The sequence below is a fragment of the Kitasatospora sp. NPDC001261 genome, assembly GCF_042896795.1.
Lineage (GTDB): Bacteria > Actinomycetota > Actinomycetes > Streptomycetales > Streptomycetaceae > Kitasatospora.
Map to the genome: position 1 here is coordinate 1 of NZ_JBIAXP010000020.1, position 56,695 is coordinate 56,695.

The following is a 56,695-nucleotide window of genomic DNA, read 5'->3' on the forward strand; positions in this document are numbered from 1 at the left end:
TGCTGGTCGGCTTCTTCTTCCCGGGTGACTCGCTGCTGATCCTCGCGGGCGTCGCCGCCTCGAACGCAGCCTCCTCGGTGCTCGGTGACGGCGCCCGCCGACCAGAAGGTGCCGGAGGCCCAGAGGCTGCGGCTGCCGTCCGCGGAGTAGACGACGGCGTTGCCGTCGGGCTGGATCCGGAGGAAGGCGTTGCCGTTGCCGGCGGTGTTGCTGTGCCACAGGACCGCGTTGTCGCTCAGGCGGTAGAGGACGAGGTCACCGTCCCACTGCATGGCCAGGCGGGTGGTCTTCGCGTACACCTGCTGGCCGGCCACGAGCTGGGTGCCGGAGCGGAAGGTGGTGGCGCTCCAGACGGTGTTGGCGACCGTCTCGGCGGCGTTCTTCTTGTAGAGCGCGAAGGTGCCGTCGTCCTGGAGCTTGAGGAACGCGCCGTTCTGGCCCCAGGTGTTGGAGCCCCACAGGGCGCCGGTGCCGGCGGCCGGGTTGCCGTCGCTCTTGTAGAGGACGAAGTTGCCGTCCGTCTGCACGTACGCCCACGCCCCCTTGTTCCCGGAGGTGTTGGTGTTCCAGGTGGGCTCGGCGTCGGCGCGGCGGTAGCGGACCAGGTTGCCGTCCGCCTGCATCTCGACCACGGCGGTCTGCGACTGGAACCACTGACCGGGCTTGATCTTGGTGTCGCTGTTCAGCTTCTGGTCCAGGCGGATGGTGCCGGCGGACCACAGGACGGAGCTGCCGTCGGCCTTGACCATGGCCACGTTGCCGTCGTTCCGGAGCTTGAGGAACGCGCCGTTCTGGCCCCAGGTGCCGGAGGCCCACAGGGCGCCGGTGCCGGCGGCCGGGTTGCCGTCGCTCTTGTAGACGACGAGGTTGCCGTCCGGCTGGATGTACGCCCAGGCGCCGTTGTTGCCCGAAGTCCCGCTCGACCACAGGATCCCGTTGTCGACCTGCTTGTGGGTGACGACCAGGTCGCCGTCCGGCCGCATGGTCAGCTTCAGGTCCGCGCCGACGATCGACTGTCCGGAGGTCAGCTTGGTGTCCGACTTGACCGACACGCCGCCGGCGGCCACGGTCGAGGAGACCCATCCGCCGAGGTCGTCGACGCGGGTGGCGGTCGCGCCGGTGCGGGTCTCGGTGGCCGGGGTGTCGAGGCAGCCGCCCTGCCAGGAGCGGGAGGCGACGGCGACGAGTTCGGACTTGCCGCCCGTCTCGCGGATCGTGGGGGCGCCGGTGTCGCCCTTGCAGACCGCCGCGCCGCCGGTGCCGGTGACGCTGATGCCGGTCGCGCTCACGGTGCCGAGGGTGAAGGAGCCGGTGTGGGGCTTCAGCGGGGCCCACTCGTCCTTGGTGCGGCCGTACCCGGCCACCCGCAGGTTCTCTCCCGAGGTGGGGGCGGTCGTGGCGAACGCCGGCGGGGTGATGCCGTCCACGGCGGTGGCCAGGCGGGCCATCACCAGGTCGCGCTCCTGCCGCGGCACCAGCTCGGCCACGTCGGCGGACTTGGCGCCCACCGTGACGGTCGTCTTCCACTTCGGCGCGCCGGCCGCCAGCGCCTGCGGCTGTGCGGGGTCGTCGGAGAAGCAGGACGCGGCGGTCAGCACCCAGTAGTGGTCCACCAGCGTGCCGGTGCAGCCGCGCAGGGCGTCGCCGACGACGATCCGGGCGGTGTAGGCGTACGAGCCGTCGGCGGCGGCGTCGCCGGTCACCGCGCCGGCCGGGGTGAAGGAGGTCATCGTGCCGGCGGCCGCGGCGGCGGCCGCTACCAGCACGCCCGCTCGTCGGGAGCGGAGCGAGGAGTTGCGAGGCATGAACAGGGTTCCCAACGATAAGAGGTGAATTCGGGTAGCGATCGGTCCGATGTGGTCCGGCGGGCTTCCCGTCGGCGTCTTCGCCGACGATCGCGAAGCGCTGTCCTGGAGCGCGGAGGGCCTGCGGGGCAGGTCAGCGGTGAGGCTGACCCGGCAGTTCGGGCCCGTGGTCGCCGAGGCCGGGGACGAGTGAGCCGCCCGCGTCCGACGGAGTCCGCGATCGTGCGGCCTCTGACGGGCCGCCAGGCCGTCGCCCTGCACCCGCTCAGTCGCCTGGAGCGGTACGAGCGGCGGGCCTGCAGCCGGCTCGCCGGCCTGTGCGGCCGGTGGCCCACCGCCGAGCGACGGCAGCCGGCTGCCGAGTAACTCGCAGCGCAGGCCCGGCCGTTCGACATCCTGGCGGTCGGAGTCCCGCTGTGCGGCCCCGTCGGGCTTCGTGGAGTCGGCCGCCGTCTGCGGGGTGGGCGCGGAGGGCGTTCGCACCGCTCGCGGGCCGCGGCGATGCGGGCCGCTCGGATGGTTCGGGTCCCGCTGGTCCCGGTCCCGCCACTCGCGCGGCGGGGCCGGGGCCGGGGCCGGGGCCGGGGGATCAGGCGTGCGTCAAACCGCCTGATCGGAGCCTCACTTGGAGGTGGTGAGCTCCAGCAGGGTGAACGGGCGCTGCTGCGGGTCGGTGAGCTCGCCGACCTTGTTCCAGGTGTTCGGCTTCAGGTCGTGGATCTTGGTCTCGGTGCCGTTCACCATGACCACGTGGACGGAGTAGTCGGAGGTGGAGACGGCGTAGGTCGACGGCAGCTCCAGGCTGAGCCGACCGGACGTGCCGGTGGTGGTGAAGCAGAAGCGGCCGCCGCCGACCTTGTCGGTCTCCGCCATGTTCCGGGCGTCGACCTCCAGCAGACCCGGGGCGCAGGGCACGAGGACGATGTGGCCGTCACCGCTCTTCAGCCGGATGCCACGGTCCGCGAAGATCTGGTCCGCGCCGGGGTAGGCGAAGTCCTCCACGGCCGGCGGCGGAGTGTCGTCGGCGGTCAGCGCCTTCGGAGCGGCGGCGGTGCCGCCGGGCGCGGCGGCGCTGCGGTCAGCCGCGACGGCGCCCACGACGCCGGACACCGCGACCGTGCCGGCGACCGCGCCGACGATGACCATCTTGGTGATGGAACGCATGAGTAAAACCCCCTGATTAGCCGTCAATTGCTGCTGGTTCGCAGCGGACCTGCCGAGTCGGTGCACGTACCGGCGACCTGGTCGAATGGCGTTTCCGGCCACCCCCGGCCACCCCCGGCCCCGACCGGCACCATTGCTATCACGAGCGGGTCGACTTCCGGAAGATCGTTTCCCGCTTCGGAAGCATCTGGAATTCCGCCATGTTCGTGTACGGCCTATATGCCCGGGGAAAAGGTTGTCGCGGGCGGGTGAGCCGTGGACCGAGCCGCTACCGGGTGGTCCAGATCGCCGCGGTCCCGAAGACGACCAAGGACACGAAGACCTGCGCCATCATGGCGGGCGGCCACGTGTTGTCCTCCGACTCGCCCCTCTCCTTCGCCTCCATCAGGCGCTGCGCGAACTTCCTGCGGTGGCCGACCATTCCCACCGGGAAGGCCACCACCGCGAACGAGTACATGGCGAGCACCGCGGCCGCGTCCATGTGCTTCGCGTAGTAGCTGCCGAGGCCGAAGACCACCATCGCGGCCGGCGCCAGCGCCATGCTGATCCGGTGCGTGCGCGTGGGCATTCCCGGCACCAGCACCGCCCAGAACACCGCGGTCGCCAGAATCGCGAGCCACCACCACGAAACGACACCAAGCCCCAACGGATACACCGCACACCCCCCTCGTTCCGGCTGTGGAGCCCGCGTCGGACGCGGGCTCCACAGCCACTGTTCTGTCACGGCCATTCGAACACGGCCGATCACTCACTGCCTAGCGATCACCTGATCAGTCGTCGCTCGAGAACCAGCTGACGACGGACGAGACGGCACTGTGTCCGGCCTTCACCAGCCTCTCGCCGACCTTCTCGGTCACCTTCACGCCGAACTTGGCCGCTTCCGCCGCGCCCTTCTCGATCGCGCCGACCACTCGGCCACCGATCAGGGAGAGGCCGACGGATGCCACCGAGCCGATGAACTTGTCGCTGCTGAAGCCGTAGCCGATCCCGGTGTACAGGGCCGACGCCACACCCGTCACCAGCGAGAACGTGCCGACGGCGGCCGCGAAGGGCTGGCCACCCGGAATGAGCATCAGGCCGGCCGCGACGAACCCGCTCCAGGTGCTGACACTGCCCAGGAAGTCTCCGTAGTCCTTGAACAGCTGCTTGTCGTCCTTCGGCGGAGAGCCCGGAGCGGGCTTCTCGGGAGCCGGAGCCGGAGTGGTCACCTTGTCGTTGGCCGGCGTGTTCACCGGGTCGACGTGGTTGGCCTCGTTGGCCTTCGCCTGGGCCGCCGCGGCGGCGGCAGCGGCGGCCTGCTCCTGCGCCCGCTTCTGCGCGGCGATGGCGTGGGCGTCGCTCGCGGCCTGCGACGCCGTGGCGGCGTCCTTGCCCGCCGCGCTCGCGCTGGCCGCGGCCTGCGCCGCCGAGGCCCTCGCGCTCGCCGCCGAGTTCACGGCCTGGTTCGCGGAGGTGGTCGCCTGGGTGGCCGAGTAGTTGGCCTGCCGGTTGGCCGTCTGCGCGGTCGCCGCCGCACTCTTGGCCTTCTGCGCCGAAGCGGCGGCGGCTGCCGCGGAGGCGTCGGCGGCGGCGGACTTGGCCTTGGCGTCGTCCGCGTACCCCTTCGCCTGCTGGGCCGACTGCCCTGCCAGGCTCGCCCAGTGCGCGGCCTCATCCGACGCGTGGCGCGCGTCCGCGGCGATCTGGTACGCCCGCTGGGCGCTCTCGCTCGCGGTGGCCGCGTCCTTCGCGGCGTTGGCGATCATGCTCAGCACGGACGACACGTGCGCGTCGGTGTCCGCGTCCTTCTGCGCCGCCGTGAACTGGGTCTTGCGGACGAACTCGTGCTGCATCCAGGCCGGTCCAGCCAGGGCGACCGCGCCCGCGGCCTTCACGTTGGGCCCGCCGCCGTCCGTGGCGACCACCACGGCCACCCGGTCGTCCTCGGCCAGGGCCTTGGCGTAGCCGTTGGACAGGAAGGCGGCCAGGACCGACACCCGGCCGTCGGCCAGTGCCGCGCCGCCGTCCCGCTGGACGGCCTTGCCGCCGTCCGAGACCAGGGAGACGGTCCGCACCCGCAGGTCCTCGGCCTGGGCCTGGAGCGCCCCACCGCTGAGGAACTTCTCGACCGCGGTCGGGTCGGTGCTCTCCAGCGTCTTCTGCGCCTCGGTCGCCAGCTTGGCGTTCGCGATGCTCGTGACGGCCAGGATCTTCTCCCGGTCGTCGAGCTGAAGGCTGCGCTGGTAGTCCGACTTGGCCCAGGAGACCACGGCCTCGTCGGTGCCGGAGAGCGCGGCCTGCGCCGACGCCCGGGTCCAGGAGCCGGTGGACTTCAGCAGGTTGACCGCGGCCTTGCGGCCGGCCTGGGCGGCCGTCGCCGTGGCGGTTCCGGTCGCCGCGGCCTGCTTGACCAGGTCCTTCGTCGCGGCGTCCTGCGAGGCGGCCTCGGTCTGCTGCTGGTTGAAGTCCGCCTGGGTGGCCTGATCGTCCTTCAGCAGCAGGTCGGCCTGGGTGACCCCGAGCTGCTTGTCCGACTCCAGCTGCACGGCCTCGGCGTCACGGGCCAGCTTCTCGAGCGTCTGGGCCTTCGCCACCGCCGAGGCCGCGGTCTCGGCGGCGACAGCGGCGGCGTCCGCGTGCTGCCCCGCGATCTTCGCCCAGTCCTGGGCCTGGCCCGCGGCGGCGGCCGCGGCGTCGGCCGCTGCGGCGGCCTTCTCCGCGTGGTCGGCGGTGCGGTTGGCCAGATCCTTGGCCTCGCCCGCCGCGGCGGCGGCCGCGGTGGCGAGGTTCTGGGCACGGGTCGCGGCCGTGCTGGCCGCGTTGGCCGCGTTGCGGGCGGTGGTGGCCGCGTTGCGGGCGCGGGCCGCCTGCTCGGTGGCCTGGCCGGCGGAACCGGCCGCCTGGGCGCTGGACTCGGCGGCAGCGGCGGCGTTGTTGGCGGCGCGGGCCGCGGCGGAGCCGGCCTGGCCCGCCCGGGCACTCGCGTCGGCGGCGGACGAGGCGGCCGACGCCGCGTCCCGCGCACCGGCGGCGGCGTTGCGCGCCAGCACAGCGGCGTCGCTCGCCGCCTTGGCCTGGGACCGGTCGCCCGCGGCGGCGGCAGCGGCGTTGTACGCGCGGCTGGCGGCCTGGCCGGCGGCGGCCGCGGCCGAAGCGGCCGAACGCGCCGCCGTGGCAGCCGTCTTGGCTGCCGCCACCGCCGTGTTGGAGGCGTCGATCGCGGTCTTCGCGGCCTCCGCCGCACCCTGGGCGGCCTCGGCGGCCCGGTTGGCCGCGGCGCCCGTCTTCTCGGCGTCGTCCTTGGTCTTGGCAGCCTCGTCCGCGGCCGTCAGCGCGGCCTGCTTGGCCGTCTCGGCGGCCTTCTCGGCCCGGGCGCCCGCCTCCTGGGCGGCGGCCGTCTCCTCCAGGGCGCGCTTGGTGGCGTCCTTCGCGGTCTGGGCGAGCTGCTTGACGTCGAGCGTCTCCTGGTCCCTCGCCTGGGCGAGGAGCTGGCCGTTCTCCAGGAACCCGCGGATGTCGGCGGGTGTGCCGCTGAGCGCCCGGCCGGCCTGCTTGGTGAACTCCGGGCCGGTGTAGACGTCCATCAGCCGCAGGACGGCGACCCGGTCGTCCTCCTCCTGCGCCTTGAACCGGCCGGTGGTCAGGAAGGCGTCCATGGCCTCGGCGGTGCCGTCGCCGAGCGCCTTGGTCCCGGCCGTGCGGACGGCGACGTCGGCGCCGTCGACGATGGTGACGATCGCCGCCCGGCGGTCGTCCATCATCGGGTTCTGCCAGCCGCTGGTGACGAACGCGTGGAGGTCGGCGTCCGACCCGCTCAGCGCCTTCGTCGCGGCGTCGCGCACGCCCTTACCGGTGCTGCTCAGCATCTTGATGACGGCGAAGCGCTCGTCCGACGCCTGAGCACGGCTCAGCGTGCTGGTCAAGAACGTGGTGATGTCGGCGTCCGAGCCGACCAGTGCCCGTGCGGCCGCGTCCTTCACCGCTGTGCCGCCGCCCTGCCAGGCTTCGACCACCTGCGCGCGGTAGTTGGCCGGCAGCGGCTCCGGGGCCGTGTCGGACGGAAGTGCTTGGGCGACCGTCGTCCCCATGACGGTCGCGGCCAGCATCATGGCCGTGGCGGACAGGATCCTGGCGCGTGAGCGCCGTGCCGACCCTGCCCTCATTGGCGAGTTCGCCATTTCCCCCTCTTCTTCCCCAATCTCCTGGCCCGTCAGGGCCAGTGTTCACCAGGACAGTTGTCCTGATGCCGCAGGAATCCTAATGCCGGAGAAGGCGGATCGACGGGGCGGAATGATTTTGTCTGGATCGCATGCCAACTGGCTGAATCCCCGTCGGTTTCGGCCACCGATCGCATAGTCCTGCAATGGATTCACCCAAACGGCGGCAAAGGACCGGTTCATCACCCTCGTCCGGTTCACGTACATCCCCCCTGCGCCCCGAGTGTCAGAGTGACTGACCGTCAGTATGGCGGCCAGTCACTGAAAGTGATGGCAGGATAGGGATTTGCCAAACCAGGAGAAATACAGGAAGGGCACAGGAAGAACACAGGAAGAGTGCCGCTCCGGGGGCGCGAGCATCCGATCCACCGGGGAGCAGCGAACACCACCGTGGTGTTCGCCGAAGCTCGCGAGGTTGCTGAAGGTTTCCGGGGTCGAGTCGATCGGTGCGCCGGCCGCTGTTCCGGAGAAAGGGCGACGGCCGGGCGCGGTGGCGCATCAACTAGCGCATGTCGGTGGGTATTTCGGCGGGGTGTCGTCCTGCTGGGCGGGCGGGAATCCGTCATCACGCACCTGTGTTTCCGCGATCACGTGGTCATCCGAGGGTGGTGTGTCGATCCTTGGGTTCGCCACCGTTTTCCGTGAGGGAAGCGGTTCGCCGGCGTGCGATCGAGGCCTTCCAGGCCGCCACCGCACTGGCCTGCTTCCTCCACGTTCCCGATCTCGCCGCGCGCTTCTCGAAGGAGGACCGCGGCGGCGGTTGGCGGCTCCCCGAGAACCCGGCGCCGACCGACGCGGTCCGAGAGGGCGGCATGTGACGTGAGGGAACGTGTGGGATGGCCGCAGCTCGGCTGTCCACGGAGGCGGTCACCCGGCGGAGTGGAGAATGGGCGAATCCCGGGCGGGGCCGCTCCGGCGGGCAGTACGGTGCCCGCATGACCGTGCTCGTCCGCCGTCGTCACATCGACTTCGGCCGCATCCATTCCACAGGCTGTCCGGTCATCGTCTGATCGCCCGTTCCAGCCGCCCGGCCGTGTCGTTCCGTTGCGCTCTTCCGTTGCGCTCCGTTCCGAACGGCACCGCCGTGGCGGCCGTCGTTCGCCGCCGCAGGGAGGGTCGGCCGTCGCCCCGGTCGACGGACCCTCCGAGCGGCGCTCCGGACGCATCCGGCGGGACGCGCTCACCCGCTGCTCCGTTCCGCCCGCTCCGTGCTGCCCGCAGCACGCACCCGCGGGCGGGACGGGGGGCTCCCGCGCGTCCCGGCCGACCACGATCCGACCGCACCGAGAGGACAGCCGTCCACCATGACCGACACCGCCACCGACCACTACCTGCGCAACAACGCCGACTACGCCTCGGCCTTCGACGGGCCGCTCCCGCTCCCGCCGGCCCGCCGCACGGCCGTCCTGGCCTGCATGGACGCCCGGCTCAACGTGTACGGCGCGCTCGGCCTCGCCGAAGGCGACTCGCACGTGATCCGCAACGCCGGCGGGGTGGCCACCGACGACGCCATCCGCTCGCTGGCGATCAGCCAGCGGCTGCTCGGGACCCGGGAGATCATCCTCATCCACCACACCGACTGCGGCATGCTCACCTTCGGCGACGACGCCTTCCGCGAGTCGATCCGGGAGGAGACCGGCGTCAAGCCGCCGTGGGCCGCCGAGGCCTTCGCCGACCTGGAGACGGACGTGCGCCAGTCGGCCGCCCGGATCCGCACCAGTCCCTTCGTCCCGCACACGGACGCCGTGCGCGGCTTCGTCCTCGACGTCGCGACCGGCCTCCTCAAGGAGGTCGTGCTCTGACCTGACGGCGTCCCGGTGCGGCGGTCGGACGGGGCCGCCGCACCGGGGCCCGGCCGGCCCGTACGGGAGAGTCGAGGGCTGCGCCGACCGTCGACTACCCTCCCCCCTCGTGGACGATCACCCCGAACCCCGGACCCTGCGCGTCTTCGTTGCGCTCGCCCCGCCCGACGACGCCAAGGACGAACTGGCCCGGGCCCTGCGACCCGCCTATGCCGGCTACCCGCGGCTGCGGTGGAACCGGATCGAGGACTGGCACATCACCCTGGCCTTCCTCGGCGAACAGTCGTCCGCGGCGGCGCCGCTGCTGCGGTCGGCGCTGGCCGCCGCGGCCCCGTCGCGCCCCGCCCTGCAGCTGGGCCTGCGCGGCGGCGGCTACTTCGACCAGCGGCTGCTGTGGACCGGCGTCGACGGTGACCTGGAAGGACTGCACCGGCTCGCCGCCGACGTCCGGGACCTCGCCAGGTCCTGCGGGATCGACTTCAGGGAGCGGCCGCTGAACCCCCATCTCACCCTGGCCCGCTCCCGCCGCGACGACTCCGTCAGTGTGCCGCTGGCGGCGGCCGGGCTCACGGGGTTCGTGGGTCGGCCCTGGCGGACCGAACGCCTCCACCTCGTCGGCAGCAACATCGGTCGCGGCCCCGGGCCGATCCACTACCGCGACATCGAGGCGTGGCGGCTCGGCGTCGCCGCGGCCCCGGCCTGAGGCGCCCGGGGGGCGTAGGCCGGGGAGCCGGGTGCCCGTACCGGCCGACGGGTACGTGCCTACGGGTGCGGCTCCGTTCGATGTCGCACGGTTTTTCCGCCGTCCGTGATCGATCGGCGGATGTGACATCGGCCACACGCGTGCCGGCCGTCGGTCGGCCCTCGTTCGCAACACGCCGATCCGCAGGTCGAATTCGCGACCCGGAGTCCCCGGCGCGCCGGGTGAGCGTCCGAAACGATCTCGCTGCTGACGGTGGATTGGCCCTAGCCTGCCGGGCATGTCCCAGAACACGAACATCCCCGGTTTCCCCGGGGGGCCGACCGCTGCGGTCGGCGACTCCGCCAAGGTGCAGCGCCAGGTACGGCAGCAGGCGGGCGTCGGACCGGTCTACGGTGGCGGCGGCACCCTCTTCTCCGAGCCCGTCCTGGTGGTGAACCAGAAGGCCAAGCTGATCGAGCTGACCAACGAGTACTCGGTCTTCGACCAGCAGGGCGCCACGCTGGGCTCGGTGGTCCAGGTCGGCCAGAGCGGCCTGCGCAAGGTGGTGCGGCTGCTCTTCTCCATCGACCAGTACCTGACCCACAAGCTGGAGATCCGCGACGCGCAGGGCACCCCGGTGCTGCTGCTGACCCGTCCGGCGAAGTTCATCAAGTCGCGGGTGATCGTGCAGCGTCCGGACGGCCAGGAGGTCGGCCAGATCGTTCAGCAGAACGCCATCGGGAAGATCAACTTCTCGCTGGAGGTCGGCGGTCAGAAGGTCGGCGCGATCAAGGCCGAGAACTGGCGGGCCTGGAACTTCTCCATCGTCGACGGGACGGACACCGAGATCGCCCGGATCACGAAGACCTGGGAGGGCCTGGCGAAGACGATGTTCACCACGGCCGACAACTACGTTCTCCAGATCCACCGTCCGCTCCCCGACCCGCTGCTCAGCCTGGTCGTGGCGACCGCGCTGACCGTGGACACCGCGCTGAAGCAGGACGCCCGCGGCCTCGGATAGCCGCGAACCGGGGAAACCGGGGACTGACGGGCAGGCCGCCCGAGTGTTGCGGGCGGCCTGCCCGTCCCCGGGTTCCGGGTGGTCCCCGGTGCGCGCACTCCGGGCAGGAGGCACCCGTAGGCGATGCCCGGGGGCGGGCCGCCCCCCCGACTCAGACGAAGGCGATGACGAGCAGGACGGCCGCCAGCAGGAGAACGACCGTCAGCGCCGGAGCGCCGGTACGCCCGCCGGCCTCGGAGGTGACGGCGATCAGCGAGACGGCGGGGACCGCCAGCGAGAGGAAGACCGCCAGCCACCTGACGGTACCGATGGGAACCCCGGCGACCATGGCCCCCCAGACGGTCGTGAACATCACCGCGAGCCAGCCCGTCGCGGTCAGCGCCGCCCAGGTCGCACGCGCGGTCCACCGCTCGACCGGGTCGGCCGAGCGGAAGTTGGTACGGGTCATCGTGAAGATCCGGGTCAAGTTCGCCACCTGAGCATCCTTTCGAACAACACGGCCGGGCACCAGCGACGGAAGCACACGGCGACCCGGCGTCCGGAGTAAGGGTGACGTCGCGTCGGACCAGGTCGGCGTGGACCCTCGCCGGCTCGGCAGTGAGGGTCCACGCCCGTGGTCAGCGGGTGACGCTCCAGACCAGGCTGCGGGTCAGCGCCGGGGTCAGGGCCGGGTCGATGACGGCCGAGGTGGGGTCGTTCGCCACGGCCTTGAGCTCGTGGGCCGCGGGCTTGGAGCCGGTGGGGCCGAGGTCGGAGACGGAGATCGACTTGTGGTCGCGCAGGGCCGTCACCTCCTTGCCGTCGAGGTACCAGCGCAGCTTGGTGCCGGAGACCGGGAGGTCGACGGTGAGGTGGTCGGTCGCGGTCAGGCGGGTGGTGACCGGCGTGCTGCTGGAGAGGGTGGAGGCGTGCCGGTAGAAGCCGGCGATCATCGCCTCGCGGCCGGGGAGGTTGAACTCCCGCCCGAGGGAGCGCATCACGGAGTTGTCGGTCGGCCGGTTGAGGCCGGTCGGGTAGTTGCTGCCGCCCTGGTACGCGCCGACGGTGCCGCCGTCGGGCGAGGTCTTCCCGAGCCAGCGGTACCACTTGGCCTTGTCCTGGCGCATCCGGTCGGCGCTCAGGGTGGTGATGTTGGGCTGCGGGGGCTCCGCGCCCTGGTAGGGCCCCGCCCCGTCGGCCCAGTACTCGTCCGCGAGCTTGCCCAGCGAGTGGCCGGTCTCGTGCACCGCTATCTGGCCGGACGCGCTGTTGCCGCCCGCGACGGTGGCGATGCCCTCGTACCCGAGCGGCGACTGGGTGCTGCCGTAGCCGGCCCCGCCGTACTTGGCGGTGTTGGCGACGACGATCACGAGGTCGGCCTGCGGGGCCTTGGCGGCGTAGGTGTCGACGGCCTTGATGTCCACGCACAGCAGCCGCTCGATGGAGTTGCACCAGAAGCGCGAGCCGAGGGCGGTCTTGCGGACGGTGTCCTGCTTCGGGTCGCCGGAGACGCCCGACTGGGCGGAGACGGCGCCCACGGCCCACACGTTGAACAGCTTGCGGTAGGTGGCGTACGGCTCGACGGCGCTGATGTCCTTCCACTTCGCCGCGGCGTCCTTGCGGAACTTGTCCTGCTCCGAGGCCGTGTAGCCGTCGCCGATCATGACCACGTCCAGCTTGCTGTCCGTGCTCCCGTTGTTGACGATCTTCGTCACGGTGCCGTCCGCCGTGGCGCCGGCCGCGTTCATGACCGGCGCGCCGACGAAGGGGGAGGCGGCAGGGACCTTGGTCCGGCTGATGGCACCGTCCTCGGCGAAGACCTCCACGTCCTGGTCCCCCGGGGAGACGGTGACGGAGGCCGGGTCGACCGGGTCGGACGGAGCGGCGACCGCCGGGCCGACGCCGACGGCGAGAGCCGCCAGTGTCATGGCGCCGGCCAGGGTGACCGAGGTGAACCTGCTGGTGTGCAAGAGGGTTTCTCCGAAATCTATGGGCGGCGAAAAGTGGTGGAGCGCGGGGGAGCGCGGCCCCGTGCCGTGCTGCCGCCGCACTCCGCCAACACGGCTGCACGGAGCCGGAACTGACGAGGGGACACTGTCGGGTGGTCACCTCATCGGTGGATACGGCCGGCTGCCCACGAACGGTTCACGCGGGCTGTCGCCGTCTCGCCGATGAGCGAGCTCCTGGCGGCTGCGGGACCGTCTCATCGCCTGCCGGCGTGTTCCGGTGGCCGGCCGGCCCGGTCTCCGGGGAGTCACCGGCGGGCGGGTGCCCGCTGGGTCAGGAGGACGGCGGCGGCCAGGGCGGCGACCGCGGCGGCGAAGACGGTGGTGGCGGTGCGCAGTCCGACGGCGCCGATCAGCGCGCCGACGCCTACGGCCGGCAGGGCCAGCATGGTGTACAGGGCGGCGAAGAAGGCCGAGACGGTACGGCTGCGGGTCCCGGGCGGGGTGCGCGCGCCGATGAGCGCGATCCCGTGGCCGACGGCGACGCCGGTCGCCAGGCCGACCGTCAGCGCCGCGCCGAGCAGCGGCAGGAGGGAGGAGGCCGCCACGGCGGCGGCGATCAGCCCGGCCGCGACGATCAGCCCGGTGCACGCCGCGGGCAGGGCGGCGCGCCCCAGTCGTGCGGCCAGGAGCTGGCCCGTGCCGGTGCAGGCGAAAGCGAGGGAGACGGTTGCCGCGGTGGCCAGGAGGTCGTGGAGGTGGGCGACTTCGGTCAGGAACAGCCCGGTCACCGCGGTGAGCACGCCGAGGACGGCGAACCCCGCGCCCGCGGCGAGCGCGGCGTGCCGGAACTCCCTGCGGAGGGCGGTCGGCACACGGGGCGCGCGGGCGACCGACCCGGTTCCCCGCTCCCTCGGCGTCACGGTCTCCGGGGCCACGGCGAGTGCGGCCAGGGCTGCCGTCAGCAGGGCCGCGGCGGCGACCCAGACGGCTCGCAGCGGCCGGCCGGTGGTGTCGGCGAGCACGGCCGCGAGCAGCGGGCCGCAGGCCAGGCCGCCCATGTTCGCGGCGAGCGCCAGCCGCCCGGCACGGAACCGGCCGTCGGCGGGCGCCAGTTCGGCCAGGTGGGCGGTGGCGGTCCCGGTGATGAGCGCGGCGGCCAGCCCGGACAGCACCCGTCCGACCAGGAGGGCGGCCAGGTTCTCGGCGAGGAGGAACACGACGGCGGCCGCCAGGGCGGTGAGCAGCGCCGCGGCGGCGACCGGACGGCGGCCGTACCGGTCGGAGAGCCCGCCGAGCGCCAGCAGTCCCGCGACCACGGCCAGCGCGTAGACCGCGAAGGCCACGGTCACGGCCAGCGGTGAGAAACCGAAGGCGCGCTCGTACAGCGGGTAGAGCGGGGTGGGCACCGTCGTCCCGGCCGTGACGGCCCAGAAGGCGAGGGCGACCGCCCAGGTGCCGATCCGCCGTCTGCCGCCCGGGGCGCCCGCCCCGGGAGTGGCGGCGGTCCCGGCGGCGGGCGCGGTCGGCGGGACGGGTATCGGCGGGACGGGTATCGGGGAGGTGTGGGGGTCCACGTGCGGGGTTCCTTCCGCGTGGGCGTTCCGGGAACGGGAAGGGTCAGTGGGCCTGGAGGAGTGCGGCTCGGCGTAGCCAGTACCGCCAGCCGGCGTCGATCTGGCTGTCGGGCCAGGCCACCGCGTCCTTCTCCAGGCATTCCTGATGGCCGGTCCAGTGCCGGAGCTCGCCCGCGGCGCGGGCGGTGAGCTGGGTCCGGCAGGCCCGTTCGAGCAGGATCGCGTACATGACCGCGTGGGCGGTGTCCCGACCGACCGCCGCCAGGCCGTGTCCGGGCATCAGGCAGGCGCGGGCGCCGCCGAGGTCGGCCGCGAGCGCGCGGCCCAGCCCGGGGGTGCGGACGAGGTTGTCGGTGGCGGTGTACCGGGGCAGGCCGTGTTCGGCGAAGACGACGGCGTCGTGGCTGAGCGCGCGGAGCGGTTCACCGAGCGCGCTGAAGGCGTTGACCGTCGGGGAGTGGGTGTGGACGCTGGCGCGCACCTCGGGACGGGCCCGCATGAGTTCGGTGTGGAGGTGGTGTTCGAGGTGGACGCGTCCGGTTCCCGCCAGCCGCTCGCCGGTCCACGAGACGAGCAGGACGCGCTCGGGGGTGATCTCCTCCAGCCCCCAGCCGGCCGACTTCATCCACACGCCGCGCCCGTCCGGGTCGCGGACCGCGAGGTGTCCCCACACCATGTCACCGTGCCCGGCCGCGGCCAGCGCCCGGCTGCCGAGCGCGACCAGCTCGACCAGCTCGACCAGCTCGACCGGGTCGATGGGGTCGTCCATCGTGTCGTCCGTCATGGGTGGTGCTCCTTGATGTCGTGTCCGGGCCCGTTCTCGGGCTGCTGTGGCCGCCGTCTCCCCTCGTACGCGGGGGGTTTCGGACCGTGCGTCCGGGGCGTCCGGGGCCGCATCCTGCGGCGGTGCTCACGACCCTAGGAGCGGTCGCGGATTGCGACCAGTGAAAAGAATGCAAGTGCTATTTTCACTTGGTGAAAGTCACGTCCCTCGACCTCAACCTCCTCGTCATCCTCGACGCCGTGCTGGAGGAGGGCAGCGTCACCGGGGCGGCCCGCCGGTTGGACCTGTCGGCACCGGCCGTCAGCAGGGCCCTGGGCCGGCTGCGGACCGCTTTCGGCGATCCCCTGCTGGTGCGCTCCAGCCGCGGACTGAAGCCGACCGCGCACGCGCTGGCGCTGCGTCCGCGGGTACGAGCCCTGGTCGAGGACGCCCGGAACCTGCTGGGGCCCGCGGAGGAGGACGCACCGGCCGCCTGGTGCCGCAGCTTCACCGTTCTGGCGCCCGAGGACCTGATCGGGTGCTTCGGCACGGACCTGCTGGCCCTCGTGCGCGCCGAAGCCCCCGGCGTCCAGCTGCGCCTCCTCGGCGAAGGGCGGGCGGCCGACGAAGGCGGGGCGGTGCGCGAGGGCGCCGCGGATGTCGCGATCGGGGTCAACGCCTCCAAGGAGGCCGACCTCCGCTCGGAAGGGCTGGTCCGCGAGCCGCTGCTCGGGGTGGTCCGCGCCGGTCACCCGCTGAGCCGCGGCGAGGTCACGGCGGCCCGCTTCGCGGCGTGGGATCACGTCGTGGTCTCCCGTCACGGCCGCCTGCGCACCGCGGTCGACAGGCTGCTGGAGGCCGAGGGAGTGCGGCGTACCGTCGCGGCCTCCGTGCCCGGCTTCACCACGGCGCTGCGCCTGGTAGCCGCCGGCGACCTGGTCGGGATCGTGCCGGCCGCCCTGGCCGGCCGTCTGGCCGACCCGCTCGAACTGGTCACCTTCCCGGTGCCGTTGGACGTGAAGCCGCTGCGCGTCAGCATGCTGTGGCATCCCCGCCACGACGACGACCCGGCCCACCGCTGGCTGCGTGCCCGCGTCCGCGAAGCTGCCGGTCGGCGGACTGCCCCGTGACGCGCGCCGCCCCGCCCGTCCGCACGGGGCGCGGGCGGGCGGGGCGGTCAAGTGCCCTGGCGCGGACAGGCCTTGGACCCGCGGCAGCCCGTCGGCGACGGTGAGGCCGAGGGCGCGTTCCTCGGCATGGTCCGGCGCCGTGACGGGCCCTCGGTCCCCGTCACGGCGCCGTGTCCTGGTCCGGAAAGATCCCGGGGAAAGGCCCGGGGGCGGCGTCAGTAGATGAGGACGTCCCAGTGGCTGCCCTCGTTGCAGTACAGGTTGCCCGACGCGGCCTGCCACTGCGGGTAGCCGTCGCCCCGGAGGCCGATGTAGGTGAAGCTGTTCTGGACGTAGCCGTCGATGCAGGAGCTGCGGGCGATGTCGACCTTGTAGCCGTTGTAGTGGCTGTAGGTGCCGGAGGCGTGGCCCACCTCGGTGCCGCCCGTGATGTTGATGGCGCAGCCGCTGGCCTGCTTGAGGGTGATGACGGCGCTGACCGTGCCCGAGTTGATCTGGTCGAACGAGGTGCAGGTGGAGTTGGACCTGGTGGTGCAGCCCCCGCTGGAACTCCACGTGATGCCGGCGCCGCTGAACTGGCCGGCGGCCGCGGACTGCGACAGCTTGGTGCCGCTGGCGCCGGCCGTGGGCGCCGAGAGGGCGAGGCCGGCCAGGGCCAGGGCGACGACGGTGGCTGCGGTGCGTGGCTTCATCTGCATCTCCCGGTGAGGATGGTGTGCATCCGACTCGACCCCCGCCCTCCTGCCGCGCCTCGCTGGGAGGGCGGGAGGTCCGGCGCCGGGCCGACGCAAGCGGCCCGGACGTAGGGGTCGTACGCAGTGCTGTGACGCGACAGTGCTCCGGCACGAGGGCCGACCGATCCCTCCGGCGCCACCGCCTGCCGCTCCCGGGAAACGGGGGGCGACGGGCTTCGAGTGCCGGCATCGGACCAGGATGCCCCATCGTTGTCTATGCGAGTAGACCCCGGGCTGTGAATTTCGAGTGACCGGGAGCGGCCTTCAGTGCGTCGAAACGCTCAGGCGAGCGGTCCGGCGGAGTACGGTGTCGCGGCGGCGTCGGACGGGAGGGCCGACGGCGAGGAGGCCGACGGGCCGCCGCCGCAAGTGCCCGCGGAGTACAGGGCGTTGGAGGTCCTCAGCATCGCGGCATGGTCCGACAGGTCGTACCGGTTGATCGAGGTGGCGAACTGCCGCTTGCCGGTGACCTCGCCTACCAGCAGGGTGTTGTAGCCGGGGATGCCGCCGTCGTGTCCCCAGAACTCGCCGCAGGGTGTGGTCAACCGCTGGAGCCCGAGGCCGTAGCCGGCGGCCGCGTTCGGGCCGCTGGTGTCCTTCATCGCGGCGAGTTCGGCCGGGCCGAGCAGCTGCCCGCCGAGCAGGGCGGCGATGAAGCGGGTGAGGTCCGCGGTGGTGGAGATGCCCGCCCCGGCGGCGGACGCCATCGACGGGTTGAGCAGCGTCACGTCGGCGGGGCCGGCGGGGAGCTTGTAGTAGCCGTGCGCGTGGGAGCCGGGGATGAAGGGCGAGTAGAGGGGCATCGAGGTGCCCGTCAGGCCCAGTGGCCGGATGATGCGGCGGTCCACCTCCTGCGCCCAACTGCGCCCGGTGAGGCGCTCGATGATCATGCTGATGAGCACGTAGTCGGTGTTGGAGTAGTGCCAGCCCTGACCGGGGGCGAAGTACGGCGGGTACTTGTCGGCGATGTCCACGAGCTGCTGCGGCCGGTAGGACGTCCAGCGCCCACCCGCCAGCCACTGCCGCAGCGTCTCCTCGTTGCTCGCGTCGAACGCCGGGTCCTCGGTGAAGTCGTGGATGCCGCTGGTGTGGTTGAGCAGTTGGCGCACGGTGATGCCGGCGCCGTTCGGCACCACGCCCGGCAGGCGGCTCTCGACGGAGTCGTCGAGGCCGATCCGGTGTTCCGCGACCAGTTGGAGGACCACCGTCGCGACGAAGGTCTTGGTGACGCTGCCGATCCGGAACCGGCCGTCCGGATCGGCGGGCGCACCGGTGGCCAGGTCGGCCACGCCGGCCGCACCCTTCCAGACCGTGGAGCCGTTCTCCCGGACGCGGGCCAGCGTCGCCGCCGCCCCGCCCTCCCGCACCATGGCCCGGACCACCGCGTCCAGGGCCGCCCCGTCCGCCGTCCGCTCACCGCCCGCCGCCGCCACCCGGTGGGGCGCCGCCGGGCTGTCCGTCGCGCCGGCGGCCGGGGCCAAGGCCGCCAGCAGGCCCGCGCCTGCGAGCGCGATGATCGCCGACCGCCCGACCGGGCGCCGCCACCGTCGACCCTTCGAGCCGAGTCTCCCGCGCCTCGGATCCGCCGTCCCGTCCGCCATGCCGTCCTCCCGAAGTCGACCGACGGATGCGATCAACACCCGTCACAACAAAGACAGTTGACAGAGTGTCAGCCAGTAGCGTTACGAGGCGTCCACCTCAGGTCCGGAGCGTCTCCGCCCCGGGACCCATCTTCCCGCCCGGAGGACTCCACCTCAGGTCGAAGGCCGCCCCCGACGGATCCCTGAGGCCTCGGTCGGCCGAGTGGCCGGAGGCGTGAGGCCGAGGATGCTGCCACGCCCCGCCCGGGGGCTGTGGATCCCGTGACATCAAAACGTAACGCTTCCGTGGAAAGTCGCCGGGCGTAAAGTCTTCCCCAACTCCTGCTAAATCTGGCATGTTTCCCTCAATTCCCGTGCGATCCCCCTCACGTACGGTCTGAATCGGAGGATACGTGTCACCCCTGATATCCCGGCGGCTCGGCCGCCCGGCCGCAGCCCTCGCCGTGCTCTCGGCCATGGCGCTCGCCACCCCCACCGCGTTCGCGACCGCCGCCACCACGACCATCACCCCCACCGTCCCCGGCGCCGTCTCCGCGCCCGCGGCACAAGCGCCCACCACGCAGGCCCCCGCCGTTCCCGCCGCCGCGGGCTGGGCCGCCGGCACCCGTGCCTACCTGGTGATCAGCGCCCCCGCCGACATCGCCGCCGCCAAGGCCGCCGTCGCCGCCAAGGGCGGTACGGTCTTCTCGAGTTACGACCAGATCGGCGTCATCGTCGCCCACTCCACCAGCGCCGGCTTCGCCGCCGCGCTGCGCACCGTCACCGGCATCCAGCAGGTCGGCGCGACCCGCACCTCCGACGTGCCGGCCGACGCCTACAGCCCGGCGCTGCCCGCCAACCCGGCGCAGGCGGCCACCACGCTCACCGAGTCCAACCGCTGGGACATGACGCAGATCAAGGCCGACCAGGCCTGGAGCGTCAGCACCGGCTCGCCGTCCGTCAAGGTCGGCGTGCTCGACACCGGCGTGGACGACCAGCACCAGGACCTCGCGCCGAACTTCGACGCCGCCGACTCGGTCTCCTGCGCCTACGGCAAGCCCGACGCCCGCACCGGCGCCTGGCGGGACGTGGACACCCACGGCACCCACGTCGCCGGCACCATCGCGGCCGCGAAGAACGGCAAGGGCGTCATCGGTGTCGCACCGGGCGTGAAGATCGCGTCGGTCCGGATCGCCGAGCCGACCAGCACCCTGTTCTACGCCGAGAACACCGTCTGCGGCTTCGTCTGGGCCGGCGACCACGGCTTCAAGGTCACCAACAACAGCTACTACACCGACCCCTGGCAGTTCAACTGCCCCAACGACCTCGACCAGGCGGCCATCATCGAGGGCGTCAAGCGCGCCCAGGAGTACGCCGAGGGCAAGGGCTCGCTGCAGGTCGCGGCGGCCGGCAACGCCAACTACGACCTGGCCAACAAGACCACCGACACCGAGAGCCCGAACGACTCCACCAAGGTCACCCGGACGATCACCAACGCCTGCATCGACATCCCCACCGAACTCCCCGGCGTGGTGACCGTCGCGGCCACGGGCAGCGGCAGCGGCAAGGCCTCCTACTCCAACTTCGGCCGGGGCGTCATCGACGTCGCGGCGCCCGGCGGTGACGGTGCCACCGGCGTCTACTCGACCCTGCCCGGCGGCAAGTACGGCACCAAGAGCGGCACTTCGATGGCCTCCCCGCACGTCACCGGGGTGGCCGCGCTGATCGCGAGCAGCAACCCCTCGCTCACCCCGGCGGACATCCGGGCCCGGCTGGCGAGCCAGGCCAACGACCTGGCCTGCCCCGCCTCCGACAGCCGCTGCACCGGCACCACCGCCGACAACTCCTTCTTCGGCGAGGGCCAGGTCGACGCGCTGAAGGCGGTCGGCGGCGCCACCCAGCCCACCGGCACGTACTTCGAGAACACCGCCGACGTGGCGATCCCCGACAACACCACGGTGGAGAGCCCGATCACCGTCACCGGCGTCACCGGCAACGCCCCGGCGACGCTCAAGGTCGGCGTGGACATCAAGCACACCTACCGCGGCGACCTCGTCCTCTCCCTGGTCGCGCCCGACGGCACGGTCTACCTCCTGGAGGACTTCCCGAACAGCGACAGCACCGACAACGTCGCCAAGACCTACACCGTCAACGCCTCCGCGAGCGCGGCGAACGGCACCTGGAAGCTCCGCGTGAAGGACGGCGCCTCCGGCGACACCGGCACGATCGACGCCTGGAACCTCACCTTCTGATCCCGCGGTTCCGCCCGGCCGGCCGACGCCCGAGCGCGTCGGTCGGCCGGGAGCGTGCGCAGGACGCCGACCACCACCGGGGCGGGCGGCTCACCAGGCCCTGCTCCTATCTGCCGTCCTCGTCGGCCTCGTCGGCGTCGGGCGCCAGGCCGACCTCCTCGCGGTCCTCCTCGGTGCGCTCCTCGAGCTCGGCCTCGTCGGGGCGTCGCGGCAGGCCGCGGCCGTGGCCGGTGTCGGGGTCGCCCTCGACGTCCTTGTTCGACTTGTGGTGCGACATGGTTCCTCCTGGGCCGGACGGCCCGCGGGCGGGTTCGCTGTTCTTCCCCTCCTATCACCGCCCCTGGTCCGGCAGTCCGCAAGTCGGCTGGTAGGCCCGCGGCCGAAGGGCGGGACCGGTAGCCGGTGCGGAACCGGGTCGGCCCCAGAACTCCCGCAGGGCGGCGTTGACGGCGGCGGGTCCCTGGGCGTGCGGCCTCCGCCGGCCCGGTCGCGGTCGTCCCACACGGTCACGCGCACGGCTGCCACGGGGCATCCTCCCGAAGCCGAGGAAGATCAACGCCCCTGAGGGCAGGATTCGGTGGTCAGCTCGACATCGACCGTGTCGAGCGGGGGCGGTGTCCGGGCGTCACGGTGACCCGGCGCCGCTGACGCCGGAGGTGGCGGCGACCAGGTCGCGGGCGATCCGGGCGGCGCCGTCCGCCTGTGGGGCGGGTGTGGCGGCCGGCCGGGCCCGGGTGCCGGACGGGCCGTTGAGGGCTTCGGCCAGGGCCCGGGCGATGGCGTGCTCCTCGGCGTCGGCGACCACCACGTTCGGGCTGTCGGCGGCCTTCAGGTGGACGCGCTGGTCGTCGAAGTCGCGGACGCCGGGTACGGCCACCACCGGCAGGCCGGAACGGACCAGTTCCTGCACGGTGTTGTACCCGGCGTGGGTGATCGCGGCGTCGGCGTGCCGGTACACGTCGTACGACGGCCCCAGGTACGGGCGGACCCGCACCGGCCCGGGCAGGCCGGGTGGCACGAGGACGGCTCCGTCGAAGTGCGGGCCGGTGAGCACCAGGACGTCGACGCCGGCGGGGCGTCCGCGCGTGAACGCGCGGATGCCGTGCAGCGCGGCCGTGAGGAATCTGGGCGCGTCGTCGTGCCCGCCGCCGCCAGCCACCACCGCGACCCGGAGGGCGCGGGTGTCCTCGGGCCAGGGCGACCGGTCGTCGAGCAGCGGTCGGACGACGTGGGGCACCCCCAGCACGCGCACCCCGTGGACGGTTTCCTCCGGTCCGGCCTCGCCCAGCAGGTAGATCGTGCCGATGGCGGGTGTGTGGCGGGAGACCCAGCGGGGCGGGTCGGGGCGGTTGCGCTGGAAGCGGTGCACCAGGAACTGGGGGCAGCCCAGCCGGGCGGCCTGGTCGTACAGTTCCCGCTGCACCGTCACGTCGTGCAGCACCACGTCGTCCGGCCGCAGCACCCAGGCGACCATGGCCCGGGCGAGACCGTGGTCCACCGCGGGGCCGGTCCCGTGCAGTGGCTCGCCGACCAGGCTGTCGGCGTCGGTGGGCAGGACGGTCTGGGCGAAGCCGTAGTCGTCGATCAGCCGTTGGGGCCGTTCGGTCAGCAGCAGGGAGTCCCGGCCCAGCCCGCGCAGTTCGCGGTGGACGGCGATCTGGCGGGAGACGTGGCCCAGCCCCCGGCCCCAGGTGAAGGAGACCACACGGCCGTTCACGGCTTCAGCCGCCGATCATCGACATGCTGCGGTCGGGCCGGACGAAGTCGGGGTGGTTGATCTTGTGTCCGGGCCACTTGTGCCAGAGCGCCTCGCGGACCAGCCGTTCCAGTTCGGCGTCGTCGGCACCGGAGCGGAGCGCGGTGCGCAGGTCGGTCTCCTCCAGCGCGAACAGGCAGACGCGGAAGGCTCCTTCGGCCGTGGTCCGCATGCGGTTGCAGCTGTCGCAGAAGGGCTTCGTCACCGAGGGGATGAAGCCCAGGACCCCCGGGGCCCCGTCGGCGAAGCGGAAGGAGGTGGCCGGCTGCGGCGCGTCCTGGACGACGGGGGCCAGGTCGTAGGCCGCGGAGACCGCGGCCAGCGTCTCGGCGGCCGGGACGACCTTCTCCCGCTCCCAGGTCCGCTCCGCGTCCAGCGGCATGTACTCGATGAAGCGCACGTCGTAGCCGCCTTCCCGCGCCAGGCGGGCGAAGTCGACGGCCTCGTCCTCGTTGCTGCCGCGGATCACCACACAGTTGATCTTGATCGGGTCGAATCCGGCCTCGCGGGCCGCCTCCAGCCCCGCGGTCACCTTGTCGAAGGCGTCCCGACGGGTCATCTCGGCGTAGCGGTGCCTCATCAGGGAGTCGCAGGACACCGTGATCCTGCGCAGCCCCGCCTCCCGCAAGGGGCGGGCCAGACGGTCCAGCAGCAACCCGTTGGTGGTGATGGAGACGTCCACCCCCTCCAGCGCGCACACCCGGGCCACGATCTCGGGCAGTTCCCGGCGGACGGTCGGCTCCCCGCCGGTGATCTTGAAGTCGCGCACCCCGAGGGAGTGGAAGAGCCGGGCGAGCCGGTCGATCTCGTCGACGGTGAGGAGCTCCTCCTTCTCCAGCCAGGGCAACCCCTCGGCCGGCATGCAGTAGGTGCACCGCAGATTGCACTTGTCGATCACGGAGATCCGGAGGTCGCCGCCGACCCGGCCGAACGTGTCGATGAGCGGGCCGCCGGTCGGGGCGGGTCCCGGATTGCGCCAGTCAGCCTTGGGCTTGGTCATGTCGGTCGGTCCTTCGGTCGGCGGAGCCGGCGCGCACGGGGAGCAGCTCCTCGAAGCGCGCCAGCACCTGGTCGGGGTTCAGCTCGGAGGTGTCGAGGTGGTGGACGGGGATCCGCGGGGCGAGCTCCTCGGCCACGTCCTCGAAGCACTGGGCCACCAGGGACACGTAGGAGCTGGTGAACGAGCGCTCCAGGACGCGGTCGCGGCGGCGCAGCCGGCGCATCAGCACGTCGGTACGGGCGGTCAGGTGGACCACCGCCTCGGGCGGCGGCAGTGCGGAGGTGAGCAGGTGGTGGTAGCGGTAGTACGTCTCGTACTGCTGGGCGCTCAGGGCGCCGCTCAGCCGGAGCGCCTTGGCGTAGGCCAGCGAGCTGTGCACGTCCTGGTCCATGACGCCGCTCTCGCCGGTGCGGAGGTTCTGCAGGACCCGCAGCAGCAGGGTCTCCATCTGGCAGAAGAACCCCGAGGCGTCGTCCCCGCGCAGGTAGCGGGTCAGGTAGTTGTCCGGGCCCCGGCCCCGGTCCCGGCGCACCGGGACGATGTCCCGCACGTGCTCGGTGTCCGGGGCGCGGGCGGTGTGCCGCTTCAGCAGGGTGCTCTTGCCGACGGCGGGCGGGCCGATGACCACCACGCGGGCCGCTCCGTCCCTGCGCCACAGCGCGGGGACCGGATCGATCAGCCGCCGCGCCTCGTCCTCGATCTCGGCCACGGCACGGATCCCGCCGTCGTCCGCGGCGTCGTCGGGGCGGTGCCGCAGCAACTCGCCGACGCAGTACGCGGATGCCGCGTCGAGTCCAAGGCCCTCCCCGGTACCGGACTGCGGCGGGCTCCAGCGCAGGTCCGGGCCGGGTGCGGTACGCCGGAAGGCGCCCGCGTACCGGTGGACGAACACCCGCAGGTCGTGCGGCGCTTCCCCGTGGGGGCCGGGCGGGAGGTGGAGTTCGGTGAGGTAGCGCAGCCGGGTCGGGGCCACGCGCTGGCGGCAGGCGTGGCGGGCCACGTCCGCGGCGGTCTCCCGAGCGGTGCTGCCCGGTGGCACGACGGCCCAGGGCAGGCCGGGCCGCTCGTCGGCCGACCGCGGTTCGGTGAGCAGGACCCGGTCCTGCCCGTCGAGGATGACGCACGCGGCACGGAGGTGGTCCGGGCGGTGCCGGGGCGGTAGTTCGGAGAGCATCACGGTCCTTGAGGTCGGTCGGAAGCGGCCGGGGGCGGTCGGGGTCAGCCGGTGCCGGCCGGTGGCGGCCCGGTCCTCGGGTACGCCCGGCGGGCCAGTTCCGCGAGGGCGAGCAGGGCGACCCGCTCCGCGAAGGCGACCGGGTCCACGGCCCGCCCGGCCTTCCGCACGGTCTCCCGGGGCGGCAGCAGCCAGGAGAACCGCACGTCACCGCCGAGCAGTGCGTGCAGGACGGCGTCCGGTGGCGGCGACGGGCGGGACAGCGCCGCCCGCACGCGGAAGTCGGGCTGTTCCACTGCCGGGTCCTCCGGCCCGGGGGCGGCCTCGACCAGACCGTGGAGCCGGCACCCGGGCGACTCCTGGAGGACCAGGGCCCGCCGGCCGTCGGACGGCCCCTCCAGCGGGGGCACGCCGAGCCACCAGCAGCGCTCGGCTCCGCCGGTCACGGCGGGGTCGGGACCGACCGGGCCGAGCAGTTCGCCGTCCCAGCCCCGGCGGGCCAGGTCGGCCCGGAGCCGCTCGGCCGAGACGGGGAACAGCGAGGCCGCACGCCACCGGGGCACCCGCACCCCCGGGGGAAGCGCCGTCGCCACCCGCCACCGGCGGACGGGAGAGTGCTCGATGTTCGTCAGCAACCGCCGGTAGGAGGAATCCGGGAACCGCACCCCGCCACCGAGGTGGGGTTGGGCGTCCAGCAGGCTCGTCAGCACGAGCAGCCCCACGCCGTCGTCCGGCCCGGGCCCGGGCGCGGGCCACTCGCCGCGCCCGAGCACACCGAGGTAGTGCGTACGACCGGTGTCGGTGAAGGTCCCGGACGCGGCGGACGGGTCCTCGCCCCGCGCCAGGCAGCGGGCGACGCGCGGCCAGAACCGGGGCGGCTGCTCCCCGGCCCTCGGCTGCGACCGGACGACCGGGGGAGCGGTACGGGCCGGCGGCGCGCAGGGCGGACGCACCGGACGCACCGGACGCACCGGAGGCACCGGACGGTCCGGGAGTCGGGCGTCGAGCTCGTGGTCCAGTTCCACCAGCGCCGAACCGAGCCGGGCGCGCAGCAGGATCGCGAACAGCCCGGTGCCCGACAGCATCACCGCCCCGGTGGCGGGGACCGGGTCATGCCGGCTGGTGACGACGGCGGGGCCGGCGTCGGGATCGGCCGCCGGCCCGGGCCGCACCTCGCGCAGTCGCCCGCCGTACTGCGCCGCGGAGTAGCCCAGGCGCCCGTCGACCAGGTCGTCCAGGTCGCTGACGGAGACCGCCAGTTCGACGTCCGGCACGCTCGCCGACGGCAGGGCGGACAGCGTGCCCTCGACGCCCAGCCGTACGGTCCGCTCCGCGAGCGGCTCCGCGCCGGCGCCCACCGTGACGAAGCGGTACGCGGTGGCGCGCAGCCGGCCCCGGGCGGCCGCGGCGAGCTCGGGCAGGCCGGGCACCGTCGCCCGGCCGGAGGGGGCGTCAGCCCCGGGGAGCCCCGGGAGCCCGGGGAACAGCCGGTCCAGTGCCGCCGCTCCGTCGGGGCCGTCCGGCGCGCTCCGGCCGTCCCCGGCGGCGGGACCGGGGCCCGCGGCCAGCCGGCCGATCCAGCTTCCCGGACGGTAGCTGCGGTCGCGTGGCTCGTCGGTGGCGCGCACCCACTCCGCGGCGGCCTCCTCCCACCGCACGGTCCCTCCCGTCACGGTGAGCCGGTCTCCCGGGCCGGGGCGCAGCACCCGGCGGTCCGGGTCGTCCGCGCGCAGCGCCCGGTCGACCAGCCGGGGCGGTACGGGGAACTTGTGCCCGTTGAGCCAGGCCGCCTCGCCCAGCCCGTACTGCCCCTCCGGCAGCGGGACCACGTGCGCGGGGCGGACCTGTGCCATCAGCGCCGTCAGCGGGTCGGACCAGTCCGGGTCCACTCCGGGTGGGACACCCTCCACACTGCGGGTCTCCTCGATCGGCTGGCAGGGAGCCAGCAGGACGTCCGGCGGTGGTCCGTCGGCGAGCAGCCGCCGGACCCACGCGGGCGTGACCAGGCTGTCGACCATGTGCCAGACGAAGGCGTCCCGGGTGCGGACCGAGAGCCCGTGCTCGGGGACGGCCATCGTCGAGGGCGTCCAGGTCAGTTCGACGCCCCGGCGGGGGCTGAACGCCGTCCAGTCGCGCACCACGACGGTGTCGCGGAAGCCCAGCCGATGGAGGGCGTGCGCGATCCTCGGGTCGTCGGGGTGCAGGACCGGCAGCGCCCGGTCGAGCCGGGCCAGGGAGGCGAGGTCGAAGTGGTCGCGGTGGGAGTGGGAGATCCACACAGCGTCGGGCCGGGGCAGCGCGTGCGGCAGGACGCGTCGAGCGGGGGCGAAGCCGAGGAGGCCACCGCGGTAGCTGTCGTGCAGGTGGGGGTCGCAGAGCAGGGTGAAGGCGTCCGCCCGGATCAGGACCGTCGCGTGTCCGCCGAGCTCTAGCGCGACCGGCATGCCGCGCTCTTCAGGGAGGCGGCCAGGCCGCGGAACGCCCGCCCCCGGCAGTACAGCCGGGCCTTCTCGTCCGCGGTCATCTGGCCGAGCGTGCGTCCGTCGCCGTCGTCGGGCACGAACACGGTGTCGTAGCCGAACCCGCGGTCGCCGAGCGGGCGTTCGGTGATCCGGCCCCGGGCGACCCCTTCGCTGACCACCCGCCGTCCGTCCGGGTAGCAGAGCAGCGCCACGGTGCGCACCCGGGCTCCCCGGCCCGGGGCGGCGACACCCGCCATCTCGGCGAGCACCTTGGCCACGTTCGCGGCGTCGCCCGCGCCCTCGCCGGCATAGCGGGCCGAGAACAGCCCGGGAGCGAGGCCCAGGGCGTCCACCTCCATCACGGTGTCGTCGGCCACCGCGGGCAGGCGGGTCGCGAGGGCCACCGCGGAGGCCTTGAGGTAGGCGTTCTCCTCGACCGTCGTCCCGTCCTCGACGATCTCGGGAAGCCAGCCGGGCCGGGGCAGCAACTCCAGGACCCCGTGGAGCAGTTCGACGATCTCGGCGGCCTTGCGGGGATTGCCGGTCGCCAGTACGGCGTGCATCATGCGGGCGTCCCGTCCACGTGCCGGGCGTGGGCCCGGTCGTCCCTGCGCCCCGGCAGCACCTCGGGTTCCGACCTGCTGTGGCCCATCGCCAGGTAGCCGCCGTCGACCGGCAGGTCGGCGCCGGTGATGAACGACGCGCCGGGCCCGCAGAGGAACAACACGACGGCCGCGACCTCCTCCGGCTGCCCCACCCGCCGCAGGATGTGGTGGTCGCCGAGCACGGGCCCCCAGCGCGCCCGGTCGCCGCCGGTCATCCGGTCGGTCTCCGGGGTCCAGATCAGGCCCGGCGAGACGCTGTTGACCCGGATGCCGTCGTCCGCCAGGTCGAGCGCCTGGCAGCGGGTCAGCGCGAGCAGCGCCCCCTTGCCGGCGCTGTACGTCCACTGGCGGGGCTGGGCGATGTGCCCCGAGACGGACGCGACGTTGACCACCGAGGCCCCTCGCGCCCTGCGCAGCAGGGGGGCCAGCGCCGACGTCATCATCGCGCTGCCCTTGACGTTCACGCCCAGGCTCCGGTCCCAGTCCGCGGGGCCGGCGCCCTCACCGAGGGCCAGGAAGCTCGCCGCGCAGTTGACCAGCGACCGGACCGGCAGCGCCGTCCCCTCGGCCGCCCGCGCGGCCTCCAGGCAGTCCGCGTGCCGCGAGATGTCGCCCACCACCACGGAGGCCGCCGGGCCGAGTTCTCCGGCGACCCGGCGCAGCCCGTCGGAGTCCCGGTCCACCAGGACGGCGTGGGCTCCCGCGCCGACGAAGGCGTGGGCGACGGCGCGACCGATGCCCGACGCGCTTCCGGTGATCACACAGGTCGTGTCCGCGAGGCCCGGACGAGGTGCGGAACGCGGCTTCGCGGGGTCGGGGTGAGGGTGGGGCGCCATGTCCCGCCTCCTCGGCTTGGAGCGACGGCGATCAGTCGTCGGACGAACCACCTACCTGTGACTTATGGTGCACGTGGCGATACGCACCGCAACCCAGCACCCTCGCCTTCCCTGCCCGCCCCGCCCGCCGCCTGCCGAAGGAACGCCCGTGCACCCGCCCGTGACGACCGGATTCCCGGTGCCTCCCGAGGACCGCCGGCCCCCGCCGCGCACCGGCCGGACGCGAGCCCATTGGGAGGCCGCCGCCGACCGCCTGCCGGAGGCTCTGCCGCCCCTCACCCGCCCGGGCGGGGCCGCGGTGAACCCGCCCGGCACGCCCCGGCCGGTCGTCGGAGGTCCGGATGTCCTCCCCGGGTGAGCTCTTCGCCTCCGGCGCGTCGCACTACGCCCGCTACCAGCCGCGGTACCCGCGGGAGCTCTTCGACTTCCTCGCCGAGGCCTTCGGGCTGAACGGGACCCAGACGGTCCTCGACCTCGGATGCGGACCAGGCATCCTCGCCCTCCCGCTGTCCCGGCTGGTCGCCCGCGTCATCGCCGTGGACCCGGAACCGGGCATGCTCGAAGAAGGCCGGTCGATCGCCGAACGGCAGGGCGTCGGCACCATCCGGTGGAGGCGGGGAGACTCCTCGGACCTGCGCGCGCTGGGCCTTCCCCCGCTGGACCTCTGCGTCATGGGCAGGTCGTTCCACTGGATGTCCCGCGAGCAGGTCCTCGCCGACCTCGACGGCCTCGTCAACTCTGAGGGCGGCGTGGTCATCGTCGCCACGGAACCGACCGGGACGGCGTGGTCGCGCGCCGTGGACGAGGTGCGGGAGGCGTACCGCACGCTCCCCGGCGGCGGAGCCGACGGCTCCCGCCCGGAGCAGGAGGAGTCGAACCGCGAGGTCCTCCGGCGCTCCCCCTTCCCCCGCGTCACGGCCGCGCACTGGACGTACCGCGTCGACCGCACCCTCGACGAGGTCATCGGCCTCCAGTTCTCGCACTCCTCCTTCACCCCCGCCCGGCTCGGCGGCCGGAAGGACGCCTTCGAGCGGGACCTGCGGACGGCGCTGGCCGGCATCAGCCCGGACGGCCGCTTCGAACAGACCGTCCGTACCGAGGCGTTGACCGCGACGCGGCGGCATCGAGGCCTCCGCCCCGGGTAGGTTCTGTCATGAGCGGAGCCGTACGACCAGTGCGGTGCCGCCCGGGAGACCGGGCGGGGGACGCCCGGACGGTGCCGGTCCGGCCGGAACCGGTCGTCGAGGTCGCCTTCGACGGCCTCCGGCGCGGCCCCCGCCACCCCGCCGGGCCAGCCCGGCGGTTCGCCCGGGCGGTGCGCTGCCGGCCGGACAGGAGCGCCGCCGAGGCCCATACGGTGGCCTCCGTACGGGAGTTGGCCACCGCCGAAGGCTTGTGAGGCCGTCCGCGCGGCCGGGTCCGCCGCCCCCTCCGATGAAGTACCACGGGTTGAACGCATTGTGCGGCCATGGGGGTTCACGCACAGGGGCCGATTCAGCCGTTCTCGGTCCGGCCACCGTACCCGTCCGTAAGCGGACCGGCGACGGCTAGTTTGACCGTGACAACGAGAGGCGGCCGCCGGGCAGCCGGCGCCGCCCTGGCGAAAGGTGCCCGACATGCAGGTGAGCGTCGACCGGGACCGTTGCTGCAGCTCCGGCATGTGCGTGACGAACGCCCCCGCGGTCTTCGACCAGGACGAGCAGGACAGTCTGGTGAGGCTCCGTCAGACCGTCCTGCTGCCCGAGCAGTTCGACGACGTCAGACTCGCCTCCGAGCTCTGCCCGGGCCGGGCGATCACCGTCACCGGGGACGAGCCCGCGCGGACCGGGGCCTGACGGACCCCCGCCGCCGGCCCCGCAGGCCGCCGGGAACCTTCCCGGGCCCCGAACCCCACGAGAACACCCGCGACGTGAGGAGACCCCCGCCGTGACCACCGCACCCACCACCCCCGTCCTCCCACTGCCGGCCCGGCACTCCGGCGGCTGCCCGTTCGGCCCGCCGCCCGCGTACCCCGAGGCCGCCGCCACCGGGCCGGTGACCAGGGCCGTGCTGCCCGACGGCGACCTCTGCTGGCTGGTCACCGGCATCGCCGAGGTCCGCACCGTGCTGTCCGACCGCCGGTTCAGTGCCGACATACGCCACCCGACCTTCCCGCTGCTGATCGCCGGCGCTCGCGAGCTGATCACCGACAATCCGGACTTCCTGCGGCTCGACGACCCCGAGCACGCCCGCCAGCGCCGCATGCTCACCGGGGAGTTCCTGGTCAAGCGGGTGGAGGCGCTGCGCCCGGAGATCCAGCGGATCGTGGACGGGGCACTGGACCGGATGACCGCGGGCCGGACCACGGCCGACCTGGTCACCGACTTCGCGCTGCCGGTGCCCTCGCTGGTGATCTGCCTGCTGCTCGGCGTGCCGTACGAGGACCACGACCGCTTCCAGCGCCTGAGCCGCACGATGCTCAACCGGGAGAGCACCGTGGAGCAGCTCCGGGAGGCCCAGGAGGAGGTCCATGACTACCTGCGCGACCTGACGGCCCGCAAGCGCGCACAGCCGGAGGACGACGTCCTCAGCCGGCTCGCGGCGCGGGACGACCTGACCCCGGTCGACGTGGCCGCCATGGGCGTGCTGCTGCTGGTCGCCGGGCACGAGACGACCGCGAACATGATCGCGCTGTCGACCGCGCTGCTGCTGGACCACCCCGAGCAGATCCCCGGCCTGGCCGACCCGGCCACCCTGCCGGGCGCGGTGGAGGAGCTGTTGCGGCTGCTGACCATCGTGCACACCGGCCTGCCCCGGGTGGCGCTGGAGGACGTGGAGCTGGGCGGCGTCACCGTCCGGGCCGGGGAGGGCGTGATGGCGATGCTCTCCACCGCCAACCGGGACGAGGCGGCGTTCGGCGGCGCCGGCCACCGGGCGACGGACGAGCTGGACGTGTACCGGGACGCCCGGCGGCACCTGGCGTTCGGCTTCGGCGTGCACCAGTGCCTGGGCCAGCCGCTGGCCCGCGCCGAACTCCAGATCGCCCTGGAGACGCTGTTCCGCCGGCTGCCCGGGCTGCGGCCGGCCGGCGAGCGCGAGTTCCGTACCGAGTCGTTCATCTACGGGATGCGGTCACTGCCCGTGACCTGGTGAGCGGGGCCCGAGGGAGAACTCTCACTGGAGCGGCCGGATCCCTGGCTAGTTGAGGTGCGGAAACGGCTCGTCCGGGACCGGCACGCCGAGGAACGGGGCGAGCCGTTCGTACCCCTCGCCCCCGACGACGTCGAGGACGAGCAGGTCGTCGGCCCGGTCCGCGAAGTGCCGGGCCACCTCGGCGACATGCCGCCGGTACACCCCGCGGAACCGCTCCGCGTGGAACGCGTGACAGCCGTACACCGCGGCCCGCAGGAAGCGCTGGAGGTCGCCTTCGAGACGGACGTCCCGGCCGTCGCCCCGGTCCGGCAGCGGTCGTTCCCAGTGCGTCCGGCAGGACCGCAGCCAGCTCTCCTCCTCGCGGACGGTCAGCACGAACCTGCTGCCCGGCCAGGCGAGGTCGAGGTCCTGGTAGTACGGCACGACGGTGATGTCGGTGAGGCCGTCGTGCGATTCGAGCAGCGGGAACCGCGCGCTGCCGGCCAGCAGCGTCCGGTAGGTGGCCCCGTCGACCGGGTAGTGGACGACGTCGAACCCCAGGACGCCCAGGGCCGCGGTCAGGGAGCGCGTGCCCGTGCGCGTCAGACCGAGGCCGAAGACCTTCGGCGGGCGCAAGCGGCCGCCGTCGCGCTCGGACGGGACCGGCTGGAAGCGCTCGGAGGGGACCGGCTGGAAGGAGGATGCGCTCACATGGGAGCCCAACGACGCGGAGCCCCGCGGGGGTACGGAGCCGCCCGGCATCGTGTCGTCACGGCGCCGGCCTCGTTCTAGCGGGTGTGAACGATCCGTCCCGCCCCGTCGCCTCCCGCGAGGGCCTCCCCGGGGCCACGGTCTGGCTGACCGGCCTGCCCAGCGCCGGCAAGTCGACGATCGCGTGGGCCCTCGCCGCGCAACTGCGGGCCGAGGCCCGCCGGACCGAGGTGCTGGACGGGGACGAGATGCGCGGACTGCTCTCGGCCGACCTCGGCTTCTCCCGCGCCGACCGGGACACCAACGTCCAACGGGTGGGCCTGGTGGCCGAGTTGCTCGCCCGCAACGGCGTCCTCACGCTGGTGCCGGTCATCGCCCCGTACGAGCAGGCCCGCGAGGCGGTGCGCAGGCGGCACGAGAAGTCGGGGACGGCGTACCTGGAGGTCCATGTCGCGGCGCCGGTCGAGGTCTGCGCCCGGCGCGACGTCAAGGGCCTCTACGCGCGGCAGCGCGAGGGGCTGCTCACCGGCCTGACCGGGGTGGACGACCCGTACGAGGAACCGGAGCGGCCGGACCTGAGGCTGGACACGGACCGGCAGAGCGAGGCCGAGTCGGTCAGGGCGCTGCGCGTGCTCCTGACCGACCGGGGACTGTGCGCGCCGTGACGGCCGGCGGCGCTCCGGCCGACGGACCGGGCACGGGCCCGCCCGGCCTCTCCCGGCTCGACCTGCTGGAGTCGGACGCCGTGCAGATCATCCGGGAGGCGGTGGGCGAGTGCGGGCGGCCCGTGCTGCTCTTCTCCGGCGGCAAGGACTCCATCGTCCTGCTGCACCTGGCGCGCAAGGCGTTCGGCCCCGCGCCGCTGCCCTTCCCGCTGCTCCACGTCGACACCGGGCACAACTTCCCGGAGGTCCTCGCCCACCGGGACAGCCTGGTCGCCGCGCACGGGCTGCGCCTGCACGTCGTCTCCGTCCAGGAGTTCATCGACGACGGGCGGCTGCGGGAGCGGCCCGACGGCAGCCGCAACGTGCTGCAGAGCGTCCCGTTGACGGCCGCGATCGAGCGGCACGGGTTCGACGCGGTGTTCGGCGGGGCCCGCCGGGACGAGGACCGGGCCCGGGCCAAGGAGCGGGTGTTCTCGATCCGCGACGGGTCCGGCGGCTGGGACCCGGGGCGCCAGCGCCCCGAGCTCTGGCGGCTCTACAACGCCCGGTGCGGCCCCGGCGAACACCTCCGGGTCTTCCCGCTGTCCGACTGGACCGAGCTCGATGTCTGGCAGTACATCGAGCGCGAGGGCATCGGCCTCCCCGCGCTCTACTACGCCCACCGGCGGGAGGTGTTCGCCCGCGCGGGCATGTGGCTCACGCCCGGTGCCTGGGGCGGCCCGGGGGAGGGCGAGCGGCTGGAGACCCGGTTGGTCCGCTACCGCACGGTCGGCGACATGTCCTGCACCGGAGCCGTCGAATCGGACGCGACGACCCCGGCCCAGGTCATCGCGGAACTCGCGGCCTGCCGTTCGACGGAGCGCGGCGCCACCCGTGCGGACGACCGGCTCTCCGAGGCGGCGATGGAGGACCGCAAGCGGGAGGGGTACTTCTGACGCACGCACGCCCGCCGCCGCCCCCGGGCCCGGAGGTCCGGGGGCAGCGGCGGTCGCGCCCCTGGTCGTCGCCGGGCTCCGGGTCCGGCGACGGGAGCGGCGGTCGTTCAGCGGTTGACCGCCCGCATCCCGTCCTCGTCGTAGCGCTCGCCCGCGACCTCGGGCAGCTCGGCCTCGATGCGGGCCAGGTCCTCGGCGGTCAGCTCGACGTCGACCGCGCCCGCGTTCTGCTCCAGGTAGCTGCGGCGCTTGGTGCCCGGGATCGGCACCAGGTGCTCGCCGCGGGCCAGGACCCAGGCGATCGCCAGCTGGGCCGGGGTGACCTGCTTCTCCGCGGCGATCTCCTTCACCTTCCCGGCGAGCCGGAGGTTGGCCGCCAGGTTGGCCTCGGTGAAGCGCGGGTTGGTGCGGCGGAAGTCGTCCTTGTCGAGCTCCTCCGGGGAGCTGAAGCGGCCCGCGAGGAAGCCGCGGCCGAGCGGGGAGTACGGCACGAAGCCGATCCCGAGCTCCCGGCAGGTGGGGAGGACCTCGGCCTCCACGTCCCGGGTCCAGAGCGAGTACTCGCTCTGGACGGCGGTGACCGGGTGGACGGCGTTGGCGCGGCGGATGGTCTCGGCGCTCGCCTCGCTCAGTCCGATGTACCGCACCTTCCCCTCGGCGACCAGTTCGCCGAGCGCGCCGACGGTCTCCTCGATGGGCACCTCCGGGTCGACCCGGTGCTGGTAGTACAGGTCGATGCGGTCGGTGCCGAGCCGCGCGAGCGAACCGTGGACGGAACCGCGGACGTGCTCGGCCGAGCCGTCCTGGCGGCCCACGGTCGACATGTCGCCCGGAACGGCGCCGTCCATGCGGTAGTTGAACTTCGTGGCGATCACGTACTCGTCGCGGTGTCCCCGGACGGCCTCGCCGACCAGGGACTCGTTGGTGAGCGGCCCGTAGACCTGCGCCGTGTCGAGGAAGGTGATGCCGAGGTCCAGGGCGTGCCGGATGGTCGCGACGGCCTCGTCCTGGTCGGCGGTGCCGTAGAAGGCGGACATCCCCATGCAGCCGAGGCCGATGGCCGACACCTGGAGGTCCCGCAGACTGCGCTGTTGCATGTGACGTGCCAGCCCTTCGTCCCGATCTTCCCGCGGCCCGACGCCTTCCGGCGCCCCGGTCCGGGTGACCGGTCGGCCTCGTCTTCCGGAGAGGACCTTACGGTGCCGGGGCCCTCCGGCGGCGGACCGGCACGGCCGGGTGCGGGACGCCGGTGCGGGGCCGCCGCGACGACTTCCGCGGTCACGGCCACGGCTACGCGGACAGCGGCCCCGCGCCCGGGCCGGGTGGTGTCCCGTCCTCGGCCGCCGCCAACGCGCCGCGCGCCGCGAGGAGTTCGCGGAGCCGCTGGTGGGGGAGTGCGGGGGAGCGGTGGCCGTCGCGGCCGGTCGTCTCCTCGGCGGTGACCAGGGCGTTCAGCACCGCCTCCTCCACGGCCTGGACGACGGCCTCGTAGAAGGGGTCGATCCGGCCCCAGGGGATGAACCGCAGGGTGTCGTAGTCGGTGTCGCCGGGCTCGCCCCGGGGGAAGGAGCTGCCCAGCGCGCCCGGGTTGGCGGTGGAGAAGGCGAGGAAGACGTCGCCGGAGAAGTGGCCCCCGCTGGTGCCGGTCCGGGCCAGGCCCAGCGGCACCCGGCGGGCCAGCGCCTTGCACTGGCCGGGCAGCAGCGGCGCGTCCGTGCCGATCACGACGATCACCGAGCCGGCCCCGCCGGGGGCGAACCAGTCGTCGTCCTCCATCGGGTTGTCCGCCGACAGCTCCCGCCCGACCGGGACGCCGCAGACCACGAGTTCGCGCCGGTCGCCGAAGTTGGCCTGGACGAAGGCGCCCACGGTGTAGTCGGCGGAGCCGTAGCGGACGACCCGGCTGGCGGTGCCGGAACCGCCCTTGAAGCCGTAGCAGTTCATCCCGGTGCCGCCGCCGACGCAGCCCTCCTCGACCGGCCCGGCCGCCGCCGACTCGATCGCGGCGATCGCGTGCTCGGCGCGGACGTGCGGTCCGTTGATGTCGTTGAGGTAGCCGTCCCAGGTCTCGGCGACCACCGGCAGCAGCCACTGCCGGGCCAGGTCGGGCCGGTGGGCGGCGGTCCAGTCGACGACGCCCCGGTGCACGGTGCCGACGGCGTGGGTGTTGGTCACCATGACCGGGCCGTTGAGCGCGCCGGTCTCCTCGATCCAGGTCGTCCCGGTCATCTCGCCGTTGCCGTTCAGCGCGTACCAGCCGGCCGCGCACGGCGTGCCCACGCCCTCGCGTCCGCGCGGGAGCACCGCGGTGACGCCGGTGCGGACGTGCTCGCCCTCGACGAGCGTGGTGTAGCCGATCCGTACGCCGGGGACGTCGGTCAGGGCGTTGGCGGGGCCGGGGGTGCCGTCCAGGAGCAGGCCGAGGGCGCGGGCCCGGGGGCGTCCGGACGGGGTGGAGAGCGTGGTCATGTGGATCCTTCCTCGCGGGGCAGGGGCAGGGGCTGGGGCGCGGGAGGTCAGTCGCGGGGGCGCGCGGCCTGGCCGTCCACCGCCCGGTCGGGGCGCAGGTCCGGGCAGCCGGTCGCCGTCCGGGCGTAGCCGAGCAGCAGCTCCAGCGAGCGCTCGGGGGTGAGCGAGGCGTTGCGGGAGACGATGTGCAGGCCGTAGCCGTCCTCCAGGACGACCAGGTTGGCGGCGAGGTCGAGGGCCGGCCCGGTGGGCTCGAAGTGGCCCTGGGCCCGGCCGATCTCCAGGATGCTCGCGTAGAGGGCGACCTGACGGTCGAACAGGCTCTGCGCGAGTGCGGAGTAGACCGGGTTGTCGTGCGTGGCCGAGCTGAACTCGTACAGCACCAGGGCGAGTTCGTCGTCAGGGCCGTCCGGGAGGCCGAGCCGGGCGCAGGCCACGAGCTTGTCGCGGGCGTCCGGCAGCCCGGCCGCGACGGCGCTGCGGCTGGTGAAGAAGCGGTCGGCGGCGCGCTGGTAGACCTGCTGGAGCAGCTCGCCGATGTCGCTGAAGTAGTAGCTGACCGACCCCCGGGCGACGCCGGCGGCGTCCGCGATGTCGGCGACGCGCAGCTGCGCCAGGCCGTGCCGTCCGACGGCCTCGGTGGCCGCGAGGACCAGCTGTTCGCGGCGGGCGGCCTGGTTCTTTGCTCGGGCCATCGCATTCCTTGTCACTGATGTCGGATCACGTCGTACCTCTTGACGTGGAACTATCGCAGAACTTTGACTTCTGTGCCAAAGAACTCCGACGAAGTTTCATGGACTCGGAAGGAGCACGATGGCCGATCCCCGCGCCACCGACCCCGCCGCCACCGACCCCGCTACCGCCGCCACCGGCCCCGCCGCCTCGGGCTCCGCGCCGTCGGCCGGCTACGCCCAGGACCTCTCCCGCTCGCTCAGCCTGCGCGAGAACATGCTGATCACCCTCTCCTCGGTGACCCCGGCCTCCAGCGTGTTCATCGTGATGCCGGCGGTGATCCGGGGCCTCGGCGGCGCGGCGGCCGTGGCCTTCGCCCTCGCGGCGGCGGTCGGCGTGCTGATGGCGCTCTGCTACGCGGAGCTGTCCAGCGCCTTCCCGGTCACTGGGGGCGAGTACGCCTTCGCGGCGCGCACCCTCGGCCGGTCCACCGGGTTCGCGCTGTTCGCGCTCAGCCTGCTCGGCGGGGTGCTGGTCACCGCCGTCATCGCCCTCGGCACCGGCAGCTACCTGGGCGTGCTCTGGAGCGCGCTGGACGGGAAGGGGACCGGGCTGGCGGTGATCGCGCTGGCCTCGCTGGTCGCGGTGCTCGACATCCGCACCAACGCCTGGGTCACCGGGGTCTTCCTGCTCCTGGAGCTGGCGGCGGTCGCGGTGCTGGCCGTGCTCGGCTTCGTCCACGTCGACCAGCCGGTCTCGGTGCTGTGGACCCCGCAGGCGCTCGGCGGCGCCGGCGGCGACGTGCTGGTCGGGGCGTCCTGGGGGCTGGTCGCCTCGTTCACGACCACCGCGATCTTCGCCTACAACGGCTACGGCACCGCCGTGTACTTCGCGGAGGAGACCAGGCGGGCGTCCTCGATCGGCCGGGTGGTGCTCTGGTCGCTGGGGATCACCGTCGCCGCCGAGTGCCTGCCGCTGGTCGGGGTGCTGCTGGGCACGCCGAGCATGAGCGGACTGATGTCGGCGGCCTCACCGATGAGCTACTTCCTGCTGGAGCGGGGCGGCTCCACCGTCAACACGGTGGTCAGCCTGGGCATCGCCGTCGCCGTCGTCAACGCGGTCATCGCGATCATGCTGCAGAGCGGACGGCTGCTCTTCTCCTCGGCCCGCGACCGGGCCTGGCCCGACCGGGTCGGCGCCCCGCTCGCCTCCGTCCACCCCCGGCTGCGCACGCCCCTCGCGGCGACCCTGACCATGGGCGTGGCCACGCTGCTGGTCGGCTGGCTCGTCTCGCTCGACACGCTGATCCTGGCCACCGGCTCGACCCTGGTCGTGGTCTACGTCCTGGTCGCGCTGTCGGCGCTGTTCGGCCGGATCAGGGGGACCACCGCCACGGCCCCCTACCGGATGCGCGGCTGGCCGTACGTCCCGCTGGGCGTCGTCGCGATCATGCTCTACGTCGGCTACGAGTCGGTACGGGCCGACTGGCGCCCGATCGCCATCGCGGTCGGGATGACGGCCGTCGGCTACGCCTACTACTACGCCTACCTCCACCCCCGTCGCGCCGACCGCTGGACCATGCCCGACCCGGTCCGGGAGGAGGACGGCGGCGCCGCCGGCTGAGGCCCCAGGCGGGTTCCGCCGGGGCCGGGGCCGGGACCGGGGCACGCGACGGCGGCGGCGCCGAGGCCCTCCGCGGTGACGTACCGCGGAGGGCCCGTGCGGGTTCAGCAGCCCAGGTGGTCGCCCGGCACGGTGCCGAGCAGCTGGGTGAAGCGCTGGTAGGCGTCGATCCGGCTCTGCACCTGCGCGGGGTTGCCGCCGTTGCACTCCAGCGAGCCGTTGATGCTGCGGATCGTCTCGCCGAAGCCGTAGCCGTTGACGATCGCGTTGTGCGGGGTCATGGTGCCCGGCCCGTTCTGGGTGTTCCAGTACCAGAGCGCGGTCTTCCAGGCGACGGCCGGGTCGGTCTGCACCAGGTTGGGGTTGTGCAGCAGGTCGATGCCGAGGGCGTCGCCGGCCGCCTTGTAGTTGAAGTTCCAGCTCAGCTGGATCGGGCCGCGCCCGTAGTACGCGGACTGCCCGGCCGGGCAGCCGTACGGCTGCGAAGTGTCGCAGTAGTGGGGGTAGTTGGCGGTGTTCTGCTCGACCACGTAGACCAGGGCGCCGGTCTCGTGGTTGACGTTGGCCAGGAAGGCCGCGGCCTCCTGCCTGCGGACGGTGTCGCTGCCGGTGGCCGCGAAGGCGGGGTAGGCGGCGAGGGCGTCGATCAGGCCCTGGTAGGTGTAGAAGGCGTTCCGGTTCGGGAACATCTGGTTGAACTGGGCCTGGCTGACCGGGAATCCGCCCGGGTTCGGGGTGCCGGTGGACGTCGGCGTGGCGGTCGGGCTCGGGCCGGTGCCGCAGCCGCCCTGGTCGGACCAGACGCCGGAGCCGCCGGTGCTGGGCGGCTCGTTCTGGGTCCACCACTTGGCGAGCCAGTTGTGGCCGTTGTAGGAGACGGCGGCGCCGCCGGTGTAGACGGCCGAGGAGCTCCAGGGCGTGGCGCAGACGGCGGCGCTGGCGTTGGTCGCGGGTAGCAGCAGGAGCACCGTCAGCGTCGTGGCGACGGCGGAGAGCAGTGCGAGCAGGCGTTTCGTGGACACTTGATCACCCCTTGTGCGGTGTGGGGCCGCACGGTCGTGGAGGTAGGGACGTCGGGGCAGGGGAGCCGGGCCCCGCGGGGTGGGGGCACGTCGTGGGGGACGGGCCGACCGGGGTGCGGGCCGGTGCGGGGCTGCCCCAGACTCAAGCGGAGTGGTCTATACCTGTCAAGGGGTTCCGGGCAAAAGACCCGCCCGCGAGCGGCGCGGTGGGCGGCGCCGGGGCGGCGGGGCGTGCGGATGCCGGCCCGGGTGGTCACAGGTCCGCGAGGTCCGCGAGGTTGGCGATCAGGTCGGCGAGTCCGGCGTCCAGCGGGATCAGCGGGCGCCATCCGGTCGCGGCGCGGAACCGCGAGGAGTCCGCGACGGTGCTCCGCAGGTCGGTCGGCAGCGCGTGCTCCGGCGGGGGGACGGAGACCACCGGCACGGCGGGACGGCCGGTCCGCACCGCGACGCCGTCGGCGATCGCCCGGAAGACCCGCCCGAGCGGCTCCCCGTGCCCGGTGCCGAGCACCCAGTACCGGCCGGCGACCGCGTCGGGCCGGTCCAGGGCGGCCAGGAAGGCCCGCCCGGTGTCGTCGACGTGGAGCAGGTCGCGCCGCACGGAGCCGTCGTGCCACATCGTCAGCGGCTCCCCGGCCAGGGCGCGGCGCACCATCGTCGCCAGCACCCCCCGGTCGCCCCGCCCCGCCGGTGCGCCGCGGCCGTAGACCGTCGGCAGCCGCAGACAGGCGCCGCGCACCGCGCCCTCGGCCGTGGCGGCCAGCAACTCCCGTTCCGCCGCCGCCTTCTGGCGGTCGTACGGGCTGGCCGGGGCGTCCGGCGCGGACTCGTCGACCGGGATCGGCGCGTCCGGCCCGGCCTGCGAGGTCGAACCGGCGAACAGGACGACCACGGGGGCGCCGCCGCGCCGTGCGCGCTCCTGCCGGAGGGCCGGCAGGAGCGAGCTCATCACGCCGGCGTTGGTCCGTCCCAGCGCCTCCTCGGGCTGGCCGGCGCCGCGCCACCCCGCGCGGTGCGAGACCAGGTGGACGACCGCGTCGGACCCGGCGACGGCGGCCCGGAGGGCCTCGGGGTCCGTCACGTCGGCGGCGACCACCTCGACCTCGGCCCGCCCGGCGGGCGGCACGGCGACCGCCCCCCGGGCCACCGCACGTAGCCGGAGCGGCCGTTGGGCGAGCGCCCCGAGGACGACGGAGCCGACGAAGCCCGAGGCGCCCAGCACGGTGACGTGGGGGCGGCGCGCCGCCGCGGCGGGGCCGCTCACGCCGTGTCGGCCGGCGGCCGGGCCGTGCCGACTCCCGCGTCGGACCGCCGGTACAGCGCCTGCCAGTAGTAGCTCCACGGGACGGCCCCGCCGTCGGCGACGGTCTCCCAGTGCGGCCCGGGGCGGTAGGACGAGAGGAACTTCGGCGCCAGCGCCTCGACGGCGCGGCTGTCGTGGATGTCGAGGACGTCCCGCAGCAGCCCGGTCGCCAGGGCCATCCGGACGACCTCCTCGCCCTGGGCGTGGTTGTCCAGCTCCTTCTCCAGGTACTTGCCGACCGGGTTGTTCACGTAGAGCGCCGCGCACCGGCGGTCGACCAGGTCGAGGTAGTTGAGCACCGTCCCGGGCGGCATCTCCGCGAACGAGTCGATGTTGAGGCAGAGTTCGAAGCGGCTCCCGCCGAGGGCCCGGTCCAGGTCGTCCGTGTCGTCGACCGGGACGAACCTGACGCGCGCGAAGTCCTCGGGGGCGAGCACCCTGCCGAGGTACGCCCGCGACAGCGAGAGCACGCGGGCCAGGTCGACGATGCAGTACTCCTCGACGCGGTGGTTGGCGAAGATCGCGTGGCAGGTCCGGCCGTAGCCGGCGCCGATCTCCAGGACGCGGGCGCCGTCCAGCGGGAGGTGGCGGGAGATGAAGTCCAGTTCGTGGACGGCGAGCAGGTAGTCCATGCAGACCCGGTCGCCGTCGTGGGTCACGGTGATGGGCGAGCCGAGTTCGCGGCCGCGGATCCGGCGCAGGCGGGACCGGTTCTCCGGCGTGAGCCGCGTGGCGAGTTCGAAGATGAGCGCCTTGAGGTAGCGGACGCCGTTGACCTGCGGATCCCAGAGGGCGAGCTTGAAGTTCACCGGCTCGGACTTGAAGGATCCGAGCTCGGCCACGCCCTGCTCGGTCACCTTGACGGAGTTGTTGTATTCCCACAGTGCGCTGGGGGCGTACCTGTCATCCATGGCTGCCGATGCTAGGAGGACCGGCCGGCGGGGGCTTCCTCGATCGTGCTGTTCCCGCCCGGCCCGGCCGCCCGCCGCCCCCGCCGCCCCGAACACAGCACTCCGCGAGAAGTGCGGCCGTCCGCCGCGGTGCCAGAATCACCGGGATTCGTCCGAGCTCGGAGGGCCCGTTGCGCGTACTGTTCGTCACCGCACCGTTCCGCTCGCACCTCTACGTGCAGACGCCGCTCGCCTGGGCGCTGCGCACGGCCGGCCATGAGGTCCGGGTCGCCTGCTCGCCCCGCCTGACCGAGGACGTCGTCCGCACCGGGCTCACGCCCGTGCCGATCGGCGAGGAGGTCGACCTCGGGGACCTGATGGCGCGGTCGGAGCCGGAGCGCGCCCCGGCGGCGCCGGCCGGGGGCCGGAAGTCGCACCAGAGCGACTACCCCCTCGGCGACCCGACCGCCGAGCTGGCCTCCAACGCGGCCGGCTGGCGGACGCTGTTCAACCCCGACTCGTCCTTCGACGACCTGGTCGCGTTCGCCGAGCTGTGGCGCCCCGACCTCGTCGTCTCCGACACCTTCGTCCTCTCGGGCGCGCCCGCCGCCCGCCGGGTCGGGGCGGCGCACGCCCGCATGCTGTTCGGCGCGGACGGGCTCGGCCAGCTGCGCACGGCCTGCCGCGCGCAGTGGCGGGCGCAGGGCCCCGACTGGGACGGCGTCGATCCGCTGCGGGAGTGGCTGGAGCCGGTGTTCGGCCGGTTCGGCGTGGAGTTCGACGAGGAGGCGGTCCTCGGGCAGTGGACGGTCTTCCCGATGCCCACCTGGGTCTGGCGTCCGGCCGGGATCCCGTACGTCCCGATGCGGCACGTCCCGTTCAACGGCCCGAGCGCCACGCCGTCCTGGGTGTACCGGCGCCCGGAGCGGCGGCGGGTCTGCTTCACCCTCGGACTGGCGCACCGGGAGGGCCGCGGCCACGGGGTGTCCGCTTCGCCGCGCGAGGTCTTCGACGCCATCGCGGACGTCGACGTCGAGGTGGTCGCGACCCTCGCCCCCGGTCAACTCCCGCCGGGGCTCCGCGTTCCCGACAACGTGCGGGTGGTCGACTTCGTCCCGCTCAACGACCTCCTGCCCACCTGCGCGGCCGTCATCCACAGCGGCGGGGCGGGGGCCTTCGCGGCCGCCGTCGAACACGCCGTCCCGCAGCTGATCGTGCCCAACGTGTACTGGAGCGAGAAGTGGTGGGGGCCGGTGGCGATGGCCTCCGGGCTGGAGGAGCAGGGCGCCGGCCGCTACGTCGCCGACGCCGACGGGCTGACCGGCGAGCTGCTCCGTTCCGAGCTGCGGCGGGTCCTGGAGGACCCGGCCTTCCGGGAGGGCGCCGCGCGGGTGTCCGAGCAGTCCGCCGCTCTGCCGAGCCCGCACGACCTTGTCCCGGTCCTGGAGGGGCTCACCGCCAAGCACCGCTACCCGGCCTGACCCCCGCACCGGCCCGCCGGGCCGCCCCGTCCCCGCACCGGCCCGCCCCGGGACCGCCGGCTCACCGCCGGGCCGGGCCGCCCCGGGACCCGCCCGGCTGACGGACCCGCTCCGCCTGCGCCAGCAGGTAGCGCCGCTCGGGGTCGCTCTCGGTGCGCCGCGCCGCGGCCTCGTAGGCGGCCCCGGCCTCGGCGGGGCGGTCCGCGAGTTCCAGCAGATGGGCCCGGACGGTGTCGACCCGGTGGTTCTGCGCCAGCGCGGGGTCGTCCGCGACCTCGGCGAGCACCTCCAGCCCGGCGAGCGGGCCGTGGACCATGGCCGTCGCCACCGAACGGCTGAGCGTGACCACCGGGCTCGGCGCGATGCGCTCCAGGATGCGGTACAGCATCAGGATCTGCGGCCAGTCCGTCTCCGCGACGCCGGGCGCCTCCGCGTGCAGGGCGGCGATCGCGGCCTGCAACCGGTACGGGCCCGGCCCGAAGCGTTCGAGGGTCCGGGCCACCAGGGCGACCCCCTCCGCGATCGCGTCCCGGTCCCACCGGGTCCGGTCCTGGTCGGCGAGCGGGACGAGCGCGCCGTCCGGTGCGGAGCGGGCGTCCCGCCGGGCCTCGGTCAGCAGCATCAGCGCGAGCAGCCCCGCCACCTCGCCCTCCTGCGGCAGGGCGCGGTGCAGGTCACGGACCAGGCGCAGCGCCCACGCCGTCAGGTCCGGGCGCACCACGGTCGACCCGCTGGACGCGGTGTGCCCCTCGTTGAAGATCAGGTACAGCACCTGGAGGACCACCTGCACCCGCGCGGCGCCCTCCTCGCCGACGGGCATCCGGAACCCGCCCCCGACCTCCTTCACCCGCTGCTTCGCCCGCCGGATCCGCTGGCTCATGGTGGCCTCCGGCACCAGGAAGGCACGGGCGATCTCCGCGGTGGTCAGCCCGCCGACCGCACGGAGCGTCAGCGCGGCCTGGGCCTGCGGCGAGAGCTCGGGGTGGCAGCAGAGGAACAGCAGGCGCAGGGTGTCGTCGGTGTCGCCCGGGCCGGCCTCGTCGGCCGGGGGGACGGCCGGCTCGCCGGCGGCCGACCGGGCCACCACCACGGCCTCGCGCCGGTGCCGGGCGCTCTCGCTGCGGATCACGTCCTGGAGGCGGCGGGTGGCGACGGTGAGGAGCCAGGCGACCGGGTCGTCCGGCACCCCGTCCCTCGGCCACTGCACGACCGCGGCGAGCTGCGCCTCCTGCATGGCGTCCTCGCAGTGGTCGAACTGCGTGGGGTGGCGGCGGGTGAGCAGGCCGAGCGCGCGCGGCGCCGACCGGCGCAGCAGTTCCTCGACGACGACCGCCACCCGGACCTCCCCAGCGTTGCGGTCCAGGCTAGCCGATCACCGCCCCGCGGACCCGGCCCGCCGGCACTCCCGGTAGTCGGGCAGCAGCCCGGCGGAGCGGGCCTCGGCGAGCGACGGCGCGTCCCGGTCGCGCGCCGAGAGGAGCGTCCGGGACGCCTCGGGGACGGGCAGGGCCAGCGCGGGGTCGAACGGCGACAGCGCCAGCTCGTTGCGCGGGACGTACTCCTGTGACAGCAGGTAGGACACGACGGTGTCGTCCTCCAGCGCGAGGAACAGGTGCCCCACGCCCACGGGCAGGTACACGGCGCGGTACCGGTCCGGGCCGAGCTCGACGGAGTCCCACCGCCCGAAGGTCGGGGACCCGACCCGCAGGTCGACGACGACGTCCAGGGCCCGCCCGCGCGGGCACGTCACGTACTTCTCGCAGCCGGGCGGGGTGGCCGTGTAGTGCACCCCGCGGAGCACCCCGCTCCGCGACCGGCTGTGGCTGGCCTGTCGGACGGCGAACAGCGTTCTCCCGGTGGCCGCGCGGAAGTCCGCCTCCTGGTAGCCGGACAGGAACTCCCCCCGGTCGTCGGGGAAGACGCGCGGGGTGAACTCCAGCGCGCCCTCGACCGCCAACTCCCGTACGTCCATGGCACTCCTCTCCTCGCGGGCCGGCCGGGGAAGGCCGTTCCCCGGCCGGGTGGGCCGCGGTCAGTCGACGCGCACCTCGGGGACGTAGCGGATCCAGCGGCCGCCGGCCTCGCGGAAACCGGTCTCCTTGGCCATGATCTCGTCCGCGTGGTTCCAGGCGAAGAGCAGCGCACAGTCCGGGTACGGGTCGGCGAACGCCTCGGCGGGGCGCACCGGGATGTGCGTTCCGGGGGTCAGGCGGCCCTGCTTGGCCGGGGTGGTGTCGCAGACGAAGGAGACCAGGTCGGGGCCGATGCCGCAGTAGTTGGCGACCGTCGCGCTCTTGGCCGTCGCGCCGTAGGCCACCACCGTGCGGCCCTCGTCGCGGAGCCGGGTGAGCAGCGCGAGCAGGTCGTCCCGGACCGCCGCCACGGCGTCGGCGAAGCCGCGCAGGGTGTCCGGGGCCGCGAGCCGCCGCTCCTCCTCGTGGGCGAGCAGCTCGCCCACGGCCGGCGAGGGGCGCCGGGTGCCGGGCCGGGCGAGGGTGTACCTGATCTCCCCGCCGTGCACCGGCAGTCGGCGGACGTCGACGAGCTCGAAGCCGAAGCGTTCGGCCAGCGCGTGGACGGAGCGCGCGGTGAAGAGGTAGAAGTGCTCGTCGTAGATCTGGTCGAAGGAGGTCTTCTCGACGACGTCGCCGAAGTACGGGTCCTCGAAGACGAACACGCCGTCGGGGGCGAGCAGTGCGTCGACGCCGCGGAAGACGGACTCCAGGTAGGGGATGTGACAGATGGTGTTGGCCGCGTAGATCACGTCGGCGGGCCCCTCCGCGCGCCGGACGTCGGCCGCGGTCGCCTCCTCGAAGAAGTCGCCGCGTACCCGCACGCCGGCTGCGCGCGCGACCTCGGCGACCTTGCGGGAGGGTTCGAAGCCCAGGTGGCGGACGCCGGCCTCGCCGACGGTCCGGAGCATCACCCCGTCGTTGCAGCCGATCTCGACGGCGAACGCGCCGTCGCGGGCCAGTTCCGAGGCCAGGAACCCGCCGGCGGTGCGGGCGAAGTGCTCGCGCATCACGGCCGACCCGGACGAGTAGTACGGGTAGTCCTCGTGGAACATCCGCTCCCTGGGCACCTCGTCGACCAGCTGCACCATGGTGCAGGCGGTGCAGCGGGCGACCCGGAGCCGGTAGAAGAACTCGTCGGCGACGGGCGTCCGCGCCGGGAAGGCGTCGGAGAGCGGTTGGCGGCCGAGGTCGAGGAACTCCTCGGTCGCCGCGCCGCAGATCCGGCACGGGTGCGGTGGGGCGGGCGGGGCGGGCGGCGCGGTGTCGATCCGGTCGGTCATCGTCGGGCCTCCATCGTCATCGTCGTCGGCACGGCTGCGGCTGCGGCTGCGGGCGCGGGCGCGGGGGAGCGGGAGGTCAGAGCCCGGCCAGGACCTCGCGCAGGGCCTCGATCACCCGGTCCTGGAGGTCCGGGGGCAGCGAGGGGTACATCGGCAGCGAGAAGATCTCGCCGGCGAGCCGCTCGGTCACGGGCAGCGCGCCCTCGCCCACGCCGAGGTGGCGGAACCCCTTCATGGTGTGGACGGGCCACGGGTAGCTGATGTTCAGGGCGATGTCGTGCCGGAGCAGTTCCTTCAGGACGAGGTCGCGCCGCGGGTGGCGCACCACGTAGAGGTAGTGGACGTGCTCGTTGCCGGGCGTGGTCCGGGGCAGCACCAGGCCGTCGGGGGCGGCGAGGTCGGAGAGCGCCTCCTGGTAGCGGCGCGCCACGCTCCGGCGGCCCTCGATGTACGCGTCCAGGCGGGTCAGTTTGCGCCGGAGGATCTCGGCCTGCACCTCGTCCAGCCGGCTGTTGTGGCCGGGGGTGTCGACGACGTAGTAGGTCTCCTCCATCCCGTAGTAGCGCAGCCGCCGCAGCGCGCGGTCGGTGTCCGGGTCGCGGGTGACCACGGCCCCGCCGTCGCCGTACGCGCCCAGCACCTTGGTCGGGTAGAACGAGAAGGCGCCGGCGTCGCCCATGGTGCCGGCCGTCCGGCCGCGGTGGCGTGCCCCGTGCGCCTGGGCGCAGTCCTCCAGGACCGCCAGGCCGTGGTCGCGCGCCACCCGGAGCACCGCGTCCATGTCGACGCACTGGCCGTAGAGGTGGACGGGGACGATCGCCCTGGTGCGGTCGGTGACGGCCGCCTCGAGCAGGTCGGTGTCCATCAGGTAGTCGTCCTCGCGCACGTCGACGAAGACGGGCACCGCCCCCACGGCGTCGATCGCGACCACGGTCGGGGCGGCCGTGTTGGACACCGTGACGACCTCGTCGCCCGGCCCGACGCCGAGCGCCTCCAGCCCGAGGACGATGGCGTTGGTGCCGTTGTCGACCCCGACGCAGTGGTCCAGCCCGTGCCAGGCGGCGAACTCCGCCTCGAAGCCGCGCACGCTCGCGCCGAGCACCAGCTGCCCGGAGCCGAACACCGTCTCGACGGCGTCGAGCAGGTCCTCGCGTTCGTTCCGGTACTCCGGAAGGTAGTCCCATACCCGCGTTGTCATCTGCGCCCTCCTCGGTGGGTCAGCGCCGCCCGGCGGGGCGGGCGGCGCGGGTGCTCATGTAGTCGTCGTCCCGGTCGATGCGCAGCGCCCGCGCACTGAGGTGGTCGACGGCGTCGGGGTAGGTGTAGGGCTGCATGAACCACCCGGCCCGGACGTCCCGGTAGAGCCGGGCCAGGCTCGAACTCCCGGCGTACGAGGCGCCGCCGACGATGGTGAGGCAGTCGTTGACGATGTCGGGCGCGAGCCGGTTGAGCGTCAGCTTCGCGCACTGGAACGCCGTCATCATCCGGGGGCCGCGCACGGCCGGATCGGGCACGCCGGCGGTCAGCGCGTCGGCCTCGGCCAGGGCCGCGGCGGTGGTGGCGCGCGCCGCGTACAGGCGGGCCTCGACCTCGGCGACGAGCGTGCGGACGGCGGCGGGCGCGCCGGGGCGCTCCCGCTGCCACTCCACGGCGGCGTCGCGCGCGGCCCGGGCGACGCCCAGGTAGATGCCGAGCATGGTGATCGAGCTGACGGTCTGCCCGGCCAGCGCGGTGTCGCCGCGTTCCCCGACCGGGCCCCGCACCAGCACGTCGGCGTCCGGTACGGGGCACCGGTCGAAGGCGATGTCCCAGGTGCCGGAGGCGCGCATCCCGAGGCCGTCCCAGGTGTCCAGGACGGTCAGGCCGGGGGTGCCGAGGGCGACGAGGGGCGCCGCGAGGCAGGTGCGGCCGTCCGCCTCGACCAGGGCGTAGGCGAAGAAGTGGGTGGCCACCGGGGCCATGCTCACCAGCGTCTTGCGGCCGGAGAGCAGCCAGCCGCCGGAGCCGTCCGGCTCCAGCCGGGTCACGGTGCCCGGGGGGTCCTTGACGGCGCCGCAGACCCGCGCCTCGCCGGTCGCCATGGCGCGCAGCACCCGCTCGGCGAGCGCCGCGGCCTCCGGCTTGCCGTTGCGCCACTCGTACGCCAGCGTCAGGCCCCGGCTGAACTGGACGTGCAGGGCGAGCGCCGTCGAGGCGTCGGCCCGGGCCACCTCCTGGAGCGCCAGGGCGACGTCGTGGAGGCGGTCCACGCCGAGCCCGCCGAGCTCCGCCGGGACGGTGCCGCCGAGCACGCCGGCGCGTGCGAAGCGTTCGAAGACCTCGACCGGGAAGGTGCCGGTCCGGTCCCGTACGTCGGCGTCGGCGCGGATCGCCGGCACCTGCTCGGAGACGAGGCCGAGCAGCCTGCGGCCCGCCTCGCTGACCGGCGCGGACAGGTCCGGGCGCGCGGCCTCGTTCGCGGCCTCCGTCAGCACAGTTCGCCTCCCGTTTCGTTCCGGCCGGGCATCGCGCTCGCACCGGCGGTTCAGAGGTACTGGGTGTTCGGCGCCTGGCCGCACAGCAGCCGGCCGTAGAGTTCCAGGTTGGTGTTCGGGTGCATGACGGCGTGCAGGTGGAGGGTCCGGACGTCCCGCTCGATCCGCTGGATCGGCACGTCCAGGTAGACCGAGGACGCCCCGCTCGCGGTGGCCAGGATGTCCACCGCCTCCTTGACGCGCGCGCAGACCGCGCCGGTCTCCAGGCGGGCCAGGGCGCGCTCCTCCAGCGTCCAGGGCTCGGCGGCGGCGTTCTTCGCGTCGACGAGGTCCGCGAGGCGGTAGCAGTGGAACTCCGCCTCGTCGATCTTCACCGCGGCCTCCGCGACCTGGAGGTGGGTCAGCGGCGCCTCGCGCTGGTCGGTGTAGTCGGTGTAGGTGATCCGCCGGTCGGGGAGGCGCTCGAAGAAGGCGTCCTTCGCGGCGATCGCGAGGCCGAGGGCGGTCGCGCTCACCGTCGCGCAGGCCGTCGGCATGATCGGGGCCCGGTAGATCTCCGAGCCGGCGTTGCTGCCCGCCCCGCCGCCGCCGATCATGACCGGCTCCATCGGGATGTAGCGCTCCGCGGGGACGAAGACGTCCCGCGCGACCGTGGTGACGCTGCCGGACCCGCGCAGCCCCACGGTGTGCCAGTCGTCGACCACCTCCAGGTCGGAGACCGGGATCAGCGTCATGATGGGCCGGGGGGCCGCGTCGGGGGTGAGCAGGACCGCCGCGTTGGTGTCCCAGGTGCTGTGCTGGACGCCGCTGTTGAACTTCCAGGAGCCGTTGACGAGGATGCCGCCGTCGACCGGGACGGCGGTGGCCGTCGGGCTGATGATCCCGCTGACCAGGGCGTCCGGGGAGGCGAGGACCCGGTCCTGCACCTCGTCCGGGAACAGTGCGGCGACCCAGGCGCTGATCGACCAGACGCCGGCCGTCCAGGACGCCGCGCCGTCGGCGCGGGCCAGCTCCACCAGGAGCTCGGCCTGGGTGCGCATGTCGACCTCGAAACCGCCGAGGCGCCTGGGGATCCGGGTGCGGAGCAGGCCGGCGTCCGCCAGGACCGAGACGGTCTCCTTCGACAGGCGCCGGTTCTCGTCGCCCCAGGGCGCGTTGTTCCTCAGGACCGGCGCCACCTCGCGCGCCCGGCGGAGGATCTCGGCGCGGTCGGGGACGGCGGTCGTTGCGGTGGTGTCCGTCATGACGTGCTCTCCCTGGTGAAGGACGGGGCAGCGGAATTCGGGGCATGGCGGGGGCGGGTCCACCGGTCGCGCGGTGGCGGTCCCGCACCCCGTGGACGGCGTCGCGGGGGGATCGGAGCCGGGGGATCAGAGCCGGACGGCGCGCGTGGTCAGCGCCGAGAGCAGGGTGCGGGCCTGGACGTTCACCCGCCCGCCGCGGGTCACCAGCGCGGAGAGCTGACCAGGCGTCACCCAGCAGTACCCGGGCGGTGGTTGGGACGGCGCCTGCGCTCCGTCCGCCTCCACGATGGCGTAGCGGCTCACCGCGTTCAGGAAGCGGCCGCCCTCCTCGGAGTGGAGGGCCGAGTAGCGGACGCGGGAGGGCGCGGCGGTCTCGACGACGTCCAGGAAGTGGTGGCGGGGCCCGCGGGGGCGGCCGCGGTGGTGCTCCGGGGTGCACTGCACCGTCGGCGCGAGTTCCGCGATCTCCTGGAAGCCGACCTCCACGCCGGCCCGGGCCAGCAGGTGCGGCACGCCCGAGAAGTACCGCAGCACGAAGGCGCTCAGCCCCAGCCGTACGGGTTCGACCAGCGGCTGCGTCCACTGGGCCACCTCGCGGCTGCCCGCCTCGACGGCCACCGCGACCACGCGGAAGTGGCGGTCCGGCACCCGGCGGATCGCGTGCGCGGTCCGCACCCAGCCCCCGGTGTCGCGCAGCGGGACGCGCCGCACCCGCAGCGAGCGGCGGGCCCGCTCCGCGGCCAGCCAGCCCTCGATGTGCTCCACGGAGATCAGCCCGCTCGCTCCCGAGACGGGGAGGGGGAGGCAGGAGAGCACCGTGCGGGCGTCCATGTTGACGAGGTTGTCGCGGTGCAGCAGTGCGGCGATCCGGTCGAGGGTCAGCCAGCGGAAGTTCTCGGCGACCGGCACCTCCTCGTCGACCAGCACGATCGTGTTCCGGTTGAACTTCCGGTTGAACCAGTCGCCGTGCTCGGACTGCAGCACGTCCGCGACGGGACGCCCCCGGGACGGATCGAGGAAGTACTCCAGGTAGGCGACCGGCGCGCCCTTGTGCACGCCGGTGTAGTTGCTGTGGGTCGCCTGCACGGTGGGGGAGAGCTGGACGATGGTGGGGTTGCCCGGCTCCATCTTCGCCTGCATCAGGTAGTGGCGCACCCCGCCGAAGTCCTTGGCGATGATCCCCAGGAGGCCGACCTCGGGCTGGTCGATGATGGGCTGGCGCCAGGTCGGCACCGGGCCGTCGGCCGTCTCCACCTCGACGCCCTGGATCGAGAAGAAGCGCCCGCTGTCGTGCACCAGGTCGCCGGTGTCCGGGGCGAAGGACCACCCGCGGAGCCGGTCGAACGGGATGCGCTCGACCCGGAAGCGGTCGGCCCGCACCCGGGCGGACAGCCAGTGCGCTATCTCGTCGGCCGAGGCGCCCGGACCGTCCCGGCCCGGTGCCGCGACGGGGCGCCGGGTGAGGGCCGGAAGCCGGGTTCCGATGCCTCCACGAACCGTACCGATGGTGCTCAACTCCACGTCCTTTCAGGGGAATCGGCTGTCACGGGAATCGGCGCGGAGGTCACCCCGAGGGGGCCGGCCCCGGCCGGGCGGCGCGAACCGCCCGGCCGGAACGCGCTAGGACGGGAGTTCCACCGACATCGCGTGGCGGAAGACGTTCCCGGGGTCGTACCGCTTCTTGACCGCCTGCAGCCGGGCGTAGTTGTCCCGGTAGTACAGCGTCGTCCAGGAGACCCCGGAGTCGTTCAGCTTCGGGTCCAGCAGGTCGACGTCGGGGTAGTTGATGTAGCTCCCGGAGTTCCGCTCGTCCGGGAGCGGGACGCCGCCGGTGGCGGCGTAGACGTCGCGGTAGAAGGAGCGGACCCAGTCGAGGTGCTCGGCGCCCGAGCCCCCCTCCCAGTTCCCGGTGGAGTAGACGGCCTTCACGATCGCGTCGCGCTGGGCCGTGGCGGTGGCGTCGGCGGGCAGCGCGTTGACCTGGCCGCCGAACCCGGAGAGGCCGAGGTTCGCGGCCGGGTTGTGGTAGTCGGTGCTGCTCAGGTACCTCCAGATGACCGCTATCTGCTCGTCCGTGTACCCCTTGCGGAGGTCCCCGGCCTTGTGCTTGTAGTTCCCGGACGGCTCGTAGGGCCAGTTCTGCGGGGACATCCAGGGGATGACCTGGTCGGTGTCGATCACGGGCGTGGCGCCGACCCCGGCGGTGAGGAAGTCGACATGGGTGTTCAGTCGCTCCGACGCGCCCGGGAGCGCGTCGTCGATGACGGAGATCAGGCCGAGCATGCCCCCCGAGCGGTGGAAGAGCTGGAGGACCCCCCAGATGTCGCAGGCCGGCGTGCCGGGCTCGCTGTTCCGCTCGTACCAGGTGCCGTAGTTGCGGATCAGCGTGCCGAACGACGCCTCGTCCATGCCGTCCCAGGAGTACATCACCGTCCGCCGGCGCGCGTTGCCGGGGGCCTTCGGCAGCAGGTCCGCCGGCCGGTCGGAGCGCACGCCCCGGCTGCGCAGCCAGAACCGGGTGACGACGCCGAAGCTGCCGCCCCCGCCGCCGGCGTGCGCCCACCACAGGTCCCGGTTCGGGTCGCCCTCCTCGCGGGTGGCGACGACGGTGCGGGCCCTGCCCTTCTCGTCGACGACCACCACCTCCACCGCGTACAGGTGGTCCGCCACCAGGCCGTCCCGGCGGGAGAGGTGGCCGTAGCCGCCGCCCGTCAGGTGCCCGCCGATCGCCACGTCCATGCAGGCCCCGGCCGGCAGGGTGACGCCCCACTCCTTGAAGAGGGTGCGGTAGACGTGCCCGAGCGTGGCGCCCGGACCTATCGCGAAGGCCCGGCGCTCCGGGTCGTGGCGGACCTCGTCCAGCAGCGACAGGTCGATCAGCGTCTCGACCTCCGGAGCGAAGGTGAAGCCCTCGAAGCAGTGGCCGCCGCTGCGCACCCCGATCCGCTTCCCGGCCCGCACCGCCTCCTCGACGACGGCGACGACCTGCTTGGTGCCGTGCACCACGCGCACCGAGTCGGGGCGGCCGACGAACCGTTGGTTGTGGCCGATGGTCAGGCTGCTGTACCGGCTGTCCTCGGGGCGGACGACCGTCCCGTCGGCCCGGGCCGGGGCGAGACCTCCGGGATCCGTCACATCACTCACGTACTACCTCCGGAAACAGTGGGCGGAGTTGTCTCCCCGGCGGCTCTCGGCGAAGCCTCCGCACGTGGGCGCGGACCGGCACGGTGACCGGGGCGGCCACGCGGCGGCACGTCGAGGCCCCCGGGGGTTCGTTCGACGAACTCCGTCAGCGTACAGGTGAGTTGACGAACCATGAGATCGATCCGACCGGACCCCGGACGCTGCGGACCCGACCGGTCCCCGACACCGTCCAGCACAGCCGTCCCTCCTCGCCCGTCGCCCCGATCGGCTCCAGACGCATCGTCGTCCGTCGCAGCGGCCCCTGTCTTCTCGTGGATTGCGCAGGAGGGACAGCAAGCCGGGAGGTGCCGTCCGGCCGCTCGGTTTGTGAAGCTGGCGGCCATTCGTCACCCGGGCGGGGAAGGACACCCATGGCTCAGCAGACCGACAGCACCGCCACCGCCGCGCTCCCCGAGTCCGGCCGGCGCCGCGACTCCGGCGGGCGGGACGAGTCCGGCGGAGGGGGCGCGGACGGCGGGCGGGGCGCGGGGCGGGCCTCCGCCCGCCGGTGGGCCGCGCTGCTCGCCCTGCTCGTCGGGCTCTTCCTCGTCGACGAGCTCCCGCCCTACCTGCGCTTCGATCCGGCGAAGGCGCGCATCAACCTGGATCCCCAGGTCCCGTGGCACTACGCGGTCCTGGTGGCGCACATCGCCTTCGGGTCGATCGCGCTGGTCACCGTCGTGCTCCAGCTGTGGCCCGGGCTGCGGCGGACCCGCCCGCGGGTGCACCGGCTCAGCGGCCGGCTCTACGTGTACGCCGGCGCCCTGCCCTGTGCCGTCACCGCGCTGGTGATCATGCCGCTGATGCCCGAGTGGCGCGGCGACATCGGGATCGCGCTCCAGGCGCTGCTGTGGATCGCGACCACGGTGGCCGGGACGGTGGCGGCCCGCCGGCACCGCTGGGCCGAGCACCGCCGGTGGATGCTGCGGAGCTTCGCGCTCGCCGCCGGCGTGCTGTGGGGCCGCGCCATGGTCGACGTCATGGTCCACACGGGTGCGCCCGTCCCGCTCGACTACCTGTTCGAGGTCGCGCGCTGGCTCGGCTGGATGGTCAACCTCGTCCTCGTGCAGCTCTGGCTGGACCGGAAGCCGCGGCGACGGCTCCCGGTGTCCGCCTGAGGAAGGGCCGCCGGGCCCCTCCGGTCACGCCTCCGGCCCCACCATGGGCCTGATCTCCACCCGGGCCAGCCGGGCGTCGGGAATGCGGGCGGCGATCTCCGCCGCCCGCTCCATGCCGTCGCAGTCGACGATGTCGTAGCCCGCCAGGTGCTCCTTGACCTCGGCGAACGGACCGTCCACGACCTGCACCGCGCCGTTGCGGACCCGCACCGCCCGGCTCCGCTCCGGGGGAGCCAGCACCGAGCCGCCGACCCACTCCCCGGACGCCTCCAGTTCGCCGATCAGCGCCGCGTGCTCGGGGCCGAGCGAGGCCCGCTCCGCCTCCGTGAGCGCCTCCCACACCACCGGGTCGCTGTAGATCAGCAGCATGTACTTCACGCACGTCCTCCGCGGCCTGTTCCGGAACTTCGTGGACGACGATAGCGAAGCGGATGTCGGATCGCAGGCCGCGGCTCCGACCCCGGGGTGACGGACGCCCTCCGGGGGCGGTCCCGTCCCGTACAACCCGACTCTGGAGGACGTACCCATGACCTCGCCGACGACCGCGGCCTCCCCGCCGCGAGCGGGGCGCCGCGAGTGGACGGGCCTGGCGGTTCTCGCCCTGCCCACACTCCTGCTCGCGCTGGATCTCAGCGTGACCTACCTGGCGCTGCCCAGCCTGACCGACGACCTCGGGGCCGGCGCCACCGAGCAGCTGTGGATCACCGACGTGTACGGCTTCCTGACGGCCGGCTTCCTGGTCACCATGGGCACGCTGGGTGACCGCGTCGGCCGCCGCAAGCTGCTGCTGTACGGCGCGGTGGCCTTCGGGATCGCCTCGGCGGTGGCCGCCTGGTCGACCAGCCCGGGCATGCTGATCGCGGCGCGCGCCGCGATGGGCGTCGCCGGGGCCACCCTGATGCCCTCCACGCTCGCGCTGATCAGCAACATGTTCCAGGACCCGCGGCAGCGCGGCATGGCCTTCGCGGTGTGGATGAGCTGCTTCATGGGCGGCGCGGCCGCCGGGCCGGTCATCGGCGGCGCGCTGCTCAGCCACTTCTGGTGGGGCTCGGTGTTCCTGCTGGCCATCCCGGTGATGGTGCTGCTGCTGGCCGTCGGCCCGGTGTTCCTGCCCGAGTACCGCTCCCCGCAGGTCCGCGGCGCGGACCCGCTGAGCGTCGCCCTGTCCCTGCTGGCGATGCTTCCCCTGGTCTACGGCATCAAGGACATGGCCCGGGACGGGGTCCAGCCGCTGGGCGCGGCCGCGGCCGTCGCCGGCCTGGCCTTCGGGGCCGTGTTCGTGGCGCGGCAGCGCCGGCTCGCCGACCCGCTCCTCGACGTCCGGCTCTTCAAGCGGCTCGCGTTCACCGCGGCGCTGGTGATCCTGATGCTCGGGGTGGCCACCCAGGGCGGGGTGATGTTCCTGATCAGCCGGTACCTGCAGTCGGTCGAGGGGTTCACCCCGCTGCACGCGGGCCTGTGGCTCGTCCCGTCCTCGCTGGCGATGGTGGTCGGGAGCATGCTGGCGCCGCTCGCCGCACGCCGGTTCACCCCCCGGGTGGTGATCGCCGCCGGCATGGGCCTCGCCGCGGTCGGCTTCGCGCTGCTCGCCGTCCTGGACACCTCGGACGGGCTGTCCCAGCTGGTGGGCGGCATCATCCTGGTCTTCCTCGGGATCGGGTTCGTGGGCGCGCTCGGCCAGGACCTCGTGGTGGGTTCCGTGCCCCCCGCGAACGCCGGGGCGGCGGCGGCGCTCTCGCAGACCAGCGGCGACTTCGGCATCTCGCTGGGGGTGGCCGCGCTGGGGAGCATAGGAGCCGCCGTCTACGGTGCCCGGATGGACGGCTTCAGCCCGTCCGGGGCCCCGGCCGGCGCGCTCCCCGACGTCCGGCAGAGCGTCGAGGCCGCCGCGCAGGAGGCCGGGCGGCTGTCCGGGGACGCGGGCGCGCGCCTGCTCGAGCACGCGCGCGACGCGTTCACCTCGGGCCTGAACGCCGCCGCCGTGGTCAGTGCCGTCCTGGTCGCCGCCCTCGGTGTGCTGGCGCTCGGCGCGCTC

Annotated in this window: 49 protein-coding genes (1 of these 49 cut by a window edge); 16 read left to right on the forward strand and 33 right to left on the reverse strand. The window is 73.7% G+C overall.

Annotation, left to right across the window (positions count from 1 at the left end; genetic code table 11):
* Positions 1-1,805 (reverse strand): trypsin-like serine protease (locus ACFY4B_RS25645; RefSeq protein WP_387971368.1); only part of this gene is annotated, 1,805 nt, incomplete at its 3' end.
* A gap of 222 nt (positions 1,806-2,027) precedes the next feature.
* Between ACFY4B_RS25645 and ACFY4B_RS25650 the strand changes: the two genes are divergently transcribed.
* A complete protein-coding gene (locus ACFY4B_RS25650) occupies positions 2,028-2,171 on the forward strand; it encodes a hypothetical protein (RefSeq protein WP_387971371.1) in 144 nt (47 codons plus the stop codon).
* A gap of 255 nt (positions 2,172-2,426) precedes the next feature.
* On the opposite strand, the gene ACFY4B_RS25655 is transcribed toward ACFY4B_RS25650, so the two are convergent.
* The 3 genes from ACFY4B_RS25655 to ACFY4B_RS25665 all read right to left on the reverse strand — a co-directional run bounded on the left by ACFY4B_RS25655 (position 2,427) and on the right by ACFY4B_RS25665 (position 7,057).
* Positions 2,427-2,969, reverse strand: a complete 543-nt coding sequence (locus ACFY4B_RS25655; protein ID WP_053112263.1) for a hypothetical protein — start codon at positions 2,967-2,969, stop codon at positions 2,427-2,429.
* Positions 2,970-3,237: 268 nt separating this feature from the next.
* Positions 3,238-3,537, reverse strand: a complete 300-nt coding sequence (locus ACFY4B_RS25660) for a hypothetical protein (protein ID WP_143204551.1) — start codon at positions 3,535-3,537, stop codon at positions 3,238-3,240.
* Positions 3,538-3,739: 202 nt separating this feature from the next.
* Positions 3,740-7,057, reverse strand: coding sequence for an ALF repeat-containing protein (locus ACFY4B_RS25665; RefSeq protein WP_387971374.1), 3,318 nt, complete (start codon positions 7,055-7,057; stop codon positions 3,740-3,742).
* Between the two features lie 749 nt (positions 7,058-7,806).
* Here ACFY4B_RS25665 and ACFY4B_RS25670 point away from each other — a divergent pair.
* From ACFY4B_RS25670 to ACFY4B_RS25685, 4 genes are all read left to right on the forward strand, one after another.
* A complete protein-coding gene (locus ACFY4B_RS25670; protein ID WP_380744963.1) occupies positions 7,807-7,983 on the forward strand; it encodes a hypothetical protein in 177 nt (58 codons plus the stop codon).
* Positions 7,984-8,469: 486 nt separating this feature from the next.
* The gene (locus ACFY4B_RS25675) at positions 8,470-8,967 is read left to right on the forward strand and encodes a carbonic anhydrase (RefSeq protein WP_049654334.1); all 498 of its coding nucleotides are present in this window, start codon (positions 8,470-8,472) and stop codon (positions 8,965-8,967) included.
* Between the two features lie 109 nt (positions 8,968-9,076).
* Positions 9,077-9,670 (forward strand): RNA 2',3'-cyclic phosphodiesterase, encoded by a 594-nt coding sequence (gene thpR, locus ACFY4B_RS25680; RefSeq protein ID WP_387971378.1) that lies wholly within the window; start codon positions 9,077-9,079, stop codon positions 9,668-9,670.
* Between the two features lie 277 nt (positions 9,671-9,947).
* On the forward strand, positions 9,948-10,670 hold the full coding sequence (locus ACFY4B_RS25685) for an LURP-one-related/scramblase family protein (RefSeq protein WP_079272189.1): 723 nt from the start codon (positions 9,948-9,950) through the stop codon (positions 10,668-10,670).
* Between the two features lie 151 nt (positions 10,671-10,821).
* Here the strand turns inward: ACFY4B_RS25685 and ACFY4B_RS25690 are convergent, their stop codons facing one another.
* The 4 genes from ACFY4B_RS25690 to ACFY4B_RS25705 form a co-directional block, all read right to left on the reverse strand.
* Positions 10,822-11,145: a hypothetical protein gene (locus ACFY4B_RS25690; protein WP_074002867.1), complete on the reverse strand. Its 324-nt coding sequence runs from the start codon at positions 11,143-11,145 to the stop codon at positions 10,822-10,824.
* Positions 11,146-11,287: 142 nt separating this feature from the next.
* Positions 11,288-12,619: a M64 family metallopeptidase gene (locus tag ACFY4B_RS25695; RefSeq protein ID WP_387971381.1), complete on the reverse strand. Its 1,332-nt coding sequence runs from the start codon at positions 12,617-12,619 to the stop codon at positions 11,288-11,290.
* A 284-nt stretch (positions 12,620-12,903) separates the two neighbouring features.
* Positions 12,904-14,172: an MFS transporter gene (locus ACFY4B_RS25700; protein ID WP_387971384.1), complete on the reverse strand. Its 1,269-nt coding sequence runs from the start codon at positions 14,170-14,172 to the stop codon at positions 12,904-12,906.
* Positions 14,173-14,215: 43 nt separating this feature from the next.
* Entirely contained in the window at positions 14,216-14,956 is a 741-nt protein-coding gene (locus tag ACFY4B_RS25705; RefSeq protein WP_387971387.1) for a class II aldolase/adducin family protein, read from the reverse strand.
* A gap of 191 nt (positions 14,957-15,147) precedes the next feature.
* Here ACFY4B_RS25705 and ACFY4B_RS25710 point away from each other — a divergent pair, with 191 nt between their 5' ends.
* Positions 15,148-16,065: a LysR family transcriptional regulator gene (locus ACFY4B_RS25710; RefSeq protein WP_387971390.1), complete on the forward strand. Its 918-nt coding sequence runs from the start codon at positions 15,148-15,150 to the stop codon at positions 16,063-16,065.
* Positions 16,066-16,280: 215 nt separating this feature from the next.
* On the opposite strand, the gene ACFY4B_RS25715 is transcribed toward ACFY4B_RS25710, so the two are convergent.
* Together ACFY4B_RS25715 and ACFY4B_RS25720 are read right to left on the reverse strand one after the other, a co-directional pair.
* Positions 16,281-16,757, reverse strand: a complete 477-nt coding sequence (locus ACFY4B_RS25715; protein ID WP_387827761.1) for a hypothetical protein — start codon at positions 16,755-16,757, stop codon at positions 16,281-16,283.
* A gap of 323 nt (positions 16,758-17,080) precedes the next feature.
* Positions 17,081-18,400, reverse strand: a complete 1,320-nt coding sequence (locus tag ACFY4B_RS25720; protein ID WP_387971393.1) for a serine hydrolase domain-containing protein — start codon at positions 18,398-18,400, stop codon at positions 17,081-17,083.
* Between the two features lie 455 nt (positions 18,401-18,855).
* Here ACFY4B_RS25720 and ACFY4B_RS25725 point away from each other — a divergent pair, with 455 nt between their 5' ends.
* Positions 18,856-20,631: a S8 family serine peptidase gene (locus tag ACFY4B_RS25725; RefSeq protein ID WP_387971694.1), complete on the forward strand. Its 1,776-nt coding sequence runs from the start codon at positions 18,856-18,858 to the stop codon at positions 20,629-20,631.
* Positions 20,632-20,737: 106 nt separating this feature from the next.
* On the opposite strand, the gene ACFY4B_RS25730 is transcribed toward ACFY4B_RS25725, so the two are convergent.
* From ACFY4B_RS25730 to ACFY4B_RS25760, 7 genes are all read right to left on the reverse strand, one after another.
* Positions 20,738-20,908, reverse strand: a complete 171-nt coding sequence (locus ACFY4B_RS25730) for a hypothetical protein (protein ID WP_181970411.1) — start codon at positions 20,906-20,908, stop codon at positions 20,738-20,740.
* A 348-nt stretch (positions 20,909-21,256) separates the two neighbouring features.
* Positions 21,257-22,348: a glycosyltransferase gene (locus tag ACFY4B_RS25735; protein WP_387971396.1), complete on the reverse strand. Its 1,092-nt coding sequence runs from the start codon at positions 22,346-22,348 to the stop codon at positions 21,257-21,259.
* 4 nt (positions 22,349-22,352) lie between these two features.
* A complete protein-coding gene (gene moaA, locus ACFY4B_RS25740) occupies positions 22,353-23,387 on the reverse strand; it encodes a GTP 3',8-cyclase MoaA (RefSeq protein WP_049657070.1) in 1,035 nt (344 codons plus the stop codon).
* Positions 23,368-24,561, reverse strand: a complete 1,194-nt coding sequence (locus ACFY4B_RS25745; protein ID WP_387971400.1) for a deoxynucleoside kinase — start codon at positions 24,559-24,561, stop codon at positions 23,368-23,370. Before ACFY4B_RS25745 ends, moaA begins: the two co-directional genes overlap by 20 nt.
* Before the next feature lie 44 nt (positions 24,562-24,605).
* Positions 24,606-27,005, reverse strand: coding sequence for an MBL fold metallo-hydrolase (locus ACFY4B_RS25750; protein WP_387971402.1), 2,400 nt, complete (start codon positions 27,003-27,005; stop codon positions 24,606-24,608).
* On the reverse strand, positions 26,990-27,589 hold the full coding sequence (locus ACFY4B_RS25755; protein ID WP_387971405.1) for a non-canonical purine NTP pyrophosphatase: 600 nt from the start codon (positions 27,587-27,589) through the stop codon (positions 26,990-26,992). The genes ACFY4B_RS25750 and ACFY4B_RS25755 overlap by 16 nt, the downstream gene beginning before the upstream one ends.
* Entirely contained in the window at positions 27,586-28,389 is an 804-nt protein-coding gene (locus ACFY4B_RS25760) for an SDR family oxidoreductase (protein ID WP_380777793.1), read from the reverse strand. The genes ACFY4B_RS25755 and ACFY4B_RS25760 overlap by 4 nt, the downstream gene beginning before the upstream one ends.
* A gap of 416 nt (positions 28,390-28,805) precedes the next feature.
* On the opposite strand from ACFY4B_RS25760, the gene ACFY4B_RS25765 reads away from it, so the two are divergent.
* From ACFY4B_RS25765 to ACFY4B_RS25775, 3 genes are all read left to right on the forward strand, one after another.
* Entirely contained in the window at positions 28,806-29,609 is an 804-nt protein-coding gene (locus ACFY4B_RS25765) for a class I SAM-dependent methyltransferase (protein WP_387971408.1), read from the forward strand.
* Positions 29,610-30,080: 471 nt separating this feature from the next.
* Complete coding sequence (locus ACFY4B_RS25770) at positions 30,081-30,299, forward strand: ferredoxin (protein ID WP_387971410.1); 219 nt, start codon at positions 30,081-30,083, stop codon at positions 30,297-30,299.
* Positions 30,300-30,390: 91 nt separating this feature from the next.
* Complete coding sequence (locus ACFY4B_RS25775) at positions 30,391-31,596, forward strand: cytochrome P450 (RefSeq protein WP_387971413.1); 1,206 nt, start codon at positions 30,391-30,393, stop codon at positions 31,594-31,596.
* Between the two features lie 45 nt (positions 31,597-31,641).
* Here the strand turns inward: ACFY4B_RS25775 and ACFY4B_RS25780 are convergent, their stop codons facing one another.
* Entirely contained in the window at positions 31,642-32,286 is a 645-nt protein-coding gene (locus ACFY4B_RS25780; protein ID WP_387971416.1) for a sulfotransferase family protein, read from the reverse strand.
* 86 nt (positions 32,287-32,372) lie between these two features.
* Between ACFY4B_RS25780 and cysC the strand changes: the two genes are divergently transcribed.
* Both cysC and cysD read left to right on the forward strand, forming a co-directional pair.
* Complete coding sequence (gene cysC / locus ACFY4B_RS25785) at positions 32,373-32,951, forward strand: adenylyl-sulfate kinase (RefSeq protein ID WP_387971419.1); 579 nt, start codon at positions 32,373-32,375, stop codon at positions 32,949-32,951.
* The gene (gene cysD, locus ACFY4B_RS25790) at positions 32,948-33,886 is read left to right on the forward strand and encodes a sulfate adenylyltransferase subunit CysD (RefSeq protein WP_387971422.1); all 939 of its coding nucleotides are present in this window, start codon (positions 32,948-32,950) and stop codon (positions 33,884-33,886) included. The genes cysC and cysD overlap by 4 nt, the downstream gene beginning before the upstream one ends.
* Before the next feature lie 107 nt (positions 33,887-33,993).
* Here cysD and ACFY4B_RS25795 read toward each other — a convergent pair whose 3' ends face one another.
* The 3 genes from ACFY4B_RS25795 to ACFY4B_RS25805 form a co-directional block, all read right to left on the reverse strand.
* Positions 33,994-34,983 (reverse strand): aldo/keto reductase, encoded by a 990-nt coding sequence (locus tag ACFY4B_RS25795; RefSeq protein WP_380777801.1) that lies wholly within the window; start codon positions 34,981-34,983, stop codon positions 33,994-33,996.
* 193 nt (positions 34,984-35,176) lie between these two features.
* Positions 35,177-36,355 carry a P1 family peptidase gene (locus ACFY4B_RS25800; RefSeq protein WP_387971426.1) on the reverse strand — a complete coding sequence of 393 codons (1,179 nt, stop codon included), beginning with the start codon at positions 36,353-36,355 and terminating at the stop codon, positions 35,177-35,179.
* Positions 36,356-36,402: 47 nt separating this feature from the next.
* The gene (locus ACFY4B_RS25805; RefSeq protein WP_049653043.1) at positions 36,403-37,050 is read right to left on the reverse strand and encodes a TetR/AcrR family transcriptional regulator; all 648 of its coding nucleotides are present in this window, start codon (positions 37,048-37,050) and stop codon (positions 36,403-36,405) included.
* Positions 37,051-37,168: 118 nt separating this feature from the next.
* On the opposite strand from ACFY4B_RS25805, the gene ACFY4B_RS25810 reads away from it, so the two are divergent.
* Positions 37,169-38,650: an APC family permease gene (locus ACFY4B_RS25810; RefSeq protein WP_387971429.1), complete on the forward strand. Its 1,482-nt coding sequence runs from the start codon at positions 37,169-37,171 to the stop codon at positions 38,648-38,650.
* Positions 38,651-38,754: 104 nt separating this feature from the next.
* Here the strand turns inward: ACFY4B_RS25810 and ACFY4B_RS25815 are convergent, their stop codons facing one another.
* The 3 genes from ACFY4B_RS25815 to ACFY4B_RS25825 all read right to left on the reverse strand — a co-directional run bounded on the left by ACFY4B_RS25815 (position 38,755) and on the right by ACFY4B_RS25825 (position 41,886).
* Positions 38,755-39,672, reverse strand: a complete 918-nt coding sequence (locus ACFY4B_RS25815; protein WP_387971432.1) for a glycoside hydrolase family 19 protein — start codon at positions 39,670-39,672, stop codon at positions 38,755-38,757.
* Positions 39,673-39,925: 253 nt separating this feature from the next.
* Positions 39,926-40,936, reverse strand: coding sequence for an NAD-dependent epimerase/dehydratase family protein (locus ACFY4B_RS25820; RefSeq protein WP_387971435.1), 1,011 nt, complete (start codon positions 40,934-40,936; stop codon positions 39,926-39,928).
* Positions 40,933-41,886 (reverse strand): putative sugar O-methyltransferase, encoded by a 954-nt coding sequence (locus ACFY4B_RS25825; protein WP_387971438.1) that lies wholly within the window; start codon positions 41,884-41,886, stop codon positions 40,933-40,935. Before ACFY4B_RS25825 ends, ACFY4B_RS25820 begins: the two co-directional genes overlap by 4 nt.
* 170 nt (positions 41,887-42,056) lie before the next feature.
* Here ACFY4B_RS25825 and ACFY4B_RS25830 point away from each other — a divergent pair, with 170 nt between their 5' ends.
* Positions 42,057-43,346, forward strand: a complete 1,290-nt coding sequence (locus ACFY4B_RS25830) for an activator-dependent family glycosyltransferase (RefSeq protein ID WP_387971441.1) — start codon at positions 42,057-42,059, stop codon at positions 43,344-43,346.
* Between the two features lie 61 nt (positions 43,347-43,407).
* On the opposite strand, the gene ACFY4B_RS25835 is transcribed toward ACFY4B_RS25830, so the two are convergent.
* The 8 genes from ACFY4B_RS25835 to ACFY4B_RS25870 all read right to left on the reverse strand — a co-directional run bounded on the left by ACFY4B_RS25835 (position 43,408) and on the right by ACFY4B_RS25870 (position 53,503).
* Positions 43,408-44,682: an RNA polymerase sigma factor gene (locus ACFY4B_RS25835; RefSeq protein ID WP_387971444.1), complete on the reverse strand. Its 1,275-nt coding sequence runs from the start codon at positions 44,680-44,682 to the stop codon at positions 43,408-43,410.
* Between the two features lie 36 nt (positions 44,683-44,718).
* Positions 44,719-45,318: a dTDP-4-dehydrorhamnose 3,5-epimerase family protein gene (locus tag ACFY4B_RS25840; protein WP_387971447.1), complete on the reverse strand. Its 600-nt coding sequence runs from the start codon at positions 45,316-45,318 to the stop codon at positions 44,719-44,721.
* A 60-nt stretch (positions 45,319-45,378) separates the two neighbouring features.
* Entirely contained in the window at positions 45,379-46,641 is a 1,263-nt protein-coding gene (locus ACFY4B_RS25845) for a methyltransferase domain-containing protein (RefSeq protein WP_387971450.1), read from the reverse strand.
* A gap of 76 nt (positions 46,642-46,717) precedes the next feature.
* The gene (locus ACFY4B_RS25850; protein WP_387971453.1) at positions 46,718-47,839 is read right to left on the reverse strand and encodes a DegT/DnrJ/EryC1/StrS family aminotransferase; all 1,122 of its coding nucleotides are present in this window, start codon (positions 47,837-47,839) and stop codon (positions 46,718-46,720) included.
* Between the two features lie 19 nt (positions 47,840-47,858).
* Positions 47,859-49,115 carry an acyl-CoA dehydrogenase family protein gene (locus ACFY4B_RS25855; protein ID WP_387971456.1) on the reverse strand — a complete coding sequence of 419 codons (1,257 nt, stop codon included), beginning with the start codon at positions 49,113-49,115 and terminating at the stop codon, positions 47,859-47,861.
* Between the two features lie 50 nt (positions 49,116-49,165).
* Positions 49,166-50,359 (reverse strand): acyl-CoA dehydrogenase family protein, encoded by a 1,194-nt coding sequence (locus ACFY4B_RS25860; RefSeq protein ID WP_049650264.1) that lies wholly within the window; start codon positions 50,357-50,359, stop codon positions 49,166-49,168.
* Positions 50,360-50,485: 126 nt separating this feature from the next.
* Positions 50,486-51,844 carry an NDP-hexose 2,3-dehydratase family protein gene (locus ACFY4B_RS25865; RefSeq protein ID WP_387971697.1) on the reverse strand — a complete coding sequence of 453 codons (1,359 nt, stop codon included), beginning with the start codon at positions 51,842-51,844 and terminating at the stop codon, positions 50,486-50,488.
* A 135-nt stretch (positions 51,845-51,979) separates the two neighbouring features.
* Positions 51,980-53,503, reverse strand: coding sequence for an FAD-binding protein (locus ACFY4B_RS25870; protein WP_375872988.1), 1,524 nt, complete (start codon positions 53,501-53,503; stop codon positions 51,980-51,982).
* Positions 53,504-53,913: 410 nt separating this feature from the next.
* On the opposite strand from ACFY4B_RS25870, the gene ACFY4B_RS25875 reads away from it, so the two are divergent.
* Complete coding sequence (locus ACFY4B_RS25875; RefSeq protein WP_074002840.1) at positions 53,914-54,660, forward strand: DUF2306 domain-containing protein; 747 nt, start codon at positions 53,914-53,916, stop codon at positions 54,658-54,660.
* 24 nt (positions 54,661-54,684) lie between these two features.
* Here the strand turns inward: ACFY4B_RS25875 and ACFY4B_RS25880 are convergent, their stop codons facing one another.
* Complete coding sequence (locus tag ACFY4B_RS25880; RefSeq protein WP_234348258.1) at positions 54,685-55,029, reverse strand: YciI family protein; 345 nt, start codon at positions 55,027-55,029, stop codon at positions 54,685-54,687.
* Between the two features lie 157 nt (positions 55,030-55,186).
* On the opposite strand from ACFY4B_RS25880, the gene ACFY4B_RS25885 reads away from it, so the two are divergent.
* A protein-coding gene (locus ACFY4B_RS25885; RefSeq protein WP_074002839.1) for an MFS transporter crosses the window boundary here: on the forward strand, positions 55,187-56,695 show its 5' portion. It continues 78 nt past the right edge of the window; the window shows 1,509 of its 1,587 coding nt (coding positions 1-1,509); its start codon is at positions 55,187-55,189; the stop codon falls past the right edge of the window.

Coding starts and splice junctions, on each gene's coding strand:
- ACFY4B_RS25655 (WP_053112263.1), bottom strand. CDS start 2,969: ATGCGTTCCATCACCAAGATGGTCATCGTCGGCGCGGTCGCCGGCACG.
- ACFY4B_RS25660 (WP_143204551.1), bottom strand. CDS start 3,537: ATGCCCACGCGCACGCACCGGATCAGCATGGCGCTGGCGCCGGCCGCG.
- ACFY4B_RS25665 (WP_387971374.1), bottom strand. CDS start 7,057: ATGATGCTGGCCGCGACCGTCATGGGGACGACGGTCGCCCAAGCACTT.
- ACFY4B_RS25675 (WP_049654334.1), top strand. CDS start 8,470: ATGACCGACACCGCCACCGACCACTACCTGCGCAACAACGCCGACTAC.
- ACFY4B_RS25685 (WP_079272189.1), top strand. CDS start 9,948: ATGTCCCAGAACACGAACATCCCCGGTTTCCCCGGGGGGCCGACCGCT.
- ACFY4B_RS25705 (WP_387971387.1), bottom strand. CDS start 14,956: ATGACGGACGACACGATGGACGACCCCATCGACCCGGTCGAGCTGGTC.
- ACFY4B_RS25715 (WP_387827761.1), bottom strand. CDS start 16,757: ATGAAGCCACGCACCGCAGCCACCGTCGTCGCCCTGGCCCTGGCCGGC.
- ACFY4B_RS25720 (WP_387971393.1), bottom strand. CDS start 18,400: ATGGCGGACGGGACGGCGGATCCGAGGCGCGGGAGACTCGGCTCGAAG.
- ACFY4B_RS25725 (WP_387971694.1), top strand. CDS start 18,856: ATGGCGCTCGCCACCCCCACCGCGTTCGCGACCGCCGCCACCACGACC.
- ACFY4B_RS25730 (WP_181970411.1), bottom strand. CDS start 20,908: ATGTCGCACCACAAGTCGAACAAGGACGTCGAGGGCGACCCCGACACC.
- moaA (WP_049657070.1), bottom strand. CDS start 23,387: ATGACCAAGCCCAAGGCTGACTGGCGCAATCCGGGACCCGCCCCGACC.
- ACFY4B_RS25745 (WP_387971400.1), bottom strand. CDS start 24,561: ATGCTCTCCGAACTACCGCCCCGGCACCGCCCGGACCACCTCCGTGCC.
- ACFY4B_RS25750 (WP_387971402.1), bottom strand. CDS start 27,005: ATGCCGGTCGCGCTAGAGCTCGGCGGACACGCGACGGTCCTGATCCGG.
- ACFY4B_RS25755 (WP_387971405.1), bottom strand. CDS start 27,589: ATGATGCACGCCGTACTGGCGACCGGCAATCCCCGCAAGGCCGCCGAG.
- ACFY4B_RS25765 (WP_387971408.1), top strand. CDS start 28,806: ATGTCCTCCCCGGGTGAGCTCTTCGCCTCCGGCGCGTCGCACTACGCC.
- ACFY4B_RS25770 (WP_387971410.1), top strand. CDS start 30,081: ATGCAGGTGAGCGTCGACCGGGACCGTTGCTGCAGCTCCGGCATGTGC.
- ACFY4B_RS25795 (WP_380777801.1), bottom strand. CDS start 34,983: ATGCAACAGCGCAGTCTGCGGGACCTCCAGGTGTCGGCCATCGGCCTC.
- ACFY4B_RS25800 (WP_387971426.1), bottom strand. CDS start 36,355: ATGACCACGCTCTCCACCCCGTCCGGACGCCCCCGGGCCCGCGCCCTC.
- ACFY4B_RS25805 (WP_049653043.1), bottom strand. CDS start 37,050: ATGGCCCGAGCAAAGAACCAGGCCGCCCGCCGCGAACAGCTGGTCCTC.
- ACFY4B_RS25810 (WP_387971429.1), top strand. CDS start 37,169: ATGGCCGATCCCCGCGCCACCGACCCCGCCGCCACCGACCCCGCTACC.
- ACFY4B_RS25825 (WP_387971438.1), bottom strand. CDS start 41,886: ATGGATGACAGGTACGCCCCCAGCGCACTGTGGGAATACAACAACTCC.
- ACFY4B_RS25840 (WP_387971447.1), bottom strand. CDS start 45,318: ATGGACGTACGGGAGTTGGCGGTCGAGGGCGCGCTGGAGTTCACCCCG.
- ACFY4B_RS25845 (WP_387971450.1), bottom strand. CDS start 46,641: ATGACCGACCGGATCGACACCGCGCCGCCCGCCCCGCCCGCCCCACCG.
- ACFY4B_RS25850 (WP_387971453.1), bottom strand. CDS start 47,839: ATGACAACGCGGGTATGGGACTACCTTCCGGAGTACCGGAACGAACGC.
- ACFY4B_RS25860 (WP_049650264.1), bottom strand. CDS start 50,359: ATGACGGACACCACCGCAACGACCGCCGTCCCCGACCGCGCCGAGATC.
- ACFY4B_RS25875 (WP_074002840.1), top strand. CDS start 53,914: ATGGCTCAGCAGACCGACAGCACCGCCACCGCCGCGCTCCCCGAGTCC.
- ACFY4B_RS25880 (WP_234348258.1), bottom strand. CDS start 55,029: ATGCTGCTGATCTACAGCGACCCGGTGGTGTGGGAGGCGCTCACGGAG.